Origin of the sequence: Kitasatospora sp. NPDC089509 (assembly GCF_044749365.1) — a bacterium.
Classification (GTDB): Bacteria; Actinomycetota; Actinomycetes; order Streptomycetales; family Streptomycetaceae; genus Kitasatospora.
Map to the genome: position 1 here is coordinate 372196 of NZ_JBIVHS010000001.1, position 57671 is coordinate 429866.

Genomic DNA, 57671 nt, shown 5'->3' on the forward strand with positions numbered 1-57671 from the left:
GACGGCGACGATGTTGGACAGCTGCCTGTCGCTCAGCCCCTGCTCCGGGGTGTTGCGGGCGTTCAGGTCGGCGAGCCGGTCGGCGAGTCCGCGCGGGCGCCCGGGGGTGCGGGCGGCCAGGTGGGCCGCGACGTAGGCGCGGATCTCCTCCCAGTTGTCGGCGAGTTCCCGGTCGGAGTAGGTCGCCATGGTGAGGTCCTTGTCGGCCCGCTCGGCGAGCCACTCCCGGTCCGCGAAGGGCAGGCCGAGCAGCCGGCACAGGCACTGTGCGGCCACCCACTCGGCGAAGTGGCGCTGGAGGTCGCCGGGTGAGCCCTCGGCGGCCATCCGGTCCAGGCCCTCCCGGGTGACCTCGGCGACCCAGTCGGCGGGCAGTTCCGGCTGGTTGCGGCCGAGGGCGGTGAGCACCTCGTCGCGCAGCCCGGCCTGCTGGAGGTGGCCCATGGCGCCCATCAGTTCGGGGGCCAGGATCGGGGCGTCCTGGGTCGGGCTGTCGGACTCGCCGAGCACGGAGCGGGCGAAGGCGCGGTCCCGCAGGACGTCGCGGGCCAGCTCGTAGCCGGTGACCAACCACGCCTCGCCGCCGGAGTTGGTCCGGACCCGGGCCACCGGGCAGCGGCTGCGCAGCTCGTCCAGTTCGGGGGCGAGGCGGTCGCCGTCGGTGCTGAACGGGTAACGGGGCAGCGGCCGGTCGTCCGGGGCGCCGTCGGTGGTGGCGGGAGCCTGGGATGCGCTCACGGGGCGCGGTCCTCTCTGGGCGGGAATCGGGGTGGCGGGGCGGTGCGGCGCGGTCACCAGCGCACCGGCAGGCGGGCCGGGGCGCGCAGCGGGGTGGTCTCGTCCCAGGGCAGGGACTCGGCGGGCTCGGCGAGTTCGATGCCGGGCAGGGTCTCCAGCAGCACCTGGATCACGACGGCCAGTTGCATCCGGGTCAGGTGCGCCCCGGTGCAGGCGTGCGGGCCGTGGCCGAAGGCGAGGTGCGGGTTGGGGGTCCGGCCGAGGTCGAGGCGGTCGGGGTCGGTGAACGCGGCGGGGTCGCGGTTGGCGGAGGCGGGCACCGGGACGACGGCGTCGCCGGCCCGGATCAGTTGCCCGTGGAGGGTGAGGTCCTCCTCGGCGACCAGGATGTTGATCGCGTTCATGAGCGGTACGTGGCGCAGCAGTTCGTCCACGGCGGTGGTGATCCCGGCGGGTTCCTCGCGCAGCCGGCGGAGCTGGTCGGGGTGGCTGAGCAGGGTGAGCAGGGCGTTGCCGGTGTGCTGCATGTTGGTCTTGTAGCCGGCCATCAGCATGGTGACGACGAAGCTGACCACGTCGTCCCGGACGAGGTCGCTGCCGGGGCGGCGGGTCTCGGCGAGCAGCAGCCGGATGTAGTCCCCGTCGCCGTCCACCGCCTCGCCGTCCTGCTCCTTGCGGTCGAGCAGCTCCGCGGCGTAGTCCTGGAGGGCGTACAGGGCGGCGAGGATGTCGTCCATGGTCAGCGCGGCGGCGCTGAGCAGGGTGAGGGTGTGCGGGAGGTAGCGGTCGCGGTCCTCGTGCGGGAGGCCGATGGTCTCGCACAGCACGCGCAGCGGCAGCGGTTCGACGTAGCCGGCCACCAGGTCGGCGGTGCGGTCGGGCGAGGCGGCCGTCATGGTGTCGAGCAGCTCCCGCGCGATGGCGCGGATGCGGGGGCGCATGAACTCCAGCCGGCCGCGGCCGAACAGCGGCAGGACGGCGCGCCGTACCCGGTCGTGGTGTTCGCCGCGCATCTCCAGGAAGGTCGGCAGGCAGGGCGGCGGCGCGTCGTCGCCCTCGACCGGGGGCCAGGCGGACAGCAGCGGCCGGACCAGCCTCGGGTCGGCGAAGGCGGCCCGGGCGTCGGCGTAGCGGCTGAGCAGCCACGCTGTCTCGCCGTTGGGCAACTGGGCCTGGACGACGGGCTGTTCGGCGCGCAGCCGGGCGTAGCCGCAGGGCGGTCCGGCGGTGCCGGGCGTCACCTCGGGGACGGGAATGGGGACGGGGGCGGGGACGGCGGTGTCGGTCATCGGGCGCTCTCCGGGGTGGCGGCGGCAACGGTGGTGGGGCGCGGGAGGTACCCGGAGGTGAAGAAGTACTCCAGGTAGCGGTCCAGCAGGGCGGCGTCGACCGGCGGGCAGTGCAGTCCGCTGTCGGCCAGCGCGGCGTCGGCGTTGTCCCGGCCGAGGACCGGGAAGGTGCCCTCGAAGTACAGCTCCTTGACGGACAGGTCGGCGGTGCGGCTGCGGTCCACGCAGAGCGACACGAACGGGGCGGTGGCGCTGGTCGGGTTCGCCGCGACGTGGCGGACCAGCTCCTCCACCCACTGCGGGTACGGCAGCGTGCGGACCGCGCAGCCGGCCGCGCGCATCCGCTCGATGACGTCGGAGAGCATCGCGGGCCGGGGGTTGGTGAGGTGGTAGGTGCGGCCGTCGGCGTCCCGCCGGGTGGCGATGTGGACCACGGCCTCGGCGAGGTGGTCGACCGGGACGAAGTCCATGGGCAGGGCGATGTCGGGGGCCAGTCCGGTCTCGGCGATGGTCCGGAACAGCGAGCAGATCGCGGTCTCGGTGTTGCTCACCCCGCTCACCTGGTCGCCGGTCACCTCGTACGGGCGGTGGACGGCCACCGGGAGTCCCTGCTCGGCGGCCCGGCGCAGCACCCCTTCGGCGACCCACTTGCTCTCGGCGTAGCCCATGGTGAGCCCGTCGGGGTGGGCGAGCGCGTCGTCCTCGGTGACCGCGCGCACCCCGGCGGCCCCGGCGCCGGCCACGACGGCGACGGTGGACAGGAAGTGGACCGGCACCCGGCGGGGCGCGGCGAGCCGGACGATCTCCCGGGTGCCGTCCACGTTGGGCGCGCGCAACTGCTCGTACGGGTAGAGGAAGTTGACCTGGGCGCCGTTGTGGACGATCAGGTCGAGGCGGTCGGCGAGTTCGGCGCGGTGCCCGGCCGGCAGGCCGAGGCCGGGCTCGGCGAGGTCGGCGGGGAAGCACTCCAGGCGCTGCCGGTCGGCCTCGTCGAGGTGGAGGCCGTAGCGGGCCAGGGCGGTGCGCACGCGCTGTTCGGCGTGGGCGGGGCTCGCGGCGCGGACCGGGCAGTGGATCCGGGCGGCGGTGCGGCGCAGCAGGGTGGTCAGCAGGAAGGCGCCGACGAAGCCGGAGGCGCCGGTGAGCAGCACGTCCTTGGGGTCCTGGGGGCAGGGCGCGGGGCCCTGGGCGGGCGGCAGCCGGAAGCCGAGTCCGGTCTCGCGGGCGAAGTCGACGGTGCTCTCGGCGGGGCCGGCCGGGGAGCCTTCGCGGGCGGCCCGGACGGCGTCGGTGAAGCGGGCCAGGGTGGGGGCGGTGAGCAGCGCCCGGATGAGGGTGGAGCTGAGGGCGGCGTCCAGGTCGAGGGCGGCGAGGGTGCGGGTGACGGCCTCGGAGGCGAGCAGGGAGTCGCCGCCGAGGTGGAAGAAGTCGTCCTCGGGGGCGGGCCGGGTGCGCAGCACCTGCTGCCAGATCCCGGCGAGCAGGCCGGCGAGTCCTTCGGCGGGCCGCGGGTCCGGCGTCTGCGCCCGGAGGGCCGGCGCGGCGGCGGCGCGCAGCGCCTTGCGGTCCACCTTGCCGCCGCTGGTCACCGGGAAGCGGTCCAGGGCGACGAGGGAGGGGACGGCCTGCGGGGGCAGCCAGCGGGAGCAGTAGCCGCGTAACCCGGGCAGCGGCAGCGGGTGACCCGGGGCCACGGGGGTGACGTAGGCGGTCAGTCCGGCGCCGTCGGTCTCCACGACGGCCTCGGCCACGGACGGGTGGGCGCGCAGCCGCGCCTCCACCTCGTCGAGTTCGATGCGCGCCCCGCGCAGTTTCACCTGGCGGTCCGCGCGGCCGCGGTACTCCAGCAGGCCGTCGGCGTCGCGGACGACCCGGTCGCCGGTGCGGTAGAGGCGGGCGCCCGGGTCGGCCCGCGGCGGACGGACGAACCGTTCGGCGGTCAGCTGCTCGTCGCCGGGGTAGCCGAGGGCCAACCCGTCGCCGCCGACGTACAGTTCGCCCTCCTCGCCGGGCGCCGCGGGGGTGCCGTCGGGGCGCAGGACGTGGCAGGTGGTGCCGGCGTACGGGCGGCCGATCGGGACGTGGGTGGCGTCCTCGGGCAGCGGGCGCAGCCGGTGGGCGGTGGAGACCACCGAATTCTCGGTCGGGCCGTAGAAGTTGACCACGGTGGTGGCGGGGCAGGCGGCGAGGACGGCGTTGGCCAGCCGCGGGTCCATCGCCTCGCCGCCGGCCGAGACGAACCGCAGGCCCGCCATGGCCTCGGGGCGGGTGCGGGCGAGCAGGTGGAAGACGCTGGTGGTCAGGTAGGCGACGGTGACGCCCCGGGAGCGGAGGAGGTCCTCCAGGGCGGTGGGCGACAGGAGTTCCTCGCGGTCGGCGATCACCAGGCAGGCGCCGGTGAGCAGGGCGCTCCAGATCTCGATGGTGGAGGCGTCCGAGGACAGGCCGTAGCCGTGCAGGATCCGGTCGCCGGGCCCGGGCGGCGGCAGTTCGCGGTCGGCCAGGACGAGCCGGACGATGCCCCGGTGCGGGATCGCCACGGGCTTGGGGCGGCCGGTGGTGCCGGAGGTGAAGGCGATGTAGGCGCAGTCGGCGGGGGCGGCGGGCGCTGTCGACGCGCAGGTGGGCGCCGGAGCGGTGTCCGCGTCGTCGACGGTGACCGGGATGCTCACCCGCAGGCCGCGGACCGGGCGTTCGGTGCCGGGCAGGGTGACGGCGGCGCGCAGTCCGGCGTCCTCGGCCATGGCGCGCAGGCGGGCCGGGGGCAGTTCGTCGTCCAGCGGTACGTAGGCGCAGCCGGCCTTGAGGATGCCCAGCAGGGCGATCAGCGCCTCGGGGGAGCGGCCGCCGCACACGCCGACGGGTTCGCCGGGGGTGAGGCCGGCGGCGAGCAGCCGGGCGGCCAGGGCGGTGGAGCGGGTGTCGAGCCGGCCGTAGCCGAGGGTGCGGTCGCGGTGCCGGACGGCCGGTGCGTCGGGGTGGGCGGCGGCCTGCCGGGCGAAGAGCTCCGGGAGGGTGAGCTGCTGCAGCCGGTCCTCGGAGCGGGCGGCGCGGGGGGCAGGGAGGTGGAGCGGGCGTGACGAGACGTCGATGTCGGTCATGGGTCCTTCTCGGGAAGGGGCTCCGTCGGCCGCGGCTGCGGACCGGTGCCGACGGCGCGCCGGGTCAGTCCGCGCTGTCGGCGGCGGGTTCGGCGGGGCCGGTGGGCCGGGTGGGACCGGTGGACCGCGCGGGCTCGGCGGGCTCGGCGGGCTCGGTGAAGTCGGCCGCGAAGGCGGCGAAGTCGGCGGTGCGCCAGCGCTGCGGGCGCAGCCGGAAGAGGATGTCGTCCTTGAGCTGGTCGGCGGTGGTGTCGAGGTAGCCGCGGGCCTCGTCCGGGTCCAGGTAGCGGTGCGCCATGGCCTCCCGGACGGCGGGCGGCACCGGGTCCTCGATCGTGGCGACCGGCCCTTCGACGCTCACGTACCGGTAGGGCCGCCGCTCGTCCTGCACGCAGAGGCTGAACCGGCCGGCGGCGCGCAGCAGTCGGCCCTTGACCGTCTCGCGTCCGGTCTGGACGAGGATCTCGCCGCCGGGCCGGTAGTCGTACCAGACCGGCACGCTCAGGGGTGCGCGGTCGCCTTCTCTGGGGTCGGCGACGCTCAGCACGCCGACTCGGCGTTCGGCGAGGAAGAGCTCCCGGGCACGCGGGGACATGGTGGGCAGCATCGAGCGGTCTCCTTGCTGGATGGGGAAGTCGAGCCCTGCGGTGGCTTCTCGCGCGCCTCGGTCGCGGCGGGCGGTGCGGCGCCGGACCTGCTGGCGCCCGACGGCAGGACGGGCCGACGGCCGCCCCGGCCGGGGCGGTGTCGGTGCCGGAGTGGGGGGCGGCCACCGTGGCGCGGCTGCGCTTCGGGGACGTACGGTTCCGGCAGGAACAGCATGGCGGTCCTGGTACGGACAGTGACGGAGAGATCACAATCCTGTCGTGAACCTGTCACTGACTGGCCGGAAACCGGACGGCCGCCCCCGGAAACCGGACCGCCCCCGGGAGCGGTCTCCCGGGGGCGGTGTCGGTCGAGGCGGTCGGCTACCCGCCGTCGGCGCCCGGCACGACGGCGCCCGGCACGACGACGCCCTTGGGTTCGAGGAGGAACTGGGTGAGGCTGCCGTCGTGCGGGAGCCCCGGCACCAGGTCCCAGGGGAGGGCGGTGCCCACCGTCACCTTGCGGATCCGCGGGTCCTGGACGGCCCGCGCCACCAGCGCGTCGTCGTCGGTGAGTAGGTTGAGCACCAGCGCCGGGCCGAGCGCCCCGGCATCGCGGTCCGCCGACCACGGCGCGACCACGACGAACGGGAAGCCCAGTTCGGCGCCCACGGCCGGGTGGTCGGCGCGGTCCGCGGACAGCACCAGCGGGCGGAGCAGGAAGGAGCCGTCACCGAGGTCGACCACGAAGTCCCCGTCGTAGTGCGGGGTGCTGTGGTCGGTCAGCCCGTCCGCCAGCGTCGCGACGTGGCGGCGCAGCGCCTCGGCGCGCTCGCGCCCGACCACCAGCAGGGTCGCCTCCGGGTCGGTGGCGGGCAGCACCGGCAACCGCGCCAGTCTCGCGGCGAGTTCGTCTGCGACCCGGGCGACCGGGGCGGTGGTGAGGACGGCGGACAGGTTGGTGCAGCGGGTTCCGCCGTCGTAGCCGACCGCCGTGGCCAGGTGGTCCAGCAGCTCCGGGGTCGGTGCGGTGTCGAGCAGGGCCCGGGAGCGCCCCGGGCCACGGGTGGCGACGTGCCGGGCGTCCCGCCAGGAGGCCACCGCCTGGTCGCCTCCGAAGACGATGCCGCGGTCGGCCGAGTCGAGCAGGAAGGCGGCCGCGCGGTGGTCGCACGGCAGGTGGGCGAGCTTGTGCGGCGGCAGTCCGGCGGCCAGGAGTGCCGCGACCAGTCGGCGCGGGGTGAACGGGTCCCGGCTCCCCGGGCGCACCAGCACGCTGTAGCCGACGAACAGCGCGTGCACCCAGGAGACGTGCGGCAGCGGGTGGTTGCCGGCCATCACGGCCGCGAACACCCGCCCGCCGGGCACCCATTCCACCCGGTGGGTGGCGCTCGGCAGCGGGGGAGGCAGCTCCGCGGCGACGGTCCGGTCCAGCGCCTCGATCTCGGCGACGATGTCCGTCACCGCGAGGCGGACCGTGCGGGCCGGAAGGCCGGAACTGCGGACGACGCGGTCGACGTAGGCCTCGGGGTCCTCCCCGTCGAGTTCCGCGGTGGCGAACAGCCGGGCCGCCTCGGGGAAGATCCGGGCCGCCGGCCGGAGCCCGTCGGCCGCGGCCCGCAGCCGGTCCAGGGCCAGCTGGGCGCCCAGCCGGGGGGCCACCCCGACATCGGCCAGCGCGGCGCCGAACACGTCGGTCAGCAGCTGCCGGTCGGAGCTCGGCGCGGGCACGCCCGCCACCAGGGGGTCGATGACCGTCGCGGCCACTAGTACACCCCTTCCACCACGTCGGCGCCCTCGAAGCGGGCGACGCTGGCGACCTCGGCGAGGCCGTCGACCGCGGAGCCGGCGGCGGGCGCCACCCGGATCGCGGTGTCCCGCTCCACGATGTTCGGCAGGAACATCTCCTCGCTCACCAGGTGCAGCCGCACCTGGCCGCGCTCGCCGTACCCGACCGGGCGGCCGTCACCGTCCACCAGCTCCAGCCGGGTGGCCTCCGCGAACGGCTCGAAGACGCAGGGGTGCACGTCGTCGTCCCGGCGCGGGCGCTGCGGGGCCACGCCCATCAGGCTGTTGCCGTAGACGCCGACCAGCGGGACGCCCGGGAACATCTCCCGCTCGACCAGCTGCAGGCTCTCCCGGCTGAAGGCCGTGCCGCCCCAGACGATCGCCCCGACCCGCTCGGCCACCAGGGCGCGGAGGTCGGGGCGCGCGCAGATCGCCTCCAGCAGCGGCGGGGTGGTGTTCAGGACCGCCACCGGCTGGCTGCGCAGCACCAGTTCGGCCTGGTCCAGCACGTGGTCGAGGTAGTCCGAGGCCTCGCGCCGCCGGCCGGTGGACAGCAGCCGCTTGACCCAGCGGGGGTCCAGGTCGACGGTGTAGCACAGGCCGCCGCTGCGGGCCGCGTACCCGGCGACGTCGAAGGCGATCACATGCGGCCCGGCCGGGCCGAGGTGGAGCCAGTTGCCGTGCTCCGGGACGCCGTTGGCCCGGAGCCGGTCGACGGCCCAGCCGACCATCCGGCTGCGGTAGCCGCCGTCGACCACCCGCTTGGGCAGGCCGGTGGTGCCACCGGACTCGTACACCCGGAAGGCCTGGCCGGGGGCCGCCCCGCGGGGTATCAGCTCGGCGGCCGGTACCGTCCTGAGTTCGTCGCTGACGTCGGGGAAGCGGCGCAGGTCGGCGGCGCCGGTGACCTCGGTGAGCGGGTCGAAGCCGAGCTCGGCGCGCTTGGCCAGCCAGAACGGCGAGCCGGTCGCCTCGTTGAAGTGCCAGGCCGTCATGGCCCGGACGTGCTGGTCGAAGTCGGTGCCCCCGCCCTCGGAGCGGTGGCCCGGCGCGGGTGCCCCGGCGCCGGTGACGTCGATCACGGTCTGATCCTGCACGATTCCCCATTCCTCCTTCGCGCCGCCCGACGTGGCGGCGTCCCGCCGCATTCCGTCGCCTGCGGCCGGGGTCGACGGCGTCGACGGGCCGGCGTCGACGGGCCTGTGTCGACGGGCCGACGGGGTCGACGCGGGGCCGCCCGGTTCGTCCCGGTGCGGAATCCGGTGAGACACCGTCAACCTATCGCCGGTGCACCGGTGGATCGGCCCGGATGAGCGGTCGCGCGGGGGTGGGGATGATCACTTCCAGCGCTGCGCGTGGTGGCAGGCGGCCGCGTGGGGGCGCAGTGGCGGGACCGGATCCCGGGCGGCGGCTTTTCTGCGCGGAATGTCCGCACCATCATCACACCGCGCTCATCCGGCACACAGACCGGGCCGTTACCGTGACGCTCCGGTCACGCGGTGGCCGGACTCCCTCGCCATCCAGCTATCGGAATCCCCTATCGGACAGGATGTCAGGATCATGACGATGAACAGCAAGCCGGGCCGTCGGTCCGTCCTCGGCGCGTTCGCCGCCGCGGCGGCGGTGCCCGTCGTCGGCGCCTGGGGCGCGGCTGCGGCGCCGCAGGGTCCGGCCGGGGCGGCCCGGGCGGTCGACGCGTCCGCCGAGCGGGAGTCGGCCGCCGGCCCGAACGTGATCATGCTCATCCGGCACGCGGAGAAGCCCACCGACTCCGGGGCGCCCTACGGCGTGACCGACCGGGGGAAGAAGGACAGCGAGTCGCTGACGGTGCAGGGGTGGACCCGGGCCGGCGCGCTGGTCTCGCTGTTCGCGCCGCGGACCGCCACCGGCGACCCCGCCCCGGTGCCGGCCGGACTCACCCGGCCCGCCGGGGTCTTCGCGGCCGACCCGACCACCGGAGGCAGCCAGCGGCCGGCGGAGACCATCTCCGTGGTGGCCGCCGCGCTCGGCCTGACCCCCGACGAGCAGTACGCCAAGGGCGACGAGGCCGGGCTCGCGACCGCGCTGCTCGCGTCCACCGGCCCGCAGCTGGTCGCCTGGGAGCACAAGAAGATCCCGGCGATCCTGGCGGGCCTCGGCCCGATCACCCCGGCGCCGCCCGCCTCCTGGCCGGACGACCGCTTCGACGTGGTCTGGGTGCTGACCGCGAACGGCAGCGGCTGGACGTTCAGCCAGGTCCCGCAGATGCTGCTGAACGGAGACTCCCCGAACCCGATCAGCTGACCGGGCGGAGCTGTCCGGCAGTCGACCGACTGCCGGACAGCCGACCGGAGTTCGGCCGGGTCGGTCACCCGTCGGTGCGCTCGCGGGGCGGCAGCTCGTACAGTCCGGTACCGGCGTGTGCCCCGTTGGTGATGTTGACCACGCCGACGTTGGCGTCCAGGCGGGTGCCGCGGGCCATGATGCCGGCGAAGCCGCGCGCCATGGTGAACACGCCCCAGGCGGTCAGCCATGGCTCCAACTGCCCGTTCTCGTCCGGGAACAGTTCGGTGACCGGGCGGATCCGGCGCTGCACCACGTAGGGCTTGTCGAGCGCGGCGTCGAGGTGCGCGGCCCAGCTCTCCTCGGTCACGTCCCCGCCGAGGATCACCCCGCTGCCGCCGTGCAGCACCGTCGGTTTGAGGACCAGGTCGTGTCGGTCGGCCCGGGCGTAGTCGAGGAGTTCCACCCGGTGTCCGTTCTCCAGCGTCACCGTGCCGGGCCGGACGGTCCGGGTCCACGGCAGGACGCGGTCGAACGCCGCCAACTCCTCGGCGCTGAACAGGTGCCGGTTGTTCTCGTCGGAGAGCATCGCGAGGGTGGTCTTGCTCGCGTAGAGCTCGGCGTCCAGCGGGACGAACAGCTTCACCTGGTCGGCCGCGGCGGCGCGGACGACCTGGTCCATCAGCGCCGGGGCCTCGGGGGATTCGAGCAGGTCCTCGGCGAGGAAGATCCGGTGGATGATGTCGACGGCCCGGTCGCCGAGCCAGACCCGGCCGTCGCGGTAGTCGAGTTGGCCGATGTGGCAGGGGTGCGCGTCGGCGCCCAGGGTCCGCAGGAGGGCGCAGAACTCCTCCAGGAAGGCGGCCCAGCCGGTCAGGTAGCTGCTCGGCCAGTCGGCGACCGCGATGACCGGCCGGGACCGCGGGTCGAACCCGGTGGCGGCGTACATGGTGTGCAGCAGTTCCGCGGCGGTGTCGGCGAAGCCGAGGCCGTGCCGGGTGGCGAAGTCGGCGAGGAGCGGGTGTTCCAGCAGGGCCCGGGCCATCACGCCGTTGCCCAGGCCGCCGAGCGAGCTGGTCATGTTGACTTCCACGACCTTGAATCCGCTGTCGTCGACGCACAGATCCGTACGGGCCAGGCGGACCGCGGCGGCGCCCCGGCTGCGCAGGATCACCTCGATCTGGGTCTCGGTCATGCCGACGGCCCGGGCGAACGCGCCGAGGTCGCCGTCGAAGAGCCGGTCGGGCAGGCTGAACAGCGCGGCGTGGAGGGTGTCCAGGTCTGCCATCAGCTGCTCGTGCTCCTGGTGGCCGAGGAAGAGCGGGCGGGCCAGGAACCGGTTCTCGAAGTCGATGCCGAGCAGGGCGTCGTGCTGCGCACGACCGAGCAGTTCGGTTGCGGTGGCCGTGCTCTCGCTCAGTTCGGCCAGATACCGCTCGGTCAGGGTGGGGCGGTCCACGGAAGGTCCTCTCGGGGGACGGGTGGGCGGTGGTGGCGGGCGGGCTCAGCCGCGCGCCGACTCCGCGCGGCGGGTGGCGACCAGGGCGCCCAGGGCCGCCAGGTCGGGCTGGCGCATGACCTCCGCGGCCCTGACCCGGATCGGGTAGGTGCTCTCGATCAGCGCGATCAGACGGGCGACGGCCAGCGAAGTCCCGCCCGATTCGGCGAAGTTGTCGGCGGGCGTGAGGTCGGGCTGGTCGAGCAGCCGGCGGCAGGCCACCAGCAGGAACGCCTCGGTGTCCTCCGCCCGCGGGGTCGCCGCTGCCCCGGGCGCGGTGGACGCCGAGGGGGCGGCCTGCCGGGCGAGCAGGGCGCGGTCGACCTTGCCGTTGGCGTTCAGCGGGAAGGCGTCGACGAAGCGGACCAGGGCGGGCACCGCCTGCTTCAGCACCCGGGCGCGGGCGGCGGCCAGCACGGCGTCCCGGTCGGCCCGCGCGCCCTCGGCGAGCAGGAGGAAGGCGGCCAGCCGGAGACCGCCGCCGGTGCCCTGGTACGGGACCACGACGGCGCGCCGGACCGAGTCATGGGTCTCCAGGGCGGCCTCGACCTCGGCCGGTTCGATCCGCGCGCCGCTGATCTTCACCTGGTCGTCGATGCGGCCGAGGAACTCCAGCGGCCCGTCGGCGCGCATCACCGCCCGGTCGCCGGTCCGGTAGACCCGGTCCACGTACGGCTGACCTGCGGGGGCCGGCACGAAGTGTTCGGCGGTCCGCTGCGGGTCCAGGTAGCCGAGCGCCAGGCCCGCACCGCCGATCCGGACCTCTCCGGCGTGTCCCCTGGGCAGGATCCGGCCGTCCTCGTCGGTGACGAAGACGGCGTAGCCGGTCAGCGGCCGTCCGATCGGCACGACGGCGTTCGGGTCGTCGCTCCCGGGTTGCAGGCGGTGGGTGGTGGTGAGCACGGTGGCCTCGGCGGGACCGTACACGTTGTGCACCACCGCCGCGCACTGCGCGGGCGGCCGCACCCGCATCCGGTCGCCGCCCACCAGGATGTGGCGCATGGCGAGGCCGGCGGGCCACGGCTGGGTGAAGGCGAGGTCGGCGAGCGGGGTCGGCAGCAGGCAGTGGGTGAGGCCCGACTCCCGCCACCACTGGAACAGTTCGGCCATCGAGCCGCGGGCGTCCTCGGGCGCGACGTGCAGGGTGGCGCCCGACGACAGCGCCTCCCACAGCTCCTTGAGGTGCGCGTCGAAGGTGGTGCCGACGAAGAGGCCCACCCGGGACCCGGGACCGATCTCCAGCCGGTCGCAGGTCCAGCGGACCAGGTTGGCCAGCGCCTCCTGCGGCAGCAGCGCGATCTTGGGTTTGCCGGTGCTGCCCGAGGTGGTGACGGCGCAGAAGGCATCGCCGGGCGCGCCGTTCGCCGGTCCGCCGCGCAGGGCGACCACGAGCCCGTCCACCGCGTCGGCGGGCGCGACGGTCCAGCCGGGTGGCGGGGTGGTGGTGCCGTCGGTGAGCAGGCAGCCGATGTCGGCGTCCTCGGTGAGCGATTCCAGCCGTGCGGCCCCCGGCCGCGCGCCGAGGGCGAGGTAGACCGCCCCGATCCTGGCCAACGCGACGGCCGTGGCCACCAGCAGCGCGGAACGCTCCAGGCAGACTCCCACCAGCCGGCCGCGGCCGACCCGGCCGCCGAGGGCCCGCACGATCCGGGCGGCGGCCCGGTCGAGCTCGCGGTAGCTCCAGGTGAGGGTGCCGTCCACGACCGCCGGGGCGTCGGGCTGCTCGGCCAGCCGGCTCTCGAACCAGTCGAGCGGCCCCGCCCCCGGTGCGGGAGTGGGTGCGGGTTTGCCGCCCCAGGCGATGCTGGGCAGCTGATGGCCGGTCGGTTCGGGGGAGGTCGGTTCGGGGAAGGTCATCTGGTCTCCTCGGGGCGTGGTTCGGGGTGGTGGGGTCAGCCGTCGGCTGCCGCGGTGAGTGCCGCGAGGCCGGTCGTGGTGTCGGCGAGGTAGGCCTCCAGCAGCGCGGTGAACTGCCGCTGCAGCTCGGCGATCCGGGGGCTGTCGAACAGGTCGGTGGCGAAGTCCCAGATCAGCAGCATGCCGCCGGGGCCCGTGCGGCTGTTGACGGTCCGGCGGGAGTCGGGGACCAGCACCACGTCGAGGTCGAAACGGGAGGTGCCGGTGTTGAACGCCTCGTGGACGGACACCTCCAGCTCCAGTCCCTCGACGTGCGGGATCGGCGCGTCGTGCGCGCTGAACATGACCTGGAACAGCGGGTTGTCCAGGCCGGTGCCGGAGTGTTCGCCGAGCTCGTGGGCCAACTGCTGGACCGGGACGCCCTGGTGCGGCAGCGAGCGGATCAGGACCTCGGTGACCTCGTCGACCGCGGTCAGCGCGCTGTCGTCGGACCGGAGGCGGAGGCGCAGCGGGATGGTGTTGACGAACATCCCGACGCACTCCTGGAAGCCGGGCGGGCGGTTGCCCACCGCGCTGCCGATCACCAGGTCGGACCGGCCGCTCCGCCGGCGCAGCAGCTCCGCGAAGAGGGTGAGCAGGACCGAGAACGGGGTGTGTCCGTCGCGGCGGGCGGCCGCCCGCAGGCGCTCGGCCAGCTCGGGTGCCAGCAGCTGGCGCAGTTGGTCGCCGTGCGGGACGTCGCGGACCCGTCCCGGGTCGGTCAGGCCGGGCAGCGGCAGGTCGAAGGCGGCGCCGTCCAGGGTGTCCCGCCAGTACGCCAGGGCCTCGTCCTGGTGGCCCGGTCGTTCCTCGGCGGCCGCCGACTCACGGACGTGCTCGGCGTAGGAGCGGGGCTCGGGGAGGTCGGCCGGGACACCCTGGGCCAGCGCGCGGTAGGTGGTGAACAGGTCGCGCAGGACCAGGCCGAAGGACCAGCCGTCGTGCACCAGGTGGTGCTCGGTGTGCAGCAGCCGGTGGTGGTCCTCGGCCAGCCTGATCAGGCTCCACCGCACCATGGGCGCCTCGGCGGTGTCGAAGGGCTCGTCGTGCTGCTCGCGCCACAGCTCCTCGAAGGCGGCCTCGTGGCCGTCGCCGCCGGTCAGGTCCACGGTGCGGTAGCGCGGTGCGCAGCCGTCGTTCACCCGCTGCTGCGGGGGGAAGCCCTCGGGGTCGAGTTCGAGGCGGAACGCCTCGTGGCGGGCGAGCACGGTCGCCAGGCTCTGCCGCAGGGCCGGCTCGTCCAGCGGGCCGCGCAGGTCGAGGGAGGCGGTGAAGTTGTAGGCACGGCTCTCGGGGAAGAGTTCCTCGTGCAGCCAGACGATCTCCTGGGAGCGGGAGAGGTTGAACATCGGCGCGGCCCTTTCCGGGTCGGTGGTCGTTCGGGGTGCGGGGCCGGTGGCCGGGTGGTCCCGGACACCGCCTGCTCAGTGGGCGGGCGGGGTGGCGGTGACGGTGTCGCGGAGCAGGAACTCCAGGCCGTCGCCGTGCAGCCACTGCGCGCAGGCGCCGGCGTGGTCGGGGCCGTCGGTGTCGGCCAGGCGTCGCTGGGCGTCCGCCGTGCGGTGGCGTGCTTCGGCGCAGAACACGTCGGCGAGGTCCTGGGCCGGTCCGGTGCCCTCGGGGTGCAGTCGGGCGGCGTTGGCCAGCACCGCGGACATGCTGAACAGTTCGGCGGAGACCCGGTTGAGCAGGATCAGCGTGCGTTCCTCGGCGAACAGCTCCTCGGGGTCGGGGTGCCGGTCCACCAGGTCGCGGGCGAGGCGGGCGAACCGCACGGCCTGTTCGGCCACGAAGCGCAGGTGGTCGCGGTTGCGCGGGGACAGGCGGTCGTCCGCCGCGCTGAGGTCGGTGGCGGTCTCGGCGACGGGCTGCGGCTTCGGGTAGTGGCGCGAGAGCAGGTGCCGGGCGGCCCAGTGGTCCACCAGGAAGTCCACCCCGCCGGCCACCCGCAGGGCGCGCGCGTCGCGGAAGAACCGTTCCACCGGCAGCGGTTGGGCGCCGCGCCGGGCCTTGCTGGTCGCCGTCTCGAAGCCCTCGGCGGCGAGCAGGGACAGGGTGCGGTCGACGATGCGCCAGCTGGTCATCGAGGTGATGTTCTTGGCCACCGTCTGCTCCGGGTCCAGGTCGATCCCCGGGTGGCGCTCCTCGGCCAGCAGGCACCACTCCACCACGCTCTCGATGGCGAAGGTCTCGGCGAGGTTGGCGGCGACGATGCGCTGGATCTCGTCGTACTGCTCCAGCCCGAGCCCGCCGACCGAACGCCGCCGGACGAACTCCCGGGACCAGTGCAGGCAGAGCCGGCCGATCGCCAGGGCGGGCGCCGAGATGGGGTACATCCGGCCCCGGACGCTGACGGTGTGCAGTTCGGGGGCCAGCCGCCACTCCTCCTCGGCGGTCAGGCCGTCGAGGGTGAAGACCCGGCTGTGCGGGACGAAGACCCGGTCGAAGGTGAGGGCCGCGTTGGGCAGGCCCTTGAGGCCCAGGTACTCGTGCCAGGACCGGACCGAGAAGCCGGGGTCGGTGGTGTCGACGAAGAACAGCCGGATGTACTCCCGGCCGTCGTCGTGCACGGTGGCCGAGACCCTCAGGAGGCCCGCGATCGGGCCGTTCTGGATGAACACCTTCTCGCCGCTGATCCGGAATCCGGTGCCGTCCTCGGTCGGCACCGCGGTGGTGGCCCGGGTCCGGTTGATCGCACCGGTGGGCTCGGTGTCGGCGTCGCCGGAGATCGCTCCCGCCGCGAGCAGCCGTTCGAGTTCGGACTTCAGCTCGCCGTCGGCCAGCAGCGGCAGGTAGGCGCCGGCGCCCAGTCCGAGGTGGACGGACATGGCGTAGCAGGCGGTCACCGACCAGCTCGCGGCGGCCTGGATCATCCGGAAGGCGTTGTGGGCGGACAGGCCCAGGCCGCCGCGCTCCAGCGGGTCCTGGAGCCTGAAGTAGCCGCGGGCGGCGCAGGCTTGGTGGAAGCCGTCGGGCAGCTTGGCGGTGCGGTCCACCTCGGTCGGGTCGACGGTCTCCTGGAGGAAGCGCATCAGCTCGGCGACGGCGGCGTCGCCGCGGGCGCGGTCCTCGTCGGAGGGGGTGGGGAAGGGGCTGATCAGGTCCCAGCGCAGGTGCCCCAGGTGGAGCTGGGCGAGGAAGCTGGCCGGGGCGGCGGTGTCGTGAGTCATGGCTGCTTTCACAGGTCGGGGGAGAGCGGGTCGACGGGCGGCCCGGCGGGCCGGTGGTCGGTGAGCGCGGCCCGGATCAGGGCGAGCAGGGCGGCGCGGTGCTCGCGGAGGTAGAAGTGGCCGCCCGGCAGCAGGTTCAGGGCGAACGGTCCGCGACTGTGGCTCTGCCATCGGGCGAGTTCCTCGGCGGGGAGCCGGTCCTCGGTGCCGCCGAAGACGTGCAGCGGCAGGTCCAGGGGCTCGCCGGGGGTGTGGCGGTAGCTGTCGACCATCTCGAAGTCGAAGCGGTGCGAGGCCATCATGATCGCGAGTAGCTCCGGGTCCTCGGCCACCTGGTCGGGGAGCGAGCCGTACTCCCCCTGGACGGCGGTGAACAGCTCCCGGTCGCCGAGGTGGTGGATCGGCGGCAGCCCGCGGGGCCGGTGCGGGGCCGGGCAGGCGGACAGCAGCAGGCGTTCGGGGCCGGGCAGGCCGCGCTCGCGCAGGGCGCGCGCGGTCTCGTACGCCAGCAGGGCGCCGAGGCTGTGTCCGAAGAAGGCGAACGGCGCGCGGAACGCGGCCTGTTCCACCAGGTCGTGCACCAGCGGGCCGACCCGGGTGTACTGCGGGTCGTCGAATCGCGAGCCGCGGCCGGGCAGTTGCACGCCCCACACCTCGATGTCGGGCACGTGGTCGCCCCAGCGGACGTACTCGGCGGCCGAGCCGCCGCTGTGGGCGAAGCAGTACAGCCGGATCGTGGCGTCGGGGCGCTTGCGGCGGTTGACCAGCCAGCGTGGGACGGTGTGCCCCGGAACCTCAGGCATGAAGGGTCTCCTGGCTCGTCGGTCGGGCGGTCGGTGCGGCGTCGGGCATGGCCCGCAGCGGGTGCACGGCGGAGAACAGCAGCGGCAGCCCGGCGAGGACGCTGCCCGCGCCGGCGAGCCAGAGCACGCCGCGCAGTCCGAGCGGGCCGACCAGTGCGCCGCCGAGGAACGTCCCGACCGGGATGACGCCCCAGACCACGAACCGCAGCGTCGCCGTCATCCGTCCGCGCATCGGGGCGGGGGTGACGGACTGCCGCAGGCTGATCTGGTTGATGTTGAAGACGGAGGCGCACAGCCCGGCCAGGGCCATCGCGGCGGCCAGGACGGGCATCGCGGTGCTGGGGGTGGCCAGGGGCAGCAGCAGGAGGGTGCCGCCCAGCCCGAAGGCGGCCCAGGTGAGCGACGGCCCGACGCCGACGCGCCGCACCACCCGGCGGTTGGCGAGCGAGCCGAGCAGCACGCCCGCGTTCGCGATCGCCAGCGCGGTGCCCAGCCCGGCCGGCGAGAGCCGCAGCTCACGGACCGCGTAGAGCACCAGGATCGCCTGGACCATGCCGAACAGGCCGAAGAGGTTGGCGATCCCCGCGCTCAGCGCGATCGGGCGCAGCAGCCGGTGCCGGAACACGTACCCGAGGCCGTCCTTGACCTCCGCCACCAGTCCCGGCCGGACTGCGTCGCGGACGGGGTGTTCCTCCACCCGCACCAGCAGGAGCAGCGCCGCCGACCCGGCGTAGCTGACCGCGTTGGCGAACAACGCCAGTGGTGCGGTGAGCAGTTGGACCAGGAATCCGCCGGCGCCGGGACCGGCCAGCTGACCGGAGGTCTCGGACAGCTGCAGTTTGGTGTTGGCCTCGACGAGTTGCTCCTCGCCGACCAGGGTCGGCAGGAAGGACTGCGCCGCCAGGTCGAAGAAGACCGTCATCACCCCGATCGCGAAGGCGACCGGATACAGCAGCCACAGGTGCAGGACCCCGCAGAGCGCGGCCACCGGCACGGTCAGCAGGACCGCGCAGCGGACCAGGTCCGCCGCGATCATGACGGGCCGTCGGCGCATCCGGTCCACCCAGGCCCCGGCCGGCAGGCCGACCAGCAGGAACGGCAGGTACTGCACGGCGGCCAGCAGTCCCACCTGGAACGGGGTGGCCTCCAGCACCGTCACGGCCGCGAGGGGCAGTGCGAGTTCGGAGATCTGGGCGCCGAGCACGCTGACCGTCTGGGCGGCCCACAGCCGGCGGAAGCCCTGGTGGCGCAACAGTCCCGGCGGAGGGGCCGGTCGCGTCATCGGGCGGCCGCCCGTTCACGGGTGCTCCTCGGCCGCAGGTCGGTCCACAGGCCGTCGATCAGGGTGAGGCAGTGCGCCTTGCCGCCCCGTCCGCCGGTCCGCTCCCACCCGGCGGGCAGCGCCCGGCCGGCCGGCCAGACGGAGTACTGCTCCTCGGTGTTGCGGACCACCTCGTAGGTCCGGTCGTCGTCGTCCTCGAACATGGCTGTCCTCCGGGTCGGTGCGTCGCGTGACGGTTCAGGCCGGTTGCTGGGTGGCGTCGACGTGCCGGGCGGCGTCGATCACCCGGGCCAGTCGGCGTGGAGCGGGGGCGGTGAAGACCTGTTTGACGGTGATGCGCACGCCGAAGGCCGCGCGGACGGCGGAGGCGAGTTGAACGGCGATCAGCGAGTCCCCGCCCAGGTCGAAGAAGTCGTCCTGCGCCGCTACGTGCTCCAGCCCCAGCAGTTGGCCGAAGATCAGGGCGAGCCGGGTTTCGGTGTCGCCGTCCCGGGCGGGCTCCGGGACGGTCGGCGCGGGCCGGGCGGTGACGGTCGGCGCGGGGTCGTCGGTGGGGAGCGGTGAGTACCGCTGCGGGCTGAACGGGTAGGTCGGCAGCGGGGTCCGGCCCGGCCGCCGGCCTTCGTGCAGCCGCGGCCAGTCCAGCTCGACGCCGGCCGCCCACAGCTGTCCGGCGGCGGCCAGCGAGGTCCGCAGGGCGGACTGCTCGCCGGCCGGGTGCGGCAGGCTGGGCAGCACCAGGTGGCGTTCGGTGCGGGCCGGGTGGCGGCGGGCCAGTGTGGTCAGGGTCAGGCCCGGGCCGATTTCGAGCAGGATCCGGTCGGGCTCGGCGAACAGGGTGGCGAGGGTGTCGCCGAAGCGCACCGCCCGGCGCATGTGGGCGGTCCAGAACTCGACGCCCGGGACGCGGTCCGGGCGGACCCACTCCCCGGTGGTGTCCCCGACCCAGGGGATCGAGGGCGCCCTGAGGTCGAGTTCGGCGACCAGGGCGGCGAACCGGTCGAGGATCGGCTCCACCAGGGCGCTGTGTCCGGCGGCGGCGATGTGCAGCCGGCGCGCGTCGACACCGTCCTGCGTCAGCCGGGCGAACAGCGCGTCGACCGCCCCCCGCGGCCCGGACAGCACGCACTGGTTCGGCCCGTTGACGGCCGCGAGCTCCACGCCGTCGCCGAGCAGTCCGGTGGCGTCGCGCTCGGCCAGCGGCACGGCCAGCATCGCCCCGACGGGCAGGCCCTGCAGCAGCCGGCCGCGCTCGGCGACCAGCCGCAGCGCGTCGGGCAGGGAGAACACACCGGCCACGCAGGCGGCGACGAAGGCGCCGAGGCTGTGCCCGGCGACGGCCGCCGGCCGTACCCCGCGCTGCTCCCACATCCGGGCGAGCGCGTACTCCACCACGAAGACGGCCGGCTGGGCCACCCCCATGTCGCGCAGCAACTCCTCGGCGGCCGCGGTCTGTTGCTCGCCGGCCGGGTACAGCACCGTCCGCAGGTCCAGGCCGAGCGTGGGTACGAGCCGCGCACAGCAGGCGTCGACCTCGGTGCGGAAGGCCGGGTCGTTCTCGTACAGTTCCCGGCCCATGCCGACGTGCTGGCCGCCCTGCCCGGGGAAGATGAACGCCACCGGCCGCCCGCCGCCCACGGGCGGGTGGCCGGAGGTGCCGGTCCCGGTCAGCGCTTCGATCGCCTCGGTGTGGTCGGCGGCCACCGCGAAGCGGCGGTGCCCGAAGGCGTGGCGGCCGGTCTGCAGCGTCCAGGCCGTGTCGGCCAGGCGGACCGGGCCCGGTTCCCGGCCGGGGCCGGCGGCGCCGGCGGCCTGCCGCTGCAGGTGCTCGGCGAGCCTGGCGGCGGCGCGGTCCAGCTCGGCGGCGGTCCGGGCGGACAGCACCAGCAGTTGGTCGGCCGGCGCGGCGGGCGGGCCAGGTCGCGCGGGCGGCTCCTCCAGGATCGCGTGCGCGTTGGTGCCGCCGATCCCGAACGAGCTGACCCCGGCCCGGCGGGGACCGTCGGGGCGCCACCGGTACGGTTCGGTGTTCACCACGAACGGGCCGTCCGCGAAGGGGATCTCGGGGTTGGGTGCGGTGTAGTGCAGGCTCGGCGGGATCAGGCCGTGCTGGACGGCCAGCACCGCCTTGATGAAGCCCGCCACCCCGGCGGCCGCGTCGGTGTGGCCGATGTTGGTCTTCACCGACCCGATCCGGCAGAACCCGCGCCGGTCGGTGCCGAGCCGGAAGGCCTGGGTCAGCGCGGCCAGTTCGATCGGGTCACCCAGCGGCGTCCCGGTCCCGTGCGCCTCGACGTAGCCGATGCTGTCCGGCGCGACCTCGGCCACCAGGTGGGCCGCGCGGATGACCTCGGCCTGGCCGGCCACTCCCGGAGCGGTGAAGCCCACCTTGTCCAGGCCGTCGTTGTTGACCGCGCTGCCGCGCAGGACGGCCCGGATGTGGTCGCCGTCCTGGAGCGCGTCGGCGAGCCGTTTGAGGACCACGATGCCGACACCGTTGCCCGCGACGGTCCCACGGGCGCGGGCGTCGAAGGCCCGGCAGCGGCCGTCGGGCGAGATGACACCGCCCTCGGAGTACTCGGGCAGGCGCGCCGGGACGTTGACACTGGCCCCGCCGGCCAGCGCCAGGTCGCACTCGCCGGACAGCAGCGCCTGCGCGGCGAGGTGGACGGCGACCAGGGAGGTGGAGCAGGCGGTCTGCACCGTCACCGCCGGTCCGGTGAGACCGAACCGGTGGGCCGTCCGTGAGGTGAGGAAGTCGATGCCGGTCGCCAGCCGCAGCTGCCACTCGCTGACCGGGCCGAGCCGGTCGCGGTGAGCCGTCAGCGTCTCCAGGTAGCCGGTCTGGCTGCTGCCCGCGTACACGCCGACCGCCCCGGCACCGGACCGGGCGTCGTACCCGGCGTCCTCCAGCGCCTCCCAGGCGCAGGTCAGGAACAGCCGGTGCTGCGGGTCGAGGATCAGCGCCTCCCGCGGCGAGTAGCCGAAGAACGCCGCGTCGAAGCCGTCCGCGTCCTCCAGCACGCCGAGCGCGGGGACGTACTCGGGGGTGGCCGGGTCGCCGGGGAAGCGGGTGACCGATTCCGCGCCCTTGACCAGGTTGTCCCAGAACTCCCCGAGGTCACGCGCTCCCGGATACCGCCCGGCCATCCCGACGACGGCGAGGAAGGGGCTGTCCGGATCCACCGGCTGTGCGGCCTGCGTCATCGGGCACCCCCGGCGCTCTGGCGGGCACGGCGCTGCTGGAGCCGGGCCTGCCCGCTGCGGCGCTCGCCGGCACGCTCGTCACCGGGCGCGCCGACGGCCGGCCCGGAGTCGTCGCGCAGATGGGCGGCGAGCTTGCGGACGGTCGGATGGGCGAAGAGCGCGACGCCGGGAACCTGGCGTCCCAGCGCACCGCTGAGCTTGCGCTGCACCTGGACGAGCAGCAGCGAGTGACCGCCGATCTCGAAGAAGCTGTCGTCCGGCCCGACGTGGCCGACCCGCAGCACCTCGCGCCACACGGCCGCGATCTGCTCCTCCAGGCCGGTCAGCGCCACCACCTGCGGTGCGCCGGGCGTGGTGTCGCCGGACGTGGTGTCGCCCGCGGTCGGCACCGGGAGCGCCCGGTGGTCGATCTTGCCGTTCGCGGTCAGCGGCAGCTCGTCGAGCAGCACGTAGCAGGCCGGGACCATCGCGGCCGGCAGACGTACGGCCAGGTGGGCGCGCAGCTGCGACGACTCGACCTCGGCGGCGACTCCGGCAGTGACCACGTAGGCGACCAGCCGCTTGCCGTCCGCCCCGTCGTCCACCGCCCGCACGTGCGCCTGACGCACCGCGGGGTGGGTGCACAGGGCCGCACCGATCTCCGCCGGTTCGACCCGCTGGCCGCGGATCTTCACCTGGTCGTCGGCCCGCCCGATGAAGGCCAGGGCGCCGTCGGCGCGCAGCACCGCGAGGTCGCCGGTGCGGTAGAGCCGCCCGCCCGGCGTCCCGCCGAACGGGTCCGGCACGAAACGGTCGGCGGTGAGCCCTGGCTGCCCCAGGTACCCGCGGGCCAGCACCGCCCCGCCCAGGTACAGCTCGCCCGGGGTGCCCGCCGGGACCGGCTCCAGCTCGGCGTCCAGCAGGTACGCCCGCGCCCCGGCCAGCGGCCGCCCGATCGGCAGCGTCTCCCCCTCGGGCACCGACTCCCCGGTGAACGCCTGGAGCGTGGCGGTGATGGTGGTCTCCGTCAGACCGTAGGCGTTGAGCACCGGCACCGAGCTGTGCCCCCGCCAGCCGGCCAGCGTCCGGGTGAGCCCGGTGTCGCTGCCCACGACCAGGAGCCGCAGGGCCTCGGGCAGCTCCCGCGGTTCGGCGTCGAGATCGCGGACCCACTGATCCCAGTACGGCGTCGGCAGGTTGGCCACCGTGACCCGCTCATGGTGCAGACACTCCTCCAGCTCCGCGGGCGACGGCACCGGATCGGGGGCCACCACCACCCGGGCGCCGGCCAGCAGGGTCGGGAACACCTCCTCGCCGAACACGTCGAACCCCGGACCGGCGAACTGCAGTACCCGGTCGGCCGCGGTGAGCGCGAAGGCCGCACCGATGGCGACCGCGTGGTTGGCCAGCGAGTCGTGGGTGACGGCCACCGGCTTGGGGCGGCCGGTCGAACCCGAAGTGAAGATCACATAGGCCAGGTCGCCGGGGGCGACCGCCACCGCCGGGTTCCGCCCGGACCGCCCGGCCGGTCCGCCGGCGGCCGGGTCGACCACCTCGACCCCCTCGGCGCCCTCGACCCCCGCACAGCCCTCGGGCCCGATCAGCAGGGCGACACCGGCGGCCGCCAGCTGGTACCTGCGGCGCTCGGCCGGCAGCGCCAGGTCGAGCGGCAGGTAGGCGGCACCGGACCTCAGCACGGCCAGCACCGCCGTCACCAGCTCACGCCCGCGAGGCAGTTGCACCGCGACCACGCTCTCGGCGCCCGCACCACGCTCCACCAGCACTCCGGCCAGCCGGTCGGCGGCGGCGTCGAGCTCCGCGTACGTCACGCACCCGTCGCGGTCGACGACGGCCACCGCGTCGGGGCTGGCCCGCACCTGCTCCTCGAACAGCCGCGGTACGCAGACCACGGCACGCGGACCGGCCGATTCGGGCGCGGTGGCGGCTCGGCTCTCGTCCTCTTGACTCAGTTCAGGCCTCACGAGGCCAACTCCTCTGCATAACGGTGCGGGTAGCGGTCCACCGGGACGACGGACGGGCGCAGGCCCCGGCCGTGCCGTCCGTCCGACGCGAACTCGACCCGGCTGAGCGGGAGTTCAGGACGCTCAAGGGGAGACCGGGCGGGGTCCTCGCGGGTCGTCGACGTCACGGCCGCTGCGGACAGCCGCTGTTGAGCTTCGAACGATCAGCGGGGTTGCTGCCGAAGAGCCTGGGAAACGTTGGTAGACGTCCGATGAACGGGCACGCCGACGTGTGCGCGTCGATCCCGAACGAGTACGGGCAGTACACGTACTACGGGCGGGTCGGCGGCTGTCCGCTCGCCTTCACGAGGTGGAACCGGCGGCACGCGGCGCGCGTGCCGAAGGACGCCGGCGGCATCACGGCGTACGGCAACCGGCGCCCCGAGTGGGACGCCGGTTGCCGCTTGGACTTCGAGGACCCCGTCTTCGAGGACCCCGTCAGGGCCGGGACGGGCGGGTGCGGGCGAACTCCACCACCTGGCCCGCCATCAGCTCGATCTGCTCCTGCACCCGGGGGTCGGTGCAGGAGCCGTCCGCGGTGAAGCCGCTCTCCGTGGTGTTCAGCACCACTCCCAGCGGCGTCGGCCACCCCCGCAGCGCGTGCACGATCGTGCGCAGCGCGCCCAGCGTGGACACGCCGCTCTGCCAGCCCTGCGCCACCGCCAGGCAGCCGACGGCGCGGTCGCTGAGGTAGGGGCGGGCGTCGCCGCGCAGCTCCTCGACGTAGTCCAGGGCGTTCTTCAGCAGGCCCGAGGTGCCGCCGTGGTAGGCCGGGCCGGCGATCACCACGCCGTCCGCGTCCGCCAGCGCGTCCAACAGCCGTTTGGCGGCGGCCGGCAGGGTCCCGCCCGTCGGGTCGTACATCGGCAGGACCAGCTCCGCGCCGCTGACGGAGGACACGGTCGCGCCGTGCCGCTCGGCGGCGGCCAGCACGGCGTGCAGCGCCCGCTCGGAGGAGGACCCCGGTCGGGTGGAGCCGCCGATGCCGAGCACGCGGACCGGTCGTCGGGTGTGTGTTCCTGCGTCCATTCGGCCACGCTAACCCGGTGGTCTCCACCGCTCGTTCTCTGGCCGGGGGCCGCGGATTCCGGTGCGGTGGACGGCCGATTACGGCGCCGTGGGCGGGGTGCGGAATTCCACCGATAGCGTGGGCCGTCATGGGCATTCGCGCGGTTCTCGGGCCTTCGGGCCGACGGCCCGGGCGACCGGTTCGCGGACGACCCATCGATCTGGAAGACCTGGAAGACGATGCGGAATCCGAATCGGGAATCCGCACGATCCGCGACCGGCCCCGAGAAGGGATTCGCCATGTCCCCGTCCCCGTACACCCCCGAGAAGGTCCCCACCCGCGAGGAGTTGATCGTCCGGGCGCAGGACCTCATTCCGCTGCTGCGCCGCAATGCCGAGCAGACCGAACGGGAGTCGAAGGTCCCGGACGAGAACGTGGTCGCGATGCGCGAGGCCGGCCTGCTGCGGCTCAGCACGCCCCGCGCCTGGGGCGGCTGGGAGCTGCCGATGCGCCACCAGGTCGAGATCCTCAGCGAGTTGGGCCGGGGCTGCCCGTCCACCGGCTGGATCGCGGCCAACCACGCCGCCTCGGTCGACCTCGTGATGCTGATGCCCAAGGCCGGCCTGGAGGAGATCTACGGCGCCGACCCGGACGCCGTGATGCTCTCCGCCGCCAGCCTCGACCCGGGCCTGCGCGCCGACACCGTCCCCGGTGGGCTGAAGGTCAACGGCCGCTTCCCGTACGCCTCGGGCTGCGAGCTCTCCGACTGGGCGTTCCTGGCCTGGGTGCCGGTCTACGAGGACGGTGAGCAGACCGGTGTGGCCAACCTGCTGGCCCCGCCCACGGAGCTGCGGATCGAGCGCACCTGGAAGGTGGCCGGACTGCTCGGCACCGGCACCCACGCGATGGTGGCCGAGGACCTGTTCGTCCCCGACCGTTTCGTGCAGTTCGCGCCGCTGCTGCCCTCCGGCCAGCCGGACTCGCCGGTCCCGGCCACCGTCCTGATCAAGGGCAACCTGCACTCGCTGTCCTCCCTGGTCGGCGGGGCCCGGGGCGCGCTGGACCTGGTCCGGGCGAAGCTGGAGGAGCACAAGCCGCTCGCCTTCTCGACCTACTCCCGGGCCGTCGACTCGGCGGCGGTGCAGCAGGCGTTCGCCGAGGCGACGCACCTGATCGACACCGGGGTGCTGCACATGCTGGCCGTCGCGGACGGGTTCGACTCGGTGCCGGAGGGCGAGGACGCCTCCCCGGCCGAGCGGGCCCGGCTGCGGATGCACATGGTCAGCTCGCTGGAGCGCTGCCGCGAGGCCATGCAGCGGCTGCTCGACCTGGCCGGGACCAGCGGCTTCGCCCAGAGCAACCCCGTCCAGCGGTACTGGCGCGACCTGGAGATCGGCAGCCGGCACACCGCGCTGAACCGGCCGATGATCTTCGAGGACTACGCGCGCTCCCTGCTCGGTACGGGCGAGCCGGTCTCCCTGCTGTTCTGACCCGCCCCTGGTGTCCCGGCCCGTACGACAGCGGCGCTGCCCCGGAGTCCGCTCCGGGGCAGCGCCGCTGCCGTGTCCGCCGTCGGTCCGCCGTCAGCGGGCCGCCAGGGCGGCGGTCAGCGCCTCGGCCAGCTCGACCGGCAGCAGCGCCGGGTCCGCCGCCGGGCCGAAACCCGCCGGGAGCGCGAAACCGGCCGGGGCGGGCACCGTCTCCGGGCGGGTCGGCGCCCCGGTCAGCCGGTTGAGTCCAGGGCTGACCAGCACCACGGTGTGGCCGGTCGCCCGGGCCGCACCGACCTGGCCGGCCACGTCGCCCGCCAGGGTGTCCGCACCGGCGCCCGGTGCCTCCGCGACGAGCAACGGGAAGACCGTCACCTCGACACCCCCGGCACCGGCGGCACCCCCGGCATCCCCGGCCGTCCGAACCGGTACGGGCGGCAGCGGCGCCAGCGCGCGCACCGGCGCCGAGCGGGCCACGTAGGCCCGGAGGGTCGCGTCGTCCAGCTCGGCCAGGCTCGGGTCGAAGCGGCGCAGGGCCTCGGGGGTGCTCAGCTCCGCCACGTACGCGATCCGGACCGACGAGGACGGGGCGGGAACGCCGTCGCCCGCGCCGCCCGCCGGCTGCTCGGACCGGAAGTCCCGGGCCCCCGTGCGCGGTGCCGGGCCGGCCACGCCGGTCAGCGCGTGCACCAGCGGCAGCGCGTCCTGCCGGCGCAGCAGCGTGCAGACGTCGCGCAGGCCGTCCGCCAGCCGCCGGACGGCCTCGTCGCCGATCGCGTACGAGGGCTGGATGCGCAGGGTGTGCGGGGAACTGCCGGTCGGCATCAGCCGCAGGCCGTGGCGGCGCAGCAGGTAGCCGGCCACGGCGAAGCCGAAGAACCCGCCGCGGGCGTAGTTGCGGATCACCGGGGATCCGGAGGCCGACTGGTCGGCGAACTCGAAGCCGACCAGCAGGCCCCGGCCGCGCACCTCGCGCACCACGTCGCCGAACTCGGCCCGCACCTCCTCCAGCGCCGCGCGCAACCGGGCCCCGCGCTCGGCGGCCCGGCGGTAGGCCGCACCGCCGTCGCGCTCCAGCATCTCCAGCACCTTCTCGGTGACGGCGCAGGAGAAGCTGTCCTTGGCGTACGTCGAGCTGTGCAGCAGCTCGAACTCCTTGACGTAGCGCGACGCGCGGACCAGCAGCAGCGAGGTCTTCGCCAGACCGCCGCCGATGCTCTTGGCGAGGGTGTAGTAGTCGCCGGTCAGGCCGATGGCGGTGCTGGCGAAGAACGAGCCGGTCCGCCCGGCGCCGCTCTGGATCTCGTCGACGATCAACGGGCACTCCAGCACCCGGCAGACCTCGGTGATCCGGGCGGCCTGGTCGGCCGTCAACTCGTGGATGCCGCCCTCGCCCTGGATCGGTTCCACCACGAACCCGGCCACGAACGGGACCGGTCGGCGCAGCACCTCGACGACGCCGTCCCGGACCGTCACGTCCAGCGCGTACGGCTGTTCGGCGGCGACGTGCTTCAGCGCCTCCTCCGGCCGCCCGGCCGGTACGAAGCGGGCCCGGGCCCCGAGCGCCCGGAACGGGAGCCGGAAGGTCGGGTTGTGGGTGAGCTGGAGGCTGCCGACCAGCTTGCCGTGGAACCCGCCCTCCAGCGCGAAGAACTCCGGCGGCCGGGCCAGTGCCTCCGCGTTGTGCCGCTCGGCGGCGGCCAGCACCGCTTCCGCGTCCGCACCGTCCCCGGCCAGGTCGAGTGCCTCCGGCGCGAGTTCCAGGTCGGCGCCGGCCGCCGCCACGCGGACCTGCTGGGCGTGCGCCGCCAGCTCCCCGGCGAGCCCGTTCAGCCGGAAGAAGCGCGCCAGTTCGGCGTGCTTGACGGCGGCCTCGACGGCCTCGGCGCCGCTGTTGGCGAAGACCACCTCGTAGGGCTCCCCGGCGTCCAGTTCCCGGGAGGTGATCGTTTCGAGGGCCGCCGCCACCCGCTGCGCCTCGGTGCGCCGGGACAGCTGCGCGTGGCTGGGCGTGCCCGCGGTCAGCAGGCCGGTGGCGTGGGCGACCAGCTCCGGGTGGTTGTGCCCGAAGAACAGGGAGCCGAAGCCGCCGACGAAGTCGACCACTTCGCTCCGCTCGCCGGCCGCGCCGGACAGGTACATCGTGTCGCCCTCGGCGCGGACGTACTCGACGTCCAGCCCCCAGACCGACAGGGCCTGGCTCAGGTACCGTTCCGCCAGCTCTTGCATCAGTGCGCTCCTCGCATGGGCAGGCCTGCTGTCACAGGGAGTTCGCGGGCGCGAAGTCCCGCAGGGGGTTGATCCGGTCGGCGCCGATCCGGGCGCGCAGCTCCGGAGCGGTCACGCCGAGGCCGGGCTCCGGGGCCAGGCACAGCACGCCGACCTTGCCGACGTGCTCGTTCAGCTGGACCAGTCGGGTCGCCTCGCCCGCCTCGGCGAGCGGGTACAGCGCGGACAGGGTGGGCGAGATCGCGCCGGTCTCGACCAGTCGGCCGGTCTCCGACTGCTCCTGGAGGTTGGCGCCGTGACTGCCGACCACCCGCTTGAGCCGCATCCAGAGGTAGCGGTTGTCGAACTCGTGGTGGTAGCCGGTGCTCGACCCGCAGGTGACCACCGTCCCGCCGCGCGCGGCGACGAACACCGAGATGCCGAAGGTCGCGCGGCCGACGTGCTCGAAGACGATGTCCGGGTCCCGGCCGGTCTCCCGGCGGATGATGCCGCCCAGCCGCTTGCCCGCCGCCAGGACGTCCTCGGGCGAGGGGTCGGGGTCGTCGCTCAGCCCGATCTCCGAGCGGTCGATCACCACCTCGCAGCCCAGCCGGCGCACCGCCTCCGCCTTGCGCGCGGAGCCGACCACCGCCACCGGGATGCCGCCGCCGTTGCGGACGAACTGCACCGCGTAGGCGCCGAGTCCGCCGGCCGCGCCCCAGACCAGCACCACGTCGCCCTGCTTCATCCGGGCGCCGTGGCGGCCGACCAGCATCCGGTAGGCGGTGCTGCCGCACATCGGGGTGACGGCCGCCTCCTCCCAGGTGAGGTGGGCCGGCTTGGGGACGAGCATGCTGGCGCGGGCGACGGCGAACTCGCCGAGCCCGCCGTAGTTGGTCTCGTAGCCCCAGGCACGCATCTCGGCGCCGAGCATCGCGTCCTGGTGGGTGACCGGCTCCTGCTCGTCCACGTGCACCGGGTGGACCACGACGTGGTCGCCGATCCGCCAGCGGCGTACGTTGGAGCCGACCCGGACCACCACACCGGACGCGTCCGAGCCGACCACCTGGAAGGGCCGGTCGTGCCGGGCCGCCCAGCCGCCCTGGGCGGCGTAGCGGCGCAGGAAGTCGAAGGTGGGGATCGGCTCGAAGGTGGCCGACCACACGGTGTTGTAGTTGATCGAACTGGCCATCACCGCGACGAGTACTTCGTCCGGAGCCAGTTCGGGCGTGGCCACCGGGCCGACCCGCAGCGACTTGCGCACGTCCTTGTCGGCCGAGCCGCGGAACATCTCGGTGTCCTCGGCGCGCAGGTGCGCGGCCACGTATTCGCCCGGCAGCTCCAGGCGTTCCAAGGCGTCCGCCGGCCGGTTCTCGACGATCGCTTCCAAAAAGGGGTTCACAGCAGCTCCCGGGAATCGTCTGGTCCGGTGCGCAACCTAATCGGGGCGGGGTAATCGGCGGTTCACCGGGAATTCCGGGGGCCGGATTCCGACGAGTTGCCGGGCGGTGGACCGGCGCGCCTATCGTCGTTCTGCGTGGCCGTCAATGCGCAGTTCGAAACCCCGCACCCCGGTTCCCCGGACGCCGAATCCCGGAACGCCGGACCCCAGGACCGCGAGTACCGGAACGCCGGATCCCTGGACCGCGAATCCGGGCACCCGGTCGTCCGGGAGCCCGTCGCCGTCATCGGCACCGCCTGTCGCCTGCCCGGCGCGGCGGACCCGGACGCGTTCTGGCAGCTGCTGCGCGACGGGCGCAGCGCGGTCACCGTGACCCCCGCCGACCGCTGGCGGGACGCCGCCGTGCGCACCCGCCGCGGCGGGTTCCTCGACCGGGTCGCCGAGTTCGACGCGGACTTCTTCGGCGTCACCCCGCGCGAGGCCGCCGCGATGGACCCGCAGCAGCGGCTGGCCCTGGAGCTGGGCTGGGAGTCGCTGGAGAGCGCCGGGATCGTCCCGGCTGCGGTGCGCGGCACCCGGCTGGGCGTCTTCGTCGGCGCGATCGCCGACGACTACGCCCGGTTGACCGACCAGGCCGGCCCCGAGGCCCTCTCGCCGCACACCCTGGCCGGGGTCAACCGCGGCCTCATCGCCAACCGGCTCTCCTACCTGCTCGGTGCGCGCGGGGCCAGCATGGTCGTGGACACCGGCCAGTCGTCCTCGCTGGTGGCCGTCCACCGCGCCTGCGAGAGCCTGTGGTCCGGGGAGTCGGACCTCGCGCTGGCGGGCGGCGTGCAGTTGAACCTGACCGGCGCCGCCACCGTCGCCGCCGAACGCTTCGGCGCGCTCTCCCCGGAGGGCGAGTGCCGGACCTTCGACGCGCGGGCCGACGGCTACGTGCGGGGCGAGGGCGGCGCGCTGGTCGTGCTCAAGCCGCTGGGCCGGGCGCTCGCCGACGGCGACGACGTCCTGTGCGTGATCCGCGGCGGCGCCGTCAACAACGACGGCGGCGGCCCGGAGCTGACCACGCCGGACCCGCGGGCGCAGCGCGAGGTGATCGAGGCCGCGTACCGGCAGGCCGGTGTCGCCCCGGGCGACGTCGGCTACGTCGAACTGCACGGCACCGGGACCAGGGCCGGCGACCCGGTCGAGGCCCGGGCACTCGGCGGGGCCCTGGGGCGGTGGCGCCCGGCGGACCGCCCGCTGCCCGTCGGCTCGGTGAAGACCAACGTGGGGCATCTGGAGGGCGCGGCCGGCGTCACCGGCCTGCTGAAGGTGGTGCTCGCGCTGCGGGCCGGCGAGCTGCCCGCGAGCCTCAACTACCGCACCCCGAACCCGCGGATCCCGCTGGACGAGCTGCGGCTGCGGGTGCACGACCGGCTCACGCCCTGGCCGGACGCCGGCGCGCCGCGGATCGCCGGGGTCAGCTCCTTCGGGATGGGCGGCACCAACTGCCACCTGGTGCTCTCGGCGGCTCCGGCTCCGGCTCCGGCTCCGGCTCCGGCTCCGGCGGCCGTCGACGGTGCGGTCGCCGACGGTGCGGCGGCGGCCGGGAAGGGCCCGCGCCCGGACAGGCTGCCGCACGCGCTGCCACTCCCGTTCGCGCTCTCCGGCCGCGACGGGCAGGCGCTGCCCGCCCAGGCCGGTCGGCTGGCCGCCTGGCTCAGGGACCGGCCGGAGGCCGTGCCCGCCGATGTGGCCGGCTCGCTGGCCGCCACCCGGACGGCGTTCCCGCATCGCGCGGTGGTCGTCGCCGGGGACCGCGAGACGCTGCTCACCCGGCTGGACGCGCTGAGCGCGGCCGCGCCCGGCGCGGGCACCGTCCTCGGCGAGGCGTCGACAGCGGGCCGGACGGCCCTGCTGTTCACCGGCCAGGGCGCCCAACGGCTGGGCATGGGACGGGAGTTGTACGCCGCTCACCCGGCCTTCGCGGCGGCCTTCGACGAGGTGTGCGAGCACCTCGACGCCGAGTTGGACCGGCCGCTGCGCGAGGTGCTCTGGGCCGAAGCCGACTCACCCGAGGCCGAGGCGGTCCACCGGACGGAGTTCGCCCAGCCCGGCCTGTTCGCCGTGGAGGTGGCGCTGTTCCGCTTCGTCACCGGTCTCGGGGTGCGTCCCGACTTCCTGCTGGGCCACTCGATCGGCGAACTGGCGGCGGCCCACGCGGCCGGCGTGCTGGCGCTGCCCGACGCCGCCAGGCTGGTCGCCGCCCGGGGACGGCTGATGCAGGCGCTGCCGCGGACCGGCGCGATGGTCGCCGTCGAGGCGGCCCCGGAGGAACTGGCGGACGCCCTGGCGGCGTTGACCGGCCGGGTGGACCTGGCCGCCGTGAACGGGCCGCGCGCCGTCGTGCTCTCCGGCGACACCGACGCCGTCACCGATCTCGCCGAGCAGTGGCGGGCCCGGGGCCGCCGAACCCGCCGCCTGACGGTCAGCCACGCCTTCCACTCCCACCTGATGGACGGGATGCTCGACGGGTTCCGCGCGGTCGCCTGCTCCCTGGAGTACCGGGAGCCCCGGATCGCCGTCGTCTCCAACCTCACCGGGGCCCCCGCCACCGCCGCAGAGCTGTGCGACCCCGAGTACTGGGTGCGCCACGTGCGCGGCTGCGTCCGGTTCCTCGACGGCGTCCGCAGCCTGGACGCGGCGGGCGTCACCAGCTACCTGGAGCTGGGGCCGGACACCGTGCTGGCCCCGGCCGCCCGCTCGGGGCTGCCCGACGGCCGCCACCTGCTCGGCGCGATGCGGGCCGACCGGCCGGAGCCCGCGACGGTGGTCGAGGCGCTGGCCGGGCTGCACGCGGCGGGCGCCGCCGTGGACCTCCCGGCCGTGATCGGCGGCGGGCACCGGACGGCCCTGCCCACCTACGTGTTCCGTCGTCGGCGGCACTGGCTGGCCGAGCCGGGCACCGGAACCACCCCTCCCCTCAAGGCGGTTGAAGCCCCGGCCATCCCCGCGCCGGCCACCCCCGACCCGGCCGCGCCCGACCTCCCGGTCGGCACCGACACCCCGCCGCGGCGCGACCCGCTCGACCTGGTCCGGCAGCACACCGCCGCCGTCCTCGGCACGGACGACCCGGCCGCGATCGCGGCGGACACCGCCTTCAAGGACCTCGGCCTCACCTCCGCCACCGGCCTGGAACTGCGCGACCGGCTGGCCGCCGCGACCGGACTGCCGCTGCCGGACACCCTGGTCTACGAGCACCCCACCCCGGGCCTGCTCGCCCGCCACCTGGCCGCCGGCGGCTCCGAAGGGTCCGACCGGTCCGACGCCCCCGGTACCGAGCCCCAGCACGCCGCCACCGAGGACGACCCCGTCGTCATCGTCGGCATGGCCTGCCGCTTCCCCGGCGGCGTCGGCTCCGCCGAGGACCTGTGGCGGGTGGTCTCGGACGGCGTCGACGCCATCGGCGGCTTCCCGACCGACCGCGGCTGGGACGTCGAGGCGCTGTACGACCCGGACCCCGGACGCCGGGGCTCCTCCTACGTCCGCGAGGGCGGCTTCCTGGCGGACGTGGCCGGCTTCGACGCCGCGTTCTTCGGCATCAGCCCGCGCGAGGCCGCCGCCCTGGACCCGCAGCAGCGCCTGCTGCTGGAGACGTCCTGGGAGTGCCTGGAGCACGCCGGCATCGACCCGTCCTCGCTGCGCGACAGCGACACCGGCGTCTTCATCGGCGCCACCGCCCAGGAGTACGGGCCCCGGCTGGGCGAGCCGAGCGACGGCTCGGACGGCTACCTCTACACCGGCAGCACCCCCAGCGTGGCCTCCGGCCGGATCGCCTACGTCCTGGGCCTGCGCGGCCCGGCCCTCACCGTGGACACCGCCTGCTCCGCCTCGCTGGTGGCCGTGCACGCCGCGGCCCGGGCCCTGCGCGGCGGCGAGTGCGACCTCGCGCTCGCGGGCGGCGTGACGGTGATGCCCACGCCCGGTGTGTTCGCCGAGCTCAGCCGCCTCGGCGGGCTCTCCCCGAACGGTCGGTCGAAGGCCTTCGCGGCGGCCGCCGACGGCACCGGCTGGGCCGAGGGCGCCGGACTGCTCGCCCTCGAACGGCTCTCCGACGCCCGCCGGCACGGCCACCGGGTGCTGGCCGTGGTGCGCGGTTCGGCCGTCAACTCCGACGGCGCCTCGAACGGGCTGACCGCGCCCAACGGCGCGGCCCAGCAGCGCGTCATCCGCCGCGCCCTGCGCTCCGGCGGGCTGACCGGGGCCGACGTCGACGCGGTCGAGGCGCACGGCACCGGCACCCGGCTGGGCGACCCGATCGAGGCCCGGGCGCTCCAGGCGGTCTACGGCCACCGGCGGCCCGCCGACCGGCCGTTGTGGCTCGGGTCCGTCAAGTCCAACATCGGGCACACCCAGAGCGCCGCCGGGGTGGCCGGCGTCATCAAGATGGTCCAGGCCCTGCGGCACGAGGTGCTGCCGCGCACCCTGCACGTCGACGAGCCGACGCCCAGCGTCGACTGGAGCTCCGGCACGGTACGGCTGCTGACCGAGGCCGTCGACTGGCCCGGTGCGCCGGGCCGTCCGCGCCGGGCCGGGGTGTCCTCGTTCGGCATCAGCGGCACCAACGCCCACCTGATCCTGGAGGAGGCACCGCCCGCCCCCGGCACCGGTGCGGGAACCGCTGCCGTCCCCGGCACGGTGGGCCCGCTCGCCTGGCCGCTGTCGGCGCGCACCCCGGACGCGCTGCGGGAGCAGGCCGTCCGGCTGCGCGCCCGCCTCGACCGGGCCCCGGCCCCGGCGCCGGCCGACGTGGCCCACTCGCTGGTGCACGGCCGCGCCGACCTCGCGCACCGCGCCGTCCTGGTCGGCTCCGGCCCGGACGGCCTCGCCGACGCCCTGGACGCCCTGGCCGCCGGCACCCCCGCCGCCTCCGTGCTGCTCGGCACCGCGGGCGAGCCCGGTCGGACGGCCTTCGTCTTCCCCGGCCACGGCTCGCAGTGGCCCGGCATGGCCGTCGAACTGTACGCCCAGGCCCCCGCGTTCGCCGAGCGCCTGCGGGAGTGCGCCGCCGTGATCGACCCGCTCGTGGGCTGGTCGCTGCTCGACACGCTGCTCGGCGGGCCCGAGGCCGCCGCCGAACCCGAGCGCAGTGACGTCGCCCAGCCGGTGCTGTTCGCCGTGATGGTCTCGCTGGCCGCGCTGTGGGAGGCGCACGGCGTGCGCCCCGGCGCCGTCGTCGGCCACTCCCAGGGCGAACTGGCCGCCGCCTGCGTGGCCGGCGTCCTGACGCTGCCCGACGCCGCGACGGTCGTGGTGCGGCGCAGCCGGCTGTGGGCCGAGGAACTGCCCGGCCGCGGCATGATGGCCGCGGTCGAGCTCTCCGCCGCGGCCGTGCGGGAGCGCATCGCCGAACGGGCGGCCCGGCTCGACCTGGCCGTGGTGAACGGCCCGCTCGCCGTCACCGTCGCCGGTGAGCCCGACGAGGTCGAACGCTTCGTCGCCGACTGCAAGGCCGAGGGCATCCGGGCCCGCGTTGTGGTCCGGGCCGGCGCCTCGCACTGCGCACTGGTCGAGCCGCTGCGCGAGCCGCTCCACGCGCTGATCGGCGACGTCCCGCACCACGCGCCGCGGGTCCCCTTCTACTCCACGGTGACCGCCGGCCCGCTCGGCGCCGACGATCTCGACGCCCGCTACTGGTACCGCAACGCCCGTGAGCCGGTGGACTTCCAGGGCGCCGTGCGCGCCCTGCTGGACGACGGCCACCACACCTTCGTCGAGTGCAGCCCGCACCCGTTGCTCACCTCGGCCCTGCTGGACACCGCCGAGGCGGCCGGGCACCAGCCGACCGCCCTGGGCACCCTGCGGCGCGACGAGGGCGGCCGGGCGCGGTTCCTGCGCTCGCTCGGCGAGGCGCACGTCCGCGGCGTGGCGGTGGACTGGGCCCCGACCCTCGCCGGGACCGGCGCGCGCCGCACCGAACTGCCGAGCTACCCCTTCGAGCGCCGCCGGCACTGGCTGGCGCCCGGGACGGGCGCGGCCGACGTCCGCTCGGCCGGCCTGGCCCCGGCCGAGCACCCGCTGCTCGGCGCGGTCGTCGCCGATGTCGACGGCGAGGGGATCGCCCTCACCGGGCGGCTGACCGCGAGCACCCCCGGCTGGCTCGCCGACCACGCCGTCGGCGGCACCGCGCTGCTCCCCGGCACCGGCTTCGTCGAACTCGCGCTCGCCGCGGGCGACCGGGTCGGCTGCCCGCGGATCGAGGAACTGACCGTCGAGCGGCCGCTGTTGGTGCCGCCCGGCGGCGCCGTGGAGCTGCGGGTGACGGTCGGGGGGCCGGACGGCCACGGCTTCCGGCCGGTGGCCGTGCACGCCCGTCCGGCCGCCGCCGAGGACGAGCCCTGGACCCGGCACGCCGTCGGGGCGCTCACCGGGGCCGCCCCCGTCCGGCTCGCCGAGGACGCGGGAGCGTGGCCCCCGCCCGGCGCGGAGCCCGTCGACGTCACCGGCTTCTACCCCGACCGCGCGGCCGACGGCTACGGCTACGGCCCGGTGTTCCGGGGCCTGCGCGCCGCCTGGCGGCTGGGCGAGGAGATGTACGCCGAGGTCGCCCTCGACCAGGCGCAGCACGCGGAGGCCCGCCGCTTCGCCGTCCACCCCGCCCTGTTCGACGCGGCCCTGCACGCCGAACTCCTGCGCGGCGAGGCCCCCGGCGCGGGGCACCTGCGGATGCCGTTCAGCTGGAGCGGCGTGAGCGTCCCGACGGCCGGCAGCACCGTGCTGCGGGTGCGGGTCGCCCCGGCGGGCGGGGACGCGGTGCGGGTGAGCGCGACCGACCCGGCCGGTCTGCCGGTGCTGGACGTGGAGTCCCTGCTGCTGCGGCCCGTTCCGGTGGCGGGCCTGGCGGCCGGACCGACCGGTGGCGGGGCCCTCTACGGCCTCGACTGGCAGCCGGTGGCGGACCGCCAGGCCGGGGCCGTCGGCTTCGACCTGTTCGACGCGGCCGGACTCGGCAGCGGAGAGGACTCCACGGCGGCGACCGCCGGCGTGCTGGGCCCCGTGCTCGCGGCCCTCCAGGCCCGGGCGGCCGACGAGGACCCGGCGGCGCCCCGGCTCGTGGTGCTCACCCGCGGCGCGGTCGCGGTCGGCGGCGACGCCGAGGTGACCAGCACCGTCCAGGGCGCCGTCTGGGGCCTGGTCCGCTCCGCCCAGGCGGAGCACCCGGACCGGTTCCTGCTGCTGGACCTGGGCCCGGACCTGGTTGCGGACCCGAGCACGGGCCCCGGCGCCGACGAGGCGGCGGTGCGCCGCGCGGCCGCGCTCGCGCTGGCGGCCGGGGAGAGCCAGGCCGCCCTGCGCGGCGGCGCCCTCCTCGCCCCCCGGTTGGTCCGGGTGGCCGCCGCCCCGGGCACCGCCCTCGACCCGGACGGCACCGTCCTGGTCACCGGCGGCCTCGGCGGCCTCGGTGCCGAACTGGCCCGGCACCTGGTCGCCACCGGCGTCCGGCACCTGGTCCTCACCGGACGGCGCGGCGAAGAGACCCCCGGCGCGGCCGAGTTGCGGGCCGAACTGGCCGCCGCCGGCGCCGAGGTGGACCTGCGCCGCTGCGACGTCGCGGACCGCTCCGAGCTGGCCGCCCTGCTCGACGGCATCCCCGCCGAGCACCCGCTGACCGGGGTGTTCCACCTGGCGGCCGCCGTCGACGACGCACCGCTCGACGCCATGACGCCCGAGCGCCTGGCCGCCGTCCTGCGGCCCAAGACCGACGGCGCGCTCCACCTCGACGCGTTGACCCGAGGCCTCGACCTCCGGTCCTTCGTGCTGTTCTCCTCGGCGGTCGGCGTGCTCGGTACACCCGCGCAGGCGGCCTACGCGGCCGCCAACGCCACCCTCGACGCGCTGGCCCACCGCCGCCGCGCCCAGGGACTGCCCGGGCTCTCGCTCGCCTGGGGGCTGTGGGAGCGCAGCAGCGGCCTCGGCGACCTGGCCGGGACCGACCTGGCCCGGCTGCGCCGCCACGGCCTGGCCCCGCTGGCCACCGCCGACGGCCTCGCGCTGCTCACCGCGGCGCTCGGCACCGGACGCGCCCTGCTGCTGCCCGCTCACCTCGACCTGGCCGCACTGCGCGACCGGGCCCGGGAGGACGGCCTGCCACCGCTGCTGCGCGGACTCGTCCGGGCCCCGGCCCGGGCGGTCGCCGGCGCCCCCGCCGCGTCGGCCGCCGAACAGCACGGCCTGGCGGCCCGGCTGGCCGGGCTGGACCGCCCGGACCAGGACCGCGAACTGCTGGAGTTGGTACGGGCGCACGCGGCAGCCGTGCTCGGGCACGACGCGGCCGACCGGAGCGCCGTCCCGGTGGACCGGGCCTTCCGGGAGTCCGGCTTCGACTCGCTGACCGTGGTCGAACTGCGCAACCGGCTGCGGACGGCGACCGGCCTGCCGCTGCCGACCACCCTGCTCTTCGACCACCCGACCCCGCAGGCACTCACGGCCCACCTGCGCGACCGGCTGCTCGGCACCGCCGCGGCGCAGCCACCCGCCACCGCGGCGGCCGGCGCCCCGGCCTCGCCCTCCGCGCGGCCGACCCCGGACGACGACCCGATCGCGGTCGTCGCGATGGCGGGCCGCTTCCCGGGCGGGGTCACTGGCCCGGAGGACCTGTGGCGGCTCGTCGACGAGGAGCGGGACGCGATCGGCCCCTTCCCCGAGGACCGCGGCTGGGACACCGACCGGCTCTTCGACCCGGAGCCGGGCCGCCCCGGCCGCTCGGCCACCCAGCAGGGCGGATTCCTGTACGACGCCGGGGAGTTCGACGCCGCGCTGTTCGGCATCAGCCCCCGTGAGGCGCTCGCCATGGACCCCCAGCAGCGGCTGCTGCTGGAGGCCTCCTGGGAGGCCTGGGAGCGGGCCGGCATCCCCGTCGCGGAGGCGCGCGGCACCCGCACCGGAGTCTTCATGGGCGTCGCCTACCACGACTACGCCGCCCGGGCCGTCGAGGTGCCGGACGGAGTGGAGGGCTACCTGATGACGGGCGCCGCCGGGAGCGTGGCCTCCGGCCGGATCGCGTACACGTTGGGTCTGGAGGGGCCGGCGATCACGGTGGACACGGCGTGTTCGTCGTCGCTGGTGGCGTTGCACCTGGCGGTCCAGTCGCTGCGCCGGGGCGAGTGCACGATGGCGCTCGCCGGCGGGGTGAGCGTCATGGCCACCCCGACCACCTTCGTCGAGTTCTCGCGTCAGCAGGGGTTGGCGGTGGACGGTCGGTGCAAGTCGTTCGGGGTGGGTGCGGATGGTACGGGGTGGTCGGAGGGGGTGGGGGTGTTGTTGGTGGAGCGGTTGTCGGATGCGCGGCGGTTGGGGCATCCGGTGGTGGGGTTGGTGCGGGGTTCGGCGGTGAATTCGGATGGTGCGTCGAATGGTTTGACGGCGCCGTCGGGGGTGGCGCAGGAGCGGGTGATCCGTGCGGCGTGGGTGGATGCGGGTGTGGTGGGTGCGGATGTGGGGTTGGTGGAGGGGCATGGGACGGGGACTCGGTTGGGTGATCCGATCGAGGCGGGGGCGTTGTTGGCGACGTACGGGCGGGAGCGGGGTGGGCGTGGTCCGCTGTGGCTGGGCTCGCTGAAGTCCAACATCGGCCACACCCAGGCCGCCGCCGGCGTGGCCGGTGTGATCAAGGCGCTGCTGGCGCTGGAGCACGAGCGGATGCCGCGCACCCTGCACGCGGAGGAGCCCAGCCACGAGGTGGAGTGGGCGGACGGTGACGTCCGGCTGCTGGCGCGGTCCCGGCCCTGGCCGCGGGAGGAGGGTCGGCCGCGGCGGGCGGCGGTGTCGTCGTTCGGGATCAGCGGGACCAATGCGCATGTGATCGTCGAGGAGGCACCGGAACTCGTGGCACTGCCGGCCGCCGCGGCGGCACCGGAATCCGCACCGGCGCCGGATGCCTTGCTGGACAAGCGAACTGACGGTCCGTCGGAACCGGTCCTGCCGTTCGTCGTGTCGGCCGGCTCGCCCGCCGCCCTGGACGGCCAGGTGCAGCGGCTCTCGGCGCTGTTGGAGGCCGGCACCGCCGATCCGCTCGACGTGGCCCACTCGTTGACCGCGACCCGCTCGACGCTCCCGTACCGGACGGCGGTCGCCGCGCGCACGGCCGGCGAAGCCGTCGCCCGGCTCGCCGACCATCGGGCCGAACTCGCTTCGTCCGAATGCCAGTTGGCCTTGGTGTTTTCGGGTCAGGGGGCGCAGTGGGTGGGGATGGGTCGTGGTTTGGCGGTGGAGTTCCCGGTGTTCGGTCGGGTGTTCCGTGAGGTGTTGGGGTTGTTCGGCGGGGATGTGGTGGGGGTGGTGGATTCGGGGGTGGGTTTGGAGCGGACGGAGTTCGCTCAGCCCGGGTTGTTCGCGTTCGAGGTGGCGTTGTTCCGGTTGTTGGAGTCGTGGGGTGTGCGGCCGGGTGTGGTGGCGGGTCATTCGGTGGGGGAGGTGGCGGCGGCGCATGTGGCGGGGGTGTTGGACCTGGTGGATGCGGTGGCGTTGGTGGGGGCTCGTGGTCGGTTGATGGGGGCGTTGCCGTCGGGTGGGGTGATGGTGGCGGTGGAGGCGTCGGAGGAGCGGGTGTTGCCGTTGTTGGGTCCTGGTGTGGGGCTTGCGGCGGTGAACGGGCCCGGCTCGGTGGTGTTGTCGGGGTCGGCGGATGCGGTTGCTCGGGTGGTGGCCGGTTTGGGTGGGGTGCGGTCGAAGGCGTTGCGGGTGTCGCATGCGTTTCATTCGCCGTTGATGGAGCCGGTGTTGGCGGAGTTCGGGGAGGTGGTGCGGGGGCTGGTGTTGCGGGATCCGGTGGTTCCGGTGGTGTCGGGGGTGTCGGGTCGGTTGGTGGTGCCGGGTGAGTTGAGTGATCCGGGTTATTGGGTGCGGCATGTTCGTGAGCCGGTGCGTTTCGCGGATGTGGTGGGGGAGTTGGCGGCGTCGGGTGTGGGTGTGTGTGCGGAGGTGGGTCCGGACGGGGTGTTGTCGGGTCTGGTGGGTGGGATCGCGCCGGAGGGTGTGACGGCGGTGGCGTTGGGTCGTCGGGAGGCGGACGAGGCGCAGGTGTTGGTGGCGGGTGTGGGCCGGTTGTTCGCGGCGGGTGTTCCGGTGGACTGGTCGGCGTTCTTCGCCGGGCGGGGTGCGCGGCCCACGGCGTTGCCGACGTACGCCTTCGACCACCACCACTACTGGATCACCGACGGCGCGGCGCCCCGCACCACCGCCGAGCCGGCCGGCTCGGACCCGACGGACGGGCCGTCGACCCGCCCGGCCGGACTGGCCGAGCGGCTCGCGGAACTCGACGAGCCCGACCGGGCCCGGTACGTCCTGGACGTCGTGAGCGAGCAGACGGCCGCCGTCCTCGGCCACGCCGACGCCCACGGCATCGACCCCGACCGGCCGTTCGCCGAGCTGGGCTTCGACTCGCTGACCGCCGTCGAACTGCGCGACCGGGTCAACCGGATCAGCGGTCTGACGCTCGCCGCGACCCTGGTCTTCGACCACTCCTCCCCGAGCGCCCTCGCCGACCACCTGCTGACCCGGCTGGCGCCCGACACCGACCTGTCCCTCGACGACCTGTTCGCGTCCATCGACAGCGAACTCGGCCCGGAAGCGAGCTGACCCACCGTGACCACCCCCAACGAGCGGAAGCTCGCCGACTACCTCCAGCGGGTCACCGCCGAACTGCGCGGCACCCGCGAGCGCCTCGCCCGTCTGGAGGCCTCCGACGACCCGATCGCCGTCGTCTCGATGGCCTGCCGCTACCCCGGCGGCGTCGGGAACCCCGAGGACCTCTGGCGGCTGGTCTCCGAAGGCGTCGACGCGATCGGCGGGTTCCCGACCGACCGCGGCTGGGACCTCGCCGAGCTGGCCGCCCGCTCCGACACCGACCGCGGCGGATTCCTGTACGACGCGGGGGAGTTCGACGCCGCGCTGTTCGGCATGTCCCCCCGCGAGGCGCTGGCCACCGACCCCCAGCAGCGGCTGGCCCTGGAGGCCGCCTGGGAGGCCGTCGAGGCCGCGGGCATCGACCCGACCTCCCTGCGCTCCACCCGCACCGGCGTCTTCCTGGGCTTCGCCGGCCAGTCCTACACCGACATGGACTCCGGGGCCGACGACCTGCGCGGCCATCTGCTGGCCGGCAGCGCGGCGAGCGTCGCGTCGGGCCGGATCGCGTACACGTTGGGCTTGGAGGGGCCGGCGATCACGGTGGACACGGCGTGTTCGTCGTCGCTGGTGGCGTTGCACCTGGCGGTCCAGTCGCTGCGCCGGGGCGAGTGCGCGATGGCCCTGGTCGGCGGCGTCACCGTGATGTCCACCCCCGGCGCGTGGATCGAGTTCTCGCGTCAGCAGGGGTTGGCGGTGGACGGTCGGTGCAAGTCGTTCGGGGTGGGTGCGGATGGTACGGGGTGGTCGGAGGGGGTGGGGGTGTTGTTGGTGGAGCGGTTGTCGGATGCGCGGCGGTCGGGGCATCCGGTGGTGGGGTTGGTGCGGGGTTCGGCGGTGAATTCGGATGGTGCGTCGAATGGTTTGACGGCGCCGTCGGGGGTGGCGCAGGAGCGGGTGATCCGTGCGGCGTGGGTGGATGCGGGTGTGGTGGGTGCGGATGTGGGGTTGGTGGAGGGGCATGGGACGGGGACTCGGTTGGGTGATCCGATCGAGGCGGGGGCGTTGTTGGCGACGTACGGGCGGGAGCGGGGTGGGCGTGGTCCGCTGTGGTTGGGCTCGTTGAAGTCCAACATCGGCCACAGCTCCGCGGCGGCCGGTGTCGGCGGTGTGATCAAGGCGCTGCTGGCGCTGGAGCACGAGCGGATGCCGCGCACCCTGCACGCTGAGCAGCCGAGCGGCCAGGTGGACTGGCGCGCGGGCGCGGTCGAGTTGCTGACGGAGGAGCGTCCCTGGCCGCGGGAGGAGGGTCGGCCGCGGCGGGCGGCGGTGTCGTCGTTCGGGATCAGCGGGACCAATGCGCACGTGATCGTCGAGGAGGCGCCGGCGCCGGAACCCCTGCCGGTGGCCGACCATGACGATGCGTCGACTCCCGTCCTGCCGTTCGTCGTCAGCGCCGCGACCCCCGGCGCCCTGCGCGGCCAGCTCACCCGGCTGCGCACCCACCTCGCGGACGCCGACGGTCCCGCCCTGCGCGATGCCGCCCACGCGCTGACCAGCACCCGGGCGACCACCCTGCCCCACCGGGCCGTGCTGGCCGCCCGCACCGGGAAGCAGCTGCTCGCCGCCCTGGACGCCGCCGTCGAGTCCCCGGCCCCCGAGCCCGCGACCCGGCCCCGACTGGCCTTGGTGTTTTCGGGTCAGGGGGCGCAGTGGGTGGGGATGGGTCGTGGTTTGGCGGTGGAGTTCCCGGTGTTCGGTCGGGTGTTCCGTGAGGTGTTGGGGTTGTTCGGCGGGGATGTGGCGGGGGTGGTGGATTCGGGGGTGGGTTTGGAGCGGACGGAGTTCGCTCAGCCCGGGTTGTTCGCGTTCGAGGTGGCGTTGTTCCGGTTGTTGGAGTCGTGGGGTGTGCGGCCGGGTGTGGTGGCGGGTCATTCGGTGGGGGAGGTGGCGGCGGCGCATGTGGCGGGGGTGTTGGACCTGGTGGATGCGGTGGCGTTGGTGGGGGCTCGTGGTCGGTTGATGGGGGCGTTGCCGTCGGGTGGGGTGATGGTGGCGGTGGAGGCGTCGGAGGAGCGGGTGTTGCCGTTGTTGGGTCCTGGGGTGGGGCTTGCGGCGGTGAACGGGCCCAGCTCGGTGGTGTTGTCGGGGACGGCGGATGCGGTCGGGGAGGCCGTGCGGGCGTTGGGTGGGGTGCGGTCGAAGGCGTTGCGGGTGTCGCATGCGTTTCATTCGCCGTTGATGGAGCCGGTGTTGGCGGAGTTCGGGGAGGTGGTGCGGGGGCTGGTGTTGCGGGATCCGGTGGTTCCGGTGGTGTCGGGGGTGTCGGGTCGGTTGGCGGTGCCGGGTGAGTTGAGTGATCCGGGCTACTGGGTGCGGCATGTGCGTGAGCCGGTGCGTTTCGCGGATGTGGTGGGGGAGTTGGCGGCGTCGGGTGTGGGTGTGTGTGCGGAGGTGGGTCCGGACGGGGTGCTGTCGGGTCTGGTGGGTGGGATCGCGCCGGAGGGTGTGACGGCGGTGGCGTTGGGTCGTCGGGAGGCGGACGAGGCGCAGGTGCTGGTGGCGGGTGTGGGCCGGATGTTCGCGGCGGGTGTTCCGGTGGACTGGTCGGCGTTCTTCGCCGGGCGGGGAGCCCGGCCCACGGCGCTGCCGACCTACGCCTTCGACCACCACCACTACTGGCGCGGCCGCCGGACCGCCGCCGACCGCTCCGCGACCGGCCATCCGCTGCTCACCGCCGTGGTCGAGGACCCGGAGAACGGCCGGGTCACGCTGACCGGGCGGCTCACCGGCGACCTGCCGGTCACCGGGCTCTGGGTCGAACTGGCCCTGCGCGCCGCCGACGAGGTCGACTGCACCACCGTCGACACCCTCGTCGTCGACGCCGCCACGGCGCCGGGGAGCACCCTCGCCGCCGCCGAGCTGCTGGTCGTGGTCGATCCGCCCGGCGCCGACGGCCGGCGCGCGGTGCGGATCCACGCCCGCACCGGTGCCGACCGGGCCTGGACCCGGTACGCCCACGGCCTGCTCAGCCCGGCCGCCACCCCGGCCCCGGCCCTCGCCCCCGCCGCCCCCGCCTCGCCCGTTGCGCTCGTCGGCGGCCACGAACTCGGTCGCCCGGAGGCCGGCGCGGCCGAGGGCGAGGGCGAGGGCTACCTCCTGCACCCCGAGCTGCTGTCCGCCGCCGTCGGCGAGCGGCCCGTGCGCGGCTGGCGCGGCGTGCGGCTGCACAGCAGCGGGGCCGACCGGCTCCGGGTGGCCGCGGCCACCGCGGGCGGGCCCGATCTGGTGCTCACCGACCGGTCGGGCCGGGCGGTCGCCAGCGTGGACAGGATCACCCGTGGCGAGCTGCCGGCCGTCCGCCCGGCCGACGACCTGTACCGCGTCGCCTGGACGCCGGTGCTGCTGCCCGCCGTCGACATACCGGACCCGGTCGCGCGGCCGGACGACGGCCCGGCGGCCCCGGAGGTCCTCCACGTCACCGGCGGGGACCAGCTGCCCGCCGTCCTCGGCGCCGCCCAGCGGGCCCTGGAAGCGGGCTCCGACGGTGCGCCGCTGGTCGTGGTGACCAGGGGAGCGGTGTCGGTGGCGGGGGAGGCGCCGTCCGACGCGGCCGCGGTCTGGGGACTGCTGCGGTCCGCGCAGTCCGAACACCCCGGCCGCTTCGTCCTGGTGGACGCCGACCCGGGCCCGGGGACGGGGCCGTCCGACCCCGCCACCCCGCCGTCCGTCCCGTCCGCCCTGCCGGCCGCCGTCGTCGCCGCCGGCCTGCCCCAGGTCGCGCTGCGCGGCGGCCGGGTGCTGCTGCCCAGGCTGGCCCGGGTGGAGGCCCCCACCGGCCCCGTCGGGTGGCCGTCCGACGGCACGGTGCTGATCACCGGCGGCACCGGGGCGATCGGCGCGGTGGTCGCCCGGCACCTGGCCGCCGAGCACGGTGTGCGGGACCTGGTGCTGACCAGTCGCAGTGGTCCGGACGCCCCGGGCGCCGCCCGGCTGGTCGAGGACCTGGCCGCGCTGGGCGCCCGGGCCGTGGTCGAGGCCTGTGACGCCGGGGACCGGGCGGCCCTCGCGGCGCTGCTCGACCGGCTGCCCGCGGACCGGCCGCTGCGCGCCGTGGTGCACGCGGCCGGCACGCTCGACGACGGCGCCTTCGACACGCTCACCCCGGCCCGGCTGGACGCGGTGCTGCGGGCGAAGGCCGACGCGGCCCGGCACCTGGACGAGCTGACCCGCGACCGCGAGCTGACGGCGTTCGTGCTGTTCTCCTCCGTCGCCGGCATCCTCGGCGGCCCCGGCCAGGCCAACTACGCCGCCGCCAACGCCTCGTTGGACGCGCTGGCCCAGCGCCGCGCCGCCGCCGGCCTGCCTGCCGTCTCGGTGGCCTGGGGGCCGTGGGACCTCGCGGGCGGGGGCATGGCCGCCTCGGCGGACCTGCGCCGGGTGGCCCGGGAGGGCTTCGGGGCGATCCCGGCCGCGCGCGGTACGGCGCTGCTGGACACGGCCGTCGCACTCGGGGCTCCCCTGACGGTCGCCTGCCCGGTCGACCTGGACGTCGTTCGGCGGCAGGCCCCGGTGCCGCCCCTGCTGCGTGCCCTGGCCAAGCGGGGCGGCCGGCCCGGGACCGCGGACGGCGGCGAACCGCTGCTGCCGGCCGAGGAGTTGGCCGCCCTTCCGCCCACCGAGCGGCAGGCCCGGCTGCTGGACCTGGTGCGCGGCCGGATCGTGGGGCTGCTGGGCCTGGACGGTGGTCCGTCCGCCGTGCCGGCGGACGCGTCGCTGACCGAGCTGGGCTTCGACTCGCTCAGCTCGGTCCAGCTGCGCAACCAGCTCGACGCCGCGACCGGTCTGCGGCTGCCGCCCACCGTGGTCTTCGACCACCCCACCGCACAGGCGCTCGCCGAACGGCTGCTGCACGAGCTGCTGCCCACGAGCACGACCGCTGCCGGGGCGACCGGGTCCGAGGCGGGAGAGGTCCCGCCCGCCGCCGGGCCGTCGCTCGCCGAGGACGTCGTCCTGCCGGAGGACATCCGCCCCGCCGCCACCGTCGCCCCGCTCACCGGCGAGCCCCGCGAGGTGCTGCTGACCGGCGCCACCGGCTTCGTCGGAGCGTTCCTGCTGCGCGACCTGCTGCGCGGCACCCGCACGGTGGTGCGCTGCCTGGTGCGCGGACACGACGCGGCCGACGCGCGGGAGCGGCTGACCGAGAACCTGCGCTGGTACGGGCTCCTGGCGGAGGTCGACCAGGACCGGGTGGACGTCGTGGTCGGCGACCTGGCCGCGCCGGGGCTCGGCCTCACCGCCGAGGACTTCGACCGGCTGGCCCGCTCGGTCGACCTGGTCGTCCACGCCGCCGCCCAGGTCAACTGGCTCCAGCCGTACTCCGCGCTGCGGGCGTCCAACGTCGGCGGGACGACGGAGCTGCTGCGGCTGGCCGCCCGGCACCGCACCGTCCCGCTGCACTACCTGTCCACCACCGGGGTGTTCGCCCGCCCGGTGACCGCCGGGGTGCCGCTGCGCCCGGAGGATCCGACCGGGCCGCCGGAGGAGCTGCGGACCGGCTACACCCAGAGCAAGTGGGTGGCCGAGCAGGTCGTCGGGTTGGCCCGCGGGCGCGGACTCCCGGTGACCGTCCACCGGGTCGACCTGGTCTCCGGCGACCAGCGCGAAGGCGCCTGCCAGACCCGGGACTTCGTCTGGCTGAGCGTCAAGGGGATGCTCCAGGCCGGCGCCTACCCGGCCGGCCTCGGCGGCGGCTTCCAACTCGTGCCGGTGGACTACGTGAGCGCCGCGGTGCTCGCCCTGACCCGGCGGCCGGACGCGGCGGGCCGCACCTTCCACCTCTCCGGCCGCGCCCCGGTGAGCTTCGCCGAGATCGTCGACCACCTGCGCTCCTTCGGCCGCGACCTGGCCGAACTGGAGCCCGGGGCCTGGCGCGACCGGGTCACCGCCGACCCGGACAACGCGCTGCTGCCGCTGTTGGAGTCCTTCGAAGCGGTCTCCGGCGCCGGCGCCACCGACGTCTACCTCCCGATCGACAGCACGTCGACCGACGCGGCCCTGGCGGACACCGGCATCGTCCGGCCCGTCCCGACCCGCGAGCTGTTCCGCACCTACCACTCCTTCTTCACGCGGACCGGCTGGTTCCCCCGCTGACGTGGGGCCCCGTTCCGCAGCAACACGGCACCGAAAGAGGACTGACATGTCGATTTCCACCAGCGAGCGCGCGCACCCGTCCGATGCTCACCTGTCCGACGTCGCACTCGACGGCCACGGACTCGCCGTCGAGGACATCGTCTCCATCGCCCGGGACCCGGCCGGCCCGCTCGTCACCCTGGCGCCCGAGGCCGCCGACGCGATCGCCGCCTCCAACGCGCTCAAGCACCGGCTGATCGACTCCGGCACCCCGATCTACGGCGTGACCTCGGGGTTCGGCGACAGCAGCGCCCGCCAGGTCTCCAAGCGCAAGACCGGGCTGCTCCAGGAGAACCTGATCCGCTTCCTGTCCTCCGGCGTCGGCCCGACGGCCCGCGCCGACGTCGTCCGCGCCACCATGACGATCCGGGCCAACTGCCTGGCACGCGGCGTCTCCGGGGTGCGGCCGGAGCTGGTCTCCGCGCTGATCGACATGCTGAACGCGGACATCCTGCCGCAGATACCGGAGCGCGGCTCGGTCGGCGCCAGCGGGGACCTGGTGCCGCTGAGCTACCTGGCGGGCGCCGTCACCGGGCACGGCACGGTCACCCACCGGGGCCGTTCCAAGCCGGCCGCCGAGGCCCTCGCCGAGTGCGGGCTCAGCCCGCAGGTCCTGGAGGCCAAGGAGGGCCTGGCCCTGGTCAACGGCACCTCGTTCATGTCCGGCTTCGCCGTCCTCGCGCTGCACGACGCCCGGGAGCTGGCCTTCGCCGCCGACCTGTGCACCGCGCTCACCAGCCAGGTCCTGCTGGGCAATCCGGCGCACTTCGCCCCGTTCCTGTTCGAGGCGAAGCCGTACCAGGGCATGCTGGACAGCGCCGCGACCATCCGGGAGATCCTGGCCGCCGCCCCCGCCACCGAGCCGGGGATCCGGCTCTCCGGCGACGCCGACTTCACCGAACTGGAACGCGGCGTCCAGGACCGCTACTCGATCCGCTGCGCCCCGCACGTCACCGGCGTGCTGCGGGACACCGCCGACTGGGCCCACCGGCTGCTCTCGGTCGAGGTCAACTCGGCCAACGACAACCCGCTCTTCGACGTCGCCACCGGCACCGCGGGCAGCGGCGGCAACTTCTACGGCGGCCACGTCGCCCAGGCGATGGACGCCCTCAAGACCGCGGTGGCCGGCATCGGCGACCTGCTGGACCGCCAACTCGCCCTCGTCGTCGACGAGAAGTTCAACAACGGGCTGACCCCGAACCTCATCCCGCGGGTCTCGCCGGAGGAGTTCGAGGCCGGCCTCTTCCACGGCTTCAAGGGCATGCAGATCACCGCCTCCTCGCTGGCCGCCGAGGCGCTCAAGTGGACCATGCCGGCGGCCTCGTTCTCCCGCTCGACCGAGGCGCACAACCAGGACAAGGTCAGCATGGGCACCATCGCGGCCCGCGACGCCCGGTCGGTGGTCGAACTGGTCCAGCGGATCGCCGCCGTCCACCTGATCGCCCTGTGCCAGGCGGCCGACCTGCGCGGGCTCGACGAGCTCAGCGGGCCGACCCGGGCCGCCTACGACGCGGTGCGCGAGGTCTGCGCGTTCCTGGACAGCGACCGGCCGATGGACACCGCCATCGAGCAGGTGGCCGGGCTGATCCACTCCGGCGCGCTGCGCGGCGTGGTCGAGCAGCACACCCGGAAGGCCGACGCGGCCCGGGCGGGCCGGTGAGCCCGGACGCGGCGGGATCGGACGGCGGGGTGCCGGCGGCCGCCCTGGTGAAGGCCGGAGCGGCCGCCGCGGTCGCCGCCGAGGCGGAGGTGATCGCCCGACAGCGGGCCGACGGCAGCTGGCTGCTGCACGTCGCCGAGCCGTTGGGCGACCACCCGGCCACGCTCGCCGACGCCCTGCTCGACCAGGCGGCCCGCCGCCCCGACGCGGTGCTGGCGGCCGAGCGGGACGGCGACGGCTGGCGGACGCTGAGCTACGCCGAGGCGGCCCGGGCCGCCTCGGCCCTCGGCCAGGCGTACCTGGACCGGGGGCTCGGCCCGGGGCGCCCGGTGCTGCTGTTGTCCGGCAACTCGCTGGACCACCTGCTGCTCACCCTGGCCGGCTACCTCACCGGAGTCCCGGTCGTCCCGGTCAGCGCGGCCTACTCGCTGCGCGGCGGGGGCCACGGTCGGCTGCGGGCGATCGCCGAACTGGTTCGACCCGGGCTGGTGTTCGCGGAGGACGGCGGGCGCTACCGCGCGGCGCTGGACGTCGTCACGGCCGCTGCCACCGCCACCGCCGAGGCCGGTGCCACCGAGGCCGGTGCGGGACCCGTGACGGTGGTCTCCGGCCGGCCCGACCCGGCCGACCTGACCGTGCGGCAGCTGCGCGGCACGGCGGTCACCGCGGCGGTGCGCCGGGCCCACGAGGCCCTGACCCCGGACACGGTGGCGAAGATCCTCTTCACCTCGGGCTCCACCGGCACCCCCAAGGGTGTGCTCAACACCCACCGGATGCTCTGCGCCAACCAGCAGATGATCCGCCAGGTGTGGCCGTTCGTCGCCGCCGAGCCACCGGTGCTGACCGACTGGCTGCCGTGGAGCCACACCTTCGGCGGCAACCACAACCTGCACCTGGCCCTGTGCAACGGGGGCACCCTGTACATCGACGACGGCTCGCCGGTCGCCGACGGCTTCGCCCGTACCGTCGAGGCGCTGCGGCAGGTGCCGCCGACGGTCTGCGTCAACGTCCCGGCCGGCTACGCGCTGCTCGCCCAGCGGCTGGAGAACGACCTGCCGCTGGCCGAGCGGATCCTCTCCCGGGCCCGGCTGCTCGTCTACGCGGGCGCCGACCTGCCCGACGCCCTGCGGGAGCGGCTGCGGGCCCTGGCGCGCGGGGCGACCGGCCGGGAGATCCCCCTGGTGTCCTCCTGGGGCGCGACCGAGACCGGGCCGGCCGCCACCTCGACGTACGGCGGGGTCGGCGAGGGCATCGGCATTCCGCTGCCCGGGGTCGGGCTGAAGCTGGTGCCCACCGGGGGCGGGGTCGAACTGCGCGTCCGGGGAGCGTCGTTGACCGCCGGATACCTGGGCGCCGACCTCGGCGGATCACTCGACGAGGAGGGCTACTACCGCACCGGCGACGCCGCCCGCCTCCTCGACCCGGGCGGCGACCCCCGCCGGGGGCTGCGCTTCGACGGCCGGATCGCCGAGAACTTCAAGATCACCAACGGCACCTGGGTGCGGGCCGGCCGACTGCGCAACTCCCTGCTGTCGTCCGCCAAGGTGCTCTCCGACGTCGTGCTGACCGGCGGCGACCGGCCCTATGTGGCGGCGATCGGCTGGCTCTCCCTGGGCCGGGCCAACGACCTGCTCGGCACCCGGGCGACCGACCCCGCCGACCTGCTCCGCCGCGAGCGGCTGCACCGGCACCTCGCCGAGGCGCTGGCCCGCCTCAACGCCGGGGCGGGCGCGGCCTCCCGGGTCGAGCGGCTGGTGCTGGTCGCCGAACCGCCCAGCCTGGACGGCGGCGAACTCACCGACAAGGGCTACCTCAACCAGCGGGCGGTGCTCGACCGGCGGGCCGGGCTCCTCGACCTGCTCTACGCCGAGGAGCCCGACCGGGAGCGGGTGATCCTGGCCGGGCGGTGACCCGGACCGGCTAACCCCGCGCGGGCCGGGCTCACCCGCGCGGGACCGGCTCAACCGCTCACACGCAGAGCTGCCGCACGGCGGCCCGCAACCGCAGCAGCTCGGGTGCGACCGGCCGCGGACCGTCCGGCACCCGTGCCCGCTTGCTCCACCCCGTCACCGCCGCCCGCTTCTCGACCCGCTGGCCGCGCGGGATCCGCGCGTACGCGACCTCGCAGAGCAGCGGCTGACGGAACGCGAAGCGGCTGGTGCCGTCGGCGTCCGCGGGTGCGGGCCCCAGGATGCCGAGCCGGGCGAGGGTGTCGAGCGCGCCGTTCACCTCGTCGGTCCGCTCCCGCCGCAGGGCCGCGACCGCGTCCGGTCGGATGCCACCACCGAGCACCGCCGCGTCCTGCAGCACCGCCTTGAGGTTCGCGGGCAGGGCGTCCAACCGGGCCGACAGCACCCGGCGCACCGCCATCGGCACCTCGCCCAACGCGCCGTGGCGGGGCGCGGGTTCGGTGGCGTCGAGCCGGCGCAGCGCCAGCCGGACGAACTCCGTCACGAACAGCGGGTTGCCGTCGGCCAAGTCCGTCACCGCCGCGACCAGCTCGCGCACCAGCCCGGGCGGCGGGTCCGCCGGGTGCTGCGCCGCGATGACGGAGCGCGCCAGCCGGCCGACGGCGGCGTCGGACAACGGCGCCAGCGTGACGGTGCGGAGCGCCCCCGCGGCGCCCTGCCAGTCCGGCCGCCGGGCGAACAGCTCCGGACGGGCCGTGGCGACCACCAGCAGCCGGGACGGGCAGGGCGAGCGGACCAGCCGGTCGACGGTGTCGAGCAGGGGCTCGTCCGCCGAGTGCAGGTCGTCCACCACCATGACCACCGGCCGTTCGGCGGCCAGGCGTTCCAGCAGGGTGTGCCAGGCCGCCGTCACCTCCTCCGGGCCGGCGGTCCGCTCGTGGGCCGGCACGTGCCCGATCGGGACGACCAGCTGTTCGAACAGCTGCCGGGCCTCGGCCGGATCGGCGGCCACCCGGTCCACCGTCGCCCACAACTTCGCCCGGGCCGTCTCCGGCGGGTCGTCCGGCCGGATGCCGCAGCCCGCCGAGAGCTCGGCCGCCACGAACCGCAACGGGCTGTCGTCGACGGCGCACGGCACGATGTGCGCCACCAGCGGCCGGACCGCGGGCTCCTGCCGGGCGGCGAGCCGCTCGAACTCGTCGATCATCGCGCTCTTGCCCATGCCGGCCTCGCCGACCACGAGCAGCATGCGCGGCCCGGTACGTCCGTCCGGACTGTTTGGTGTGGCCGGTGTGTCCGCCCCGGCCGTGAGCAGGTCCGCCATCATCGCGGTCTCCCCGGCCCGTTCCAGGACGGGGGAGCCCTCGTCGCGCACGCCGTTGGAGCGCAGCCCGGTGACCGTCCAGATCGGCGAGTGGACGGAGGCCCGCCGGTACTCGATCCAGTTGTCGGTCTGCTCCCGGGTCGGCTCGCTGACCCAGACCTGGTCGCGCGGCACGAGCGGCAGCAGGGACAGCGGCCGGTCCACGGCCGCGCCGGTCACCGACGGCACGCCGGGCGCGTCCGGGCCGTACCGGACCAGCGCCTCGCCGGTGTCGACGGCCGCCCGCAGCGCCAGCCCGTCGGCGTCCGCGTACCGGAACCGCAGCCGGTGCCGCACCGCGAGGGCCATCAGCACCGCCCGCATCGCCTCGTTGCTGCGGATGCGCTGGGCACCGAAGAGGACCAGCCAGGAGGAGCCGATCCGCGCCGCGAGGGTGCCGCCGAACCGCTGGGCCTCGGACCGCACGAGCTCGTGCAGCTCCGTCATCACCCGGTCCAGGTGCTCCGGGTCCCCGCCCGGGTGCTCGGCGGGTACGGAGGCGTTGAGCAGGACGACGGTGACCTCCCGGCGCTCCTGGACGAGCTCCTCGGCGTCGCCGCCCGGGCCCGGGGCGCCCACCGCGGCCGGGCCGTCGGTCGGCCCGGGGCCACCGGACGGGCCCGGCGGCGGGCCGCCCCGGGTCGTCGCCGCGCAGCCGACCCGGGCGCCGCCGGGCAGGGGCGTGTACTCCAGCGCCGGGTCGTCGGTGAGGATCGCCTGCTGGACGCTCTGCAGGTCGCGCCCCGGGTCCAGGCCCAACTCCTCGGCCAGGTGGGCCCGGACCGACTGGTAGACGCCGAGCGCGTCGGACTGCCGGCCGCTGCGGTGCAGGGCCAGCATCAGCTGGCCGGCCAACCGTTCGCGGCGGGGGTGCGCCCGGCTCAGCTCCTGCAGCTCCGGCAGCACCGCCTGCTGGCGGCCGAGGGCGAGTTCGGCGTCGAACAGCTCCTCCAGCACGTCCAGCCGGGCGGTTTCGGCCGCCGCCAGCTCGGGCCACGCCAGCCCCATCCCCGCCTCGGCGAGGTCGCTGAGCGCGGGGCCGCGCCACAGGCCCAGGGCCTCGCGCCAGCGCTGGGCGGCGGCCGCCACCGCGCCGTCGCGCATCCGCGCGCGGCCGGTGGCCACCAGCTCCTGGAAGTGGTGCAGGTCGATCGTGCGCGGCTCGACCTCCAGGACGTAGCCGGGCGCCCGGGACCGCAGCACCACCGCGTCCGGCCCCGGGTGCAGCGGGTCGGTCTGGAGCAGGTTCCGCAGGTGCCAGACGGCGTTCTGCACCATCTTGCGGGCCGAGGAGGGCGGCGGGCCCTCCCACAGCGAGGAGATGAGTTGGCTGGTGGCCGTCACCTGGTTGTGGCGCAGGAGGAGGTAGCCCAGCACCGCCCGCTGGTTGACGCCGCTGAGTGGCTGCGGGGTGCCGTGCCGGAGGACCTCCAGCGGGCCCAGCACGTTGAACCGCAGGGTGCAGGGGTAGCCGGTGGCGCCGTCGCCCGTCGGGCCGTCGCTCGTCGGGCTGCCGTTCGTCATTCCGTCGTTCGTGATGCCGTCGTTCGTCATGCTGCCAGCCGTAGGACCGCGTCGGCCTCGTCCAACTCCGGCGCGTGGCTGAGCACCGCGCGTTCCAGGGCGTGCGAACGGGCACCGGGGGCGGCGGGGCCGTGCTCCGCGAGGGCGGTCCGGGCCCGGCGGTAGACGTCCAGCGCCTCCGCCTGGCGTCCGCTGCGGTACAGCGCGACCATGTGGAGCCGGCAGAGCCGCTCGCGGGTCGGACCGGCGGCCGTGGCGGCGCCCAGTTCGGCGACCACCTCGCGGTGGCGGCCGAGCATCAGGTCCGCCACCACCCGGTCCTCCAGGGCGCTCCAGCGCGCCTCGCGCAGGGCCGCCAGCTCGGGCCAGTCGACGCCCGCCTCGGCGAGGTCGGCCAGGGCGTCGCCGCGCCACAGCGCCTGCGCCTTCCGGAGGATGACGGAGGCGTGCTCCCAGGAGCGGTCGGCCGACGCCGCCGCCGCGCGTCGCACCAGCTCCCGGTGGCGGGTGTGGTCGACGCGGTCCGCGGCGACGTGGAGGACGTAGCCCCGGGGTTCGGTGCGCAGGTCGATCAGCGGTGCCTCCTGCGGGCTGCGCCCCGCCCGTATTCGCCGCAGCCCGGACACGGCGTTCTGCAGGATCTTGCGGGCGGTGGCCGGTTCGTCCGCCTCCCACAGGGCGGAGACGAGCCGTGTGGTGCCGACCGGGGTGTTGGCGTGGAGAACCAGGAATGCCAGGGCGGTTCGTTGTCGAATCCCGCCGAGTGCCACGGTCTCGCCGTCGTGGACCGCTGTGAGCGGTCCCAGAATACTGAAGTGCACGGAAATTCCCGTCTTGTCGAACTGCATTGCCGGTGACGGTCGTTCGACCCGTGCGTGACGGAGTCACCGCACTGGATCGCGACATCAACCTCAGGGAACCGCCGGGGAGAAGCGGGGCGTGGGGGAAGGTCGAGCGTGCTACTCCGTTGTAGCCGGGGGTGTGATTCCTGTCGGCCTCGATGTGGTCCGAATGGGCTGGTCAGCGGCTGTGTGCCATCCGGATCGTAAGGGAAGGGCAGGCGCGCGGAACAGGACGCGGTCGAAATCGGTCTTCGGCGAGATATTTTGCGTCATTGTCGGCCCGAAAGGATTGGAGGCCGGAATCGCGGGTTCCCTTCGCGGAAGTTACCGCACGCAAAGGCCACACATCCGACAACTGGAATCCGCCGGCTTCACAGATCGTTCGCCGACGGTTGGGTCACCATCCCGGTTACCGGAGGGTAGCAATCGGCCTGCCCCCATGGGGCCCGTTCACGGAAATCCCCCCGGCCGTGGCGGTCTTCGCCGCGCCGGTGGCCGGGCGTGGGGGCGGCTCCGGCTCGGGGGAGGGGGCGCGTGCGCGGTGGCCGCGCCCCCGCACGCCGTACCGGGCGGCGGCGGAGAGGCACGGCGGCAGGTGCACCTGGGTACCGGGAACGTCGACACCGGGCAGTCGTCAGGAGGGCGCATGAGTGCGCAGGAACCGCCGCCGATCTCGATCTTCTACCGGCGCGACGGGCTCGACCCGGGCCCGGCGCTGGGTGAGGCCCAGCGGGAGGACCCGGTGCGGCGGGTCCAGGACTTCTGGCTGTACCGGACCGGGGAGTACTGGTTGGTCACCCGGCATGCCGACGTGCGGCGGGTGCTGGCCGACGAGGAGACCTTCGGGATGCACGATCCGGACCGTGCCCCGATCCTGCCGCGCGAGCTGCTCAACATGGACGCGCCAGAGCACACCCGGCTGCGCCACGTCCTGACGCCGGAGTTCACCGGGCGGCGGATCCGCGCGCTGGAGCCGATGATCCGCACCCTGGTCGGCGAGTTGATCGACGCGATGGAGGCGGGCGGCCGCACGGCGGACCTGATGGCCGACTTCGCGCTGCCGCTGCCGCTCGGGGTGATCTGCGCGCTGCTCGGGGTGCCCGAGCCCGATCAGGCGGCGTTCCACCGGTGGTCCCGGACCACCCTGGACCTCGCGCTCCCGATGGAGGAACGGCTCGCGGCCGGGCGGGAGACGCAGGAGTACATCGCCGCGCTGGTCGCGGAGAAGCGCCGCAGCCCGGACGACGGGATGATCGGCATGCTGGTCAGGGAGCACGGCGGTGCGGTGGCGGACGCCGAACTGGTCGGTGTCGCCGAGCTGTTGCTGCTCGCCGGTCATGTGACGGTGTCCAACACGATCGGCCTGGGCGTGCTCGCGCTGCTGTCACACCCGGAGCAGGCCGGCCGGCTGCGTGCCGCCGCCGGGGCCGATCCGGTGATCGACTCCGCCGTCGAGGAGTTGCTGCGGTACCTGTCGGTGTCCAGCACCGCGCTGGCCCGGACGGCGCGGTGCGACACCGAGATCGGCGGCGTGCCGGTCAAGGCCGGCGAGCAGGTCGTCTGCCAACTGCCGGTGGCCAACCGCGATCCGGCCCTCGGCCCCGGCATGGACCGCTTCGACATCACCCGCAAACCGGTGTCGCACCTGGCCTTCGGGCACGGCGCGCACCACTGCCTCGGCGCACCGCTGGCCCGGATCGAACTGCGGATCGCGGTGCCCGAGTTGCTCCGGCGGCTGCCCGGACTGGCGCTCGGGTGCCCGGTCGAGGAGGTGCCCTACCGGGTCAACAACGAGGTCTACGGTCTGCACGCCCTGCCCGTCGTCTGGTGACCAGGGCGGTGGTACCCGGGGCGCCGGTCAGTCGGTCAGCAGTGCTTCGCGGATGAGTTGGACGGGGTGCCAGGAGCGGCGCTCCGTCCCGTGCAGGATCTGCTGGCGGCAGGAGGCGCCGGTGGCGACGATCATGGTGGACCCGGGTTCGGCCTCGACGGCGGGGAAGAGCCGGTCGCGCCCGACGGTCATGGAGACCTCGTAGTGCTCGCTCTCGTAACCGAAGGAGCCCGCCATCCCGCAGCACCCGGCGTCGAGTTCGACCACCTCGGCGCCGGGGATCCGGCGGAGCAGGGCCATCGTGGCGGCCGTGCCGACCTCGGCCTTCTGGTGGCAGTGCCCGTGGTAGAGCAGGCGGCGACCGGCGGGCCAGGCGTCGGGGTCCAACCGGAGCCGTCCGGTGTCGATGGCCTCGGTGAGGAGTTCCTCCACCTGCCGGACCCGGCCCGCGAGGTCCCGGACCACCGGGTCGTCCGGGTGCAGGGCTAGGTGTTCGTCCCGGAGTGTCATCAGGCAGGACGGCTCGCAGCCGGTGACCGGTGAGCCCGGGGCGCCGGTGGCGGCGAGGGCGTGGGCGAGGTCGGCGGACTGCCGTCGGGCGTCGTCCAGCAGGCCCTTGGAGAGGCTGGCCCGGCCGCAGCAGCCCTGGGCCGCGAGGCGGACCCGCCAGCCGGCCCGTTCCAGCAGTTCGACGGCGGCGCGGCCGATGGCGGGTTCGGTGTAGGTGGTGAAGGAGTCGGCGAGGAAGGTGACGTCACCCAACGGGGCGGCTTCGGCAGAGTGTTCGTGGCTGCGGAACCAGCGCGGCAGGTTGTCCCGGGCGAAGGTCGGCAGCGGCCTGGCGCCGGTGATGCCCAGCCGGCGTTCCAGCAGTCGGCGGACGAGCCGGCTGCGGCCCGGGAGGTTGGACAGCGGCGCGGTGGCCGAGCCGATCCGGTTGAGCAGCCGGATGGCGCCGAAGACCCGGGACCTGAGCGGCACGCCGTGCAGGTCGTGGTGGTGGGAGAGGGTCTCGGCC

29 protein-coding genes (2 of these 29 only partly in view) are annotated in these 57671 nt (G+C 75.1%); 7 read left to right on the forward strand and 22 right to left on the reverse strand.

The features are described 5' to 3' along the window. The 6 genes from ACIP4P_RS01410 to ACIP4P_RS01435 all read right to left on the reverse strand — a co-directional run. On the reverse strand, positions 1 to 738 hold the 5' portion of the coding sequence (locus tag ACIP4P_RS01410) for a cytochrome P450 (RefSeq protein ID WP_400913537.1). The gene continues 501 nt to the left of window position 1, outside the view; 738 of the gene's 1239 nt are visible here — the first part of the coding sequence; the start codon lies at positions 736 to 738; the stop codon falls past the left edge of the window. A gap of 53 nt (positions 739 to 791) precedes the next feature. Continuing rightward, entirely contained in the window at positions 792 to 2027 is a 1236-nt protein-coding gene (locus ACIP4P_RS01415) for a cytochrome P450 (RefSeq protein ID WP_400913540.1), read from the reverse strand. Continuing rightward, the gene (locus ACIP4P_RS01420) at positions 2024 to 5128 is read right to left on the reverse strand and encodes an amino acid adenylation domain-containing protein (protein WP_400913542.1); all 3105 of its coding nucleotides are present in this window, start codon (positions 5126 to 5128) and stop codon (positions 2024 to 2026) included. The genes ACIP4P_RS01415 and ACIP4P_RS01420 overlap by 4 nt, the downstream gene beginning before the upstream one ends. Positions 5129 to 5192: 64 nt before the next feature. Continuing rightward, positions 5193 to 5735 carry a pyridoxamine 5'-phosphate oxidase family protein gene (locus ACIP4P_RS01425; RefSeq protein ID WP_400913544.1) on the reverse strand — a complete coding sequence of 181 codons (543 nt, stop codon included), beginning with the start codon at positions 5733 to 5735 and terminating at the stop codon, positions 5193 to 5195. A gap of 361 nt (positions 5736 to 6096) precedes the next feature. Continuing rightward, on the reverse strand, positions 6097 to 7479 hold the full coding sequence (locus ACIP4P_RS01430) for an aldehyde dehydrogenase family protein (protein WP_400913545.1): 1383 nt from the start codon (positions 7477 to 7479) through the stop codon (positions 6097 to 6099). Continuing rightward, on the reverse strand, positions 7479 to 8597 hold the full coding sequence (locus ACIP4P_RS01435) for a phenazine biosynthesis protein (RefSeq protein WP_400913547.1): 1119 nt from the start codon (positions 8595 to 8597) through the stop codon (positions 7479 to 7481). Before ACIP4P_RS01435 ends, ACIP4P_RS01430 begins: the two co-directional genes overlap by 1 nt. Before the next feature lie 463 nt (positions 8598 to 9060). On the opposite strand from ACIP4P_RS01435, the gene ACIP4P_RS01440 reads away from it, so the two are divergent. Further along, a complete protein-coding gene (locus ACIP4P_RS01440; RefSeq protein ID WP_400913548.1) occupies positions 9061 to 9783 on the forward strand; it encodes a hypothetical protein in 723 nt (240 codons plus the stop codon). Between the two features lie 64 nt (positions 9784 to 9847). On the opposite strand, the gene ACIP4P_RS01445 is transcribed toward ACIP4P_RS01440, so the two are convergent. The 11 genes from ACIP4P_RS01445 to ACIP4P_RS01495 all read right to left on the reverse strand — a co-directional run bounded on the left by ACIP4P_RS01445 (position 9848) and on the right by ACIP4P_RS01495 (position 24647). Continuing rightward, a complete protein-coding gene (locus tag ACIP4P_RS01445; RefSeq protein ID WP_400913550.1) occupies positions 9848 to 11221 on the reverse strand; it encodes a hypothetical protein in 1374 nt (457 codons plus the stop codon). Between the two features lie 45 nt (positions 11222 to 11266). Next, on the reverse strand, positions 11267 to 13117 hold the full coding sequence (locus ACIP4P_RS01450) for a non-ribosomal peptide synthetase (protein WP_400913552.1): 1851 nt from the start codon (positions 13115 to 13117) through the stop codon (positions 11267 to 11269). A 35-nt stretch (positions 13118 to 13152) separates the two neighbouring features. Next, the gene (locus ACIP4P_RS01455) at positions 13153 to 14505 is read right to left on the reverse strand and encodes a condensation domain-containing protein (RefSeq protein ID WP_400913554.1); all 1353 of its coding nucleotides are present in this window, start codon (positions 14503 to 14505) and stop codon (positions 13153 to 13155) included. A 75-nt stretch (positions 14506 to 14580) separates the two neighbouring features. Further along, positions 14581 to 16326, reverse strand: coding sequence for an acyl-CoA dehydrogenase family protein (locus ACIP4P_RS01460; RefSeq protein ID WP_400913557.1), 1746 nt, complete (start codon positions 16324 to 16326; stop codon positions 14581 to 14583). 8 nt (positions 16327 to 16334) lie between these two features. Then, positions 16335 to 17129 carry a thioesterase II family protein gene (locus ACIP4P_RS01465; protein WP_400913560.1) on the reverse strand — a complete coding sequence of 265 codons (795 nt, stop codon included), beginning with the start codon at positions 17127 to 17129 and terminating at the stop codon, positions 16335 to 16337. Next, positions 17122 to 18411 (reverse strand): MFS transporter, encoded by a 1290-nt coding sequence (locus tag ACIP4P_RS01470; RefSeq protein ID WP_400913562.1) that lies wholly within the window; start codon positions 18409 to 18411, stop codon positions 17122 to 17124. The genes ACIP4P_RS01465 and ACIP4P_RS01470 overlap by 8 nt, the downstream gene beginning before the upstream one ends. Continuing rightward, positions 18408 to 18614 carry an MbtH family protein gene (locus ACIP4P_RS01475; protein WP_400913564.1) on the reverse strand — a complete coding sequence of 69 codons (207 nt, stop codon included), beginning with the start codon at positions 18612 to 18614 and terminating at the stop codon, positions 18408 to 18410. The genes ACIP4P_RS01470 and ACIP4P_RS01475 overlap by 4 nt, the downstream gene beginning before the upstream one ends. 34 nt (positions 18615 to 18648) lie before the next feature. Continuing rightward, positions 18649 to 21618, reverse strand: a complete 2970-nt coding sequence (locus tag ACIP4P_RS01480; RefSeq protein WP_400913566.1) for a type I polyketide synthase — start codon at positions 21616 to 21618, stop codon at positions 18649 to 18651. Next, a complete protein-coding gene (locus tag ACIP4P_RS01485) occupies positions 21615 to 23579 on the reverse strand; it encodes an amino acid adenylation domain-containing protein (RefSeq protein ID WP_400913567.1) in 1965 nt (654 codons plus the stop codon). The genes ACIP4P_RS01480 and ACIP4P_RS01485 overlap by 4 nt, the downstream gene beginning before the upstream one ends. Beyond that, positions 23576 to 23746 carry a hypothetical protein gene (locus ACIP4P_RS01490; RefSeq protein WP_400913569.1) on the reverse strand — a complete coding sequence of 57 codons (171 nt, stop codon included), beginning with the start codon at positions 23744 to 23746 and terminating at the stop codon, positions 23576 to 23578. The genes ACIP4P_RS01485 and ACIP4P_RS01490 overlap by 4 nt, the downstream gene beginning before the upstream one ends. Positions 23747 to 24056: 310 nt before the next feature. Then, positions 24057 to 24647: an NADPH-dependent FMN reductase gene (locus tag ACIP4P_RS01495; protein ID WP_400913570.1), complete on the reverse strand. Its 591-nt coding sequence runs from the start codon at positions 24645 to 24647 to the stop codon at positions 24057 to 24059. A 279-nt stretch (positions 24648 to 24926) separates the two neighbouring features. Here ACIP4P_RS01495 and ACIP4P_RS01500 point away from each other — a divergent pair, with 279 nt between their 5' ends. Further along, positions 24927 to 26117: an acyl-CoA dehydrogenase family protein gene (locus ACIP4P_RS01500; protein WP_400913572.1), complete on the forward strand. Its 1191-nt coding sequence runs from the start codon at positions 24927 to 24929 to the stop codon at positions 26115 to 26117. A 93-nt stretch (positions 26118 to 26210) separates the two neighbouring features. Here ACIP4P_RS01500 and ACIP4P_RS01505 read toward each other — a convergent pair whose 3' ends face one another. After that, a complete protein-coding gene (locus ACIP4P_RS01505; protein ID WP_400913573.1) occupies positions 26211 to 28346 on the reverse strand; it encodes an aspartate aminotransferase family protein in 2136 nt (711 codons plus the stop codon). Positions 28347 to 28377: 31 nt separating this feature from the next. Further along, entirely contained in the window at positions 28378 to 29727 is a 1350-nt protein-coding gene (gene ccrA / locus ACIP4P_RS01510; RefSeq protein WP_400913574.1) for a crotonyl-CoA carboxylase/reductase, read from the reverse strand. 135 nt (positions 29728 to 29862) lie between these two features. Between ccrA and ACIP4P_RS01515 the strand changes: the two genes are divergently transcribed. Genes ACIP4P_RS01515 through ACIP4P_RS01530 form a run of 4 tightly spaced genes read left to right on the forward strand, consistent with a single transcriptional unit; the run spans position 29863 to position 51093 of the window. After that, positions 29863 to 41346 carry a type I polyketide synthase gene (locus tag ACIP4P_RS01515; protein ID WP_400913577.1) on the forward strand — a complete coding sequence of 3828 codons (11484 nt, stop codon included), beginning with the start codon at positions 29863 to 29865 and terminating at the stop codon, positions 41344 to 41346. Between the two features lie 6 nt (positions 41347 to 41352). Then, on the forward strand, positions 41353 to 47484 hold the full coding sequence (locus ACIP4P_RS01520; RefSeq protein ID WP_400913579.1) for a thioester reductase domain-containing protein: 6132 nt from the start codon (positions 41353 to 41355) through the stop codon (positions 47482 to 47484). Between the two features lie 46 nt (positions 47485 to 47530). Continuing rightward, a complete protein-coding gene (hutH, locus tag ACIP4P_RS01525) occupies positions 47531 to 49183 on the forward strand; it encodes a histidine ammonia-lyase (protein ID WP_400913581.1) in 1653 nt (550 codons plus the stop codon). Further along, entirely contained in the window at positions 49180 to 51093 is a 1914-nt protein-coding gene (locus ACIP4P_RS01530; protein ID WP_400913584.1) for an AMP-binding protein, read from the forward strand. Before hutH ends, ACIP4P_RS01530 begins: the two co-directional genes overlap by 4 nt. Positions 51094 to 51151: 58 nt before the next feature. Here ACIP4P_RS01530 and ACIP4P_RS01535 read toward each other — a convergent pair whose 3' ends face one another. Then, positions 51152 to 54010 carry a BTAD domain-containing putative transcriptional regulator gene (locus tag ACIP4P_RS01535; RefSeq protein WP_400913585.1) on the reverse strand — a complete coding sequence of 953 codons (2859 nt, stop codon included), beginning with the start codon at positions 54008 to 54010 and terminating at the stop codon, positions 51152 to 51154. Then, entirely contained in the window at positions 54007 to 54801 is a 795-nt protein-coding gene (locus tag ACIP4P_RS01540; RefSeq protein ID WP_400913587.1) for a BTAD domain-containing putative transcriptional regulator, read from the reverse strand. The genes ACIP4P_RS01535 and ACIP4P_RS01540 overlap by 4 nt, the downstream gene beginning before the upstream one ends. 667 nt (positions 54802 to 55468) lie before the next feature. Here ACIP4P_RS01540 and ACIP4P_RS01545 point away from each other — a divergent pair. Then, positions 55469 to 56653, forward strand: coding sequence for a cytochrome P450 (locus tag ACIP4P_RS01545; protein ID WP_400913588.1), 1185 nt, complete (start codon positions 55469 to 55471; stop codon positions 56651 to 56653). Positions 56654 to 56680: 27 nt separating this feature from the next. On the opposite strand, the gene ACIP4P_RS01550 is transcribed toward ACIP4P_RS01545, so the two are convergent. Then, positions 56681 to 57671: the final stretch of an FAD-binding and (Fe-S)-binding domain-containing protein gene (locus tag ACIP4P_RS01550; RefSeq protein WP_400913589.1), read on the reverse strand. 1958 nt of this gene lie beyond the right edge of the window; only the last 991 of its 2949 coding nucleotides appear in the window; its start codon lies beyond the right edge, outside the window; its stop codon occupies positions 56681 to 56683.

Bases quoted from the DNA above. Each gene is read 5' to 3' on its own strand.
- ACIP4P_RS01465 (WP_400913560.1), bottom strand. From the start codon at position 17,129: ATGCCTGAGGTTCCGGGGCACACCGTCCCACGCTGGCTGGTCAACCGC.
- ACIP4P_RS01535 (WP_400913585.1), bottom strand. From the start codon at position 54,010: ATGACGAACGACGGCATCACGAACGACGGAATGACGAACGGCAGCCCG.
- hutH (WP_400913581.1), top strand. From the start codon at position 47,531: ATGTCGATTTCCACCAGCGAGCGCGCGCACCCGTCCGATGCTCACCTG.
- ACIP4P_RS01480 (WP_400913566.1), bottom strand. From the start codon at position 21,618: ATGACGCAGGCCGCACAGCCGGTGGATCCGGACAGCCCCTTCCTCGCC.
- ACIP4P_RS01455 (WP_400913554.1), bottom strand. From the start codon at position 14,505: ATGTTCAACCTCTCCCGCTCCCAGGAGATCGTCTGGCTGCACGAGGAA.
- ACIP4P_RS01425 (WP_400913544.1), bottom strand. From the start codon at position 5,735: ATGCTGCCCACCATGTCCCCGCGTGCCCGGGAGCTCTTCCTCGCCGAA.
- ACIP4P_RS01415 (WP_400913540.1), bottom strand. From the start codon at position 2,027: ATGACCGACACCGCCGTCCCCGCCCCCGTCCCCATTCCCGTCCCCGAG.
- ACIP4P_RS01460 (WP_400913557.1), bottom strand. From the start codon at position 16,326: ATGACTCACGACACCGCCGCCCCGGCCAGCTTCCTCGCCCAGCTCCAC.
- ACIP4P_RS01450 (WP_400913552.1), bottom strand. From the start codon at position 13,117: ATGACCTTCCCCGAACCGACCTCCCCCGAACCGACCGGCCATCAGCTG.
- ACIP4P_RS01470 (WP_400913562.1), bottom strand. From the start codon at position 18,411: ATGACGCGACCGGCCCCTCCGCCGGGACTGTTGCGCCACCAGGGCTTC.
- ACIP4P_RS01420 (WP_400913542.1), bottom strand. From the start codon at position 5,128: ATGACCGACATCGACGTCTCGTCACGCCCGCTCCACCTCCCTGCCCCC.
- ACIP4P_RS01545 (WP_400913588.1), top strand. From the start codon at position 55,469: ATGAGTGCGCAGGAACCGCCGCCGATCTCGATCTTCTACCGGCGCGAC.
- ACIP4P_RS01495 (WP_400913570.1), bottom strand. From the start codon at position 24,647: ATGGACGCAGGAACACACACCCGACGACCGGTCCGCGTGCTCGGCATC.
- ACIP4P_RS01505 (WP_400913573.1), bottom strand. From the start codon at position 28,346: ATGCAAGAGCTGGCGGAACGGTACCTGAGCCAGGCCCTGTCGGTCTGG.
- ACIP4P_RS01500 (WP_400913572.1), top strand. From the start codon at position 24,927: ATGTCCCCGTCCCCGTACACCCCCGAGAAGGTCCCCACCCGCGAGGAG.
- ACIP4P_RS01475 (WP_400913564.1), bottom strand. From the start codon at position 18,614: ATGTTCGAGGACGACGACGACCGGACCTACGAGGTGGTCCGCAACACC.
- ACIP4P_RS01440 (WP_400913548.1), top strand. From the start codon at position 9,061: ATGACGATGAACAGCAAGCCGGGCCGTCGGTCCGTCCTCGGCGCGTTC.